Source organism: Bacillus cereus group sp. N6 (assembly GCF_016483705.1).
GTDB classification, from domain to species: Bacteria; Bacillota; Bacilli; order Bacillales; family Bacillaceae_G; genus Bacillus_A; species Bacillus_A wiedmannii.
The window spans coordinates 173014-230684 of sequence record NZ_JAEHBI010000001.1 but is presented as its reverse complement, the minus strand read 5'-3'; the positions used below and the strand labels follow the sequence as shown (position 1 = coordinate 230684).

The window sequence follows — 57671 nt, the reverse complement described above, 5'->3', positions numbered from 1 at the left end:
TTTATCATAAATAACTAACGATATTCGAGTTGGACAATCCATTAAAGGAAAACAATCGCTAAACGCCTCTCCTCCCTTACTTCATTCTATAATTACTTCTTTCTGCACATTAAAATTCCTATATAAGCAAGGTATAAATATTGTCTTTTTTATGAACAAAATACGCACAAGCAGCATAACTTGTACGTTTTAATTTTTATTCAGTAAGATAATATAGTAATAGTTTTCGCGCTTTCTCATAATTCATGAAATCTCTATACAAAACGGGATACTTCACAATTTCTGTTTCTATAGAACGATATTGCGGAAACCATTCAAAAAACGATTTCCTTAACCACTTTATTTGCTGAAACATAATGTTCTGTTCGTTTCCATTTAGTACAGAACTTAAAGTACCTGCTGTATGCATCCAATAATGATTAAAATCAGCGTTTATACAGTCATCATCTGTAAATTTACTTTTTAAGTCTCGTTGCAATTTTCCTGTAGCACGATACGGAAACGGTTTATGCAGCAGACTATGCATTTTCTGCAATTCATTAAAAATAACCATTTTACCTAATAGCAACTTTCCACCCCTTTATTTCTCTATCCAACTTAATAATTTTTCATAATGATATTGAGCATCTGTATAGCCAAGATTATATAAATTAACTAGCTTTTCTTTATTTCTTTCTATTCCGCTTATAGGAAGTTGTGAGCTAGGCTGAATTACATAAAAATTATCTTTCTGTTCGTTGCCATTCATATAAGTTACGGTTTCATTATAATAACGATAATGTTCTACTAAATGTTCTGCGATTTTCGGATATTTACTATATAAAATTTTAGCCAGACCAGAAAATTTATTCCGCTGCTTCTCATATCCTTCTGGCTTTGTCATAATCACGACGTTCTTTTGATAACCATCAGTTTGTGCTTTTAGAACCGGTATAGGATCTATAATCCCTCCATCTAGCAATTTTAGATTATCATATTCTACAGCAGGCGCTATAAACGGTACAGAACTTGATGCGCGAATGATTTTTAAAATATCATTTCCGTGTTCTATTTTATTGTAATAAACTGCTTTTCCTGAATCACAATCAGTCGTTCCTATAACAAATTGTTCATTGGAATTTAAGAAAGTTTGAAAATCAAATGGAACAACTTTATTAGGGACTTCATCAAATAAAAAGTCCATTCCAAATAATTCACGTTTTCGAATCAAATTTCGATAAGATATATATCGGTGATCTGACACTAGCTTTGTATTTACTTTTTTATTCCTTCCTTTTTGACGTGATAAATAAGTTGCGCCCATACATGCACCAGCGGATACGCCAACTACATACGGAAAGAATAAGTTCTTTTCCATAAAATATTCGAGTACTCCTGCAGTATATAGACCTTTCATTCCTCCGCCCTCTAATACTAAACCTATATTTTTCATGCTATATCCCTCTGCTTCTTTTTTCTTACTTACATGTTAACACAAGATTTTAAGACGAGGTTATATAAACGAATTGCAATAATAACCAGAAACTACTAAAGTAATGTCATAATTTCTTAGTAAATAGCATGGTACAATATAAGTAATACATTCCACAATTAACCGAGGAGGAATTTCATATGGGTTTATTTAGCGGTATTTTAGGAAATGCATCAAATGCGAGTACAGAAAGTGTAGAACGTGATTTAGAGAAGATTATGTTAGACGATGAGAAAGTTGAACATGCTTATAAATTAATTCGTGATTTAATCGTATTTACAAATCGTCGTCTTATTTTAGTAGATAAACAAGGGATATCAGGTAAAAAAACAGAGTATCATTCTATTCCTTATAAAAGCATTACACAATTTAGCATTGAAACAGCTGGGCATTTTGATTTAGACGCTGAGCTTAAAATTTGGGTATCTAGTTTGAGTACACCAATTACGAAAGAATTTAAAGGTGACGATAGTGTTTTAAGCATTCAAAAAGCGTTAGTAACATATACGACGAAATAACGCTTTTATGTATATTTATTCGGTTCTGAAATTACTAACCCGAGTATTTTGGAAGAATATGCATCGATTTTGTATATTTAATCTTAAGTAACAGAAAAAGGTAAAGCGTATTTCAAATGCTTTACCTTTCTTTTTTGTAATAAATGAGTGTAGTTTTATCATTTAATTTCTTTATTACTTCTGTTCTTTTATACCCCATTTTTTCGTATAGAAAACAATTTCTTTCTTCTTCTAAAATCGTAGCAAGTTCAAAACTCCTTGCTTTTGGAAACATCTTTTCAATTAAAATAAGTCCCTTTTGAGCGATTCCTTTCCCTTGATAGATTGGATGAATGAACATTGGACTGATCCAAAATTTATAAGGTAGTTCTTTTTGGGATATACATATCGCTCCAACAAGGTTCGAATCTATTATCATCTTATAAAAGTTGTTGCTTGGATTATTTATCCTTAAAATAGTTTTTTCAATAGTTTCATTTGCTGGATTTGTTTCATAGTCTTTATATTTATTTAATAAAGGGCTAAATGAGTCTATTTGCATTTGAAATAAAACTGCTGCATCATTTTCTGTTGCCTTCTCTAATGCAATCTCCATGTTACCAATTTAGTCGCTTTCTTAATGAAGTTATATGCGCTGTATGATGACGTCCATGCCATGCATATAGTCCAATTGCAGCAGCAAGTTTTGTTTCACCAGTTTCTGGATGATTAAATGTCTTTTCTAGATCTTCTAGTTCTAGAGAATATAAAAGGTTAACCCATCTTTTATGTAACGATTCTAACATTACTAGTGAAACGTCTACTGGTAATTTAGAATCAGGTAGTTCTGCCCACTTCTCTTCTTTATATGGTTTAATAGTAGGATTCTTTTCTGTTAGTGCTAATTTAAAGCGTATGTAGCTATTCATATGGCTATCAACAACGTGATGAACTACTTGACGAACCGTCCATCCACCAACTCGATATGGTGTGTCTAACTGCTTCTGATCTAAATCTTTAATTGCTTTTGCTAGTTCATTAGGTAAATCTTCAATTTCTTGAATCCATGTATCAATCATTTCTTCAGTTATAGGACGTTTGTATGTAAATTGCCCAATTGGATAACGTAAATCATTCATGTATAAGTCCCCCTTAATATAAGCGCGAAGTATTTCTCCATATATAATGTACAAAATTCACATGTTCTCCATTTAATTCTACAGATGTTGTATCTGCTTCGTTATGATAGGAAGAAAACCCGCTTTTTTCTAATACACTTTGTGATGCGAGATTATTAGTAGTTGTTTTAGCATGAATCTCATTAATTTTATTATTTTTCGCTACGTCTAAAACTAATTTTACAGCTGCTGTTGCAACCCCTTTTTTAGTAAACTTTTCTCCGACTCGATACCCTAATGAACTGCTTCGAGTTTCTGTATCAATATCTACTAAATTTATTCGTCCTACAATTTCTTTTTCTTCATTACGAATTAAATAAAAATAAGAATCTCCATCCGCTTGTTCTATTAATAAATCGTCTAGTAGCTTTCGGAAATATTCAAAATTAAAATATTGTGAGCCACGATTTGGTACCATTGTTTCAAAAAAAGATTTATTCGTAAGTTCAAACGTAAATAAATCTTTAACATCGTGTTTCTTTAATTGTTCTATGTATATTTTCATCTCGCTCACTCCTTCTATATATACTAACTGTTATATATTCTTTTTAATCGATTATTTTCCTGCTATTTCTTTCGCTTCAGTAATACAGCAAGTAGTACTTTCGGATGAAATAGGTGCAATGGACTACGAATTAAATTCATCACTCTTACTAATCGAATATAAACATCAGAGTCAGTTGCAGATAGTTCATATATTTGTTTCGTATACCATAGCTGAAATTTTTGCTTCATCGATAATTTTCTTGTTAGCTGAGGATGACGTGATATTTCTGTTGTAGTCATTTCCCAAGGAGTTTGTATGATATTAGCGGTCTTTTTATAAAATCGCTGTGTAAATGTTTTATCAAGCTTTTGCCTCTTTTGCAAAAGTAACTGCAATTGGTGAGCTTCCATAGCTGCAACTGAAACACCTTGCCCAAAAACAGGATCAAAACGACAATGTGCATCCCCAACTACTAACAATCCTTCTGGTAAATGATTAACTAAATCAAATCGCCGACGTACTTGATAAGGAATTTTGTACGTTTTGATATTTGAAATTGCCTCAGCTTTATTTAGAAAATCTGTCACATTAGAAATTGATAGGTTTTCAGCAAAATCATAAAACTCATCATCTGTTTGTGGTGCTTTCTCATTTGCATATCCGCTGAAAGTAACAAAATAGCGATTATCCTCAATCGTTTGAATAAGAACACCATACGGATTGTCAGGGAAACTTGGAGACATTAGCATATTACAACAGTCTAATTTCTCATTTTCATTGAGTTTAAACATTCTAGTTGCGTAAAACAAATCAATGCGCACTTTCTCTTCTTGCACTTCAATATTGTATTCACGTAACCACGCTATACTTTTTGAACCGAATCCGCTTGCATCAACAACAATATCTGCTTGAATTTCTTCTTGCGTGCCCGTCTCTAAGCATTTAGCTTTTACTCCACTTACTTTGTTAAGCTTTCCATCTACTAATAAACCATCAACTAATGTTCCAAATTTAGTGGTAACATTTGAAATATCCTCAATTCGTTTTTGAATATGCCATTCAAGCAAAAACCTACTTTGTTGAATCATATGTACTTTACCTATGAATTGCTGTTTCCATAAACCAAATTGATGCCATTTTATATCACGAGTAAAGTTATTTACGATACTACCTGTTTCAATTAATTCATTAGTGATAGTAGGAAACAATTCCTCAATCGCTTTTTCTCCACCTTTTAATAACACATGAGGATGATTACTTTGTGGAACTCTTTTTCTCGAAGACTTTCCATCCCATCTTTCACCAGCTTCTATAATGATTACTTCTTTAAAAGTAGATGATAATGCTTTTGCTGCGAGTTTTCCTGCGATACTTCCGCCAATAACGATAGCCTTATTAAACATATTTTCCCCCTTAATGAAAGAAGACCCTGCCTTGTATGAATGAAACAGGATCTAAACGAATAGTTACTACATTAAAAAACATGAGTAAATTGTAACGTTAAAATTAAAATGCCTAATCCCCATACGTAATACGCGAATACTTTTAAGGAGTGACGTTTTAAATATTGAATCATCCATGAAACGGCTATATAACCGAAAAACGCTGCTGATAATGTGCCGACGATTAATGATGTACTAGAAATAGATTCTGCTTTCCCTTGATAAACATCTGCTAATTGCAAAATTATAGCTCCGACAATGGCTGGCGTTGATAATAAAAAAGAAAAGTAAGCAGCAGTTTCGCGGTCTAACTTCCTCCATAATGCAGCAACGATTGTCATACCAGAACGAGAAATTGCTGGGAAAATAGCAGCAGCTTGAAATGAACCGATAATAAATGCATCTTTATATGTAATGTCATCCATTTTTTTACGACCATTTTTTTGTTTATCAGCCATATATAGAAAGAAACCTGTCACTAAAAACTTCCATCCAATCGTAATGCCTGTTTTTGAAATATCCTCAAAAAAGTCTTTAAATAACAATCCGATTACAACTGCGGGTATCGTCCCGACAATAAGTAGTAGCATTAGTTTGGAAAATGGATTTTTAATTAAATATATAAATTCTTTTTTGTAATAAATAAACACTGCAAGCAAAGTTCCAATGTGCAGCATCGTATCTAAAAACAATCCTGCTTCATCTAATTGAAACAAATGCCTTCCTAAATAAAGATGACCCGTACTACTTATCGGTAAAAACTCTGTTAAACCTTGTATGATTCCTAATATAAAAGCTTCTAACCAATTCATGATGGTCCCCTTTCTCGTTTGCTTGTACCAATATATGAAGGTTAAATTTTCGATATGAAAAAAACTATATTTCTCTATGAATTTACTTTTATTTTATAGATATATATGTAAAAAGAGGTAAGGAGGGTTACTATGTGGCAACATACGAAATTCGGCAATGTATTACTGTGGGCAGGACCTATCCTTGTGTTTATAGGGTTATGTATGACAAATGTTATTTCTGATATTCCTTTTTTTGAGGGAAAACATAAATCGATTGGAATTGTACTTATATGTATAGGTGTATGCTGTTTTATTGTTGCTAATCATTTAAAAAAAGGAGAAAAATATGAGGACTAAATTTAAATAAAAAAACAATCCCAGTATATGCGCTAGGATTGTTTTTTTATTACTTATTTGTAGAATACTTTATCAACGTTATATTTTGCTTTATATTCATTAATAATGTAAGTTTCGTAAATTTCTCTTTCTGTTGGATCCTCTACGATACATGCATCGATGCGGTATACTTCATCACGGTGATTTTTAATTGGTGAAACATTGTCTTCAAAATGCTTCTTAATACGTTGTCTAATTTTACGAGCTTTACCTACGAAAAGAAGTTCGTCATTAATATTGTAAAACATAAAAATGCCGCCTTTATCTCTAGGGAACAAGTGGAAATCGATAAATCCATTAATTGGAGTAATTATTGGCTCGTCTCCTTTAATAACTTGTTTACGTTCAGTAATTGAAACATCAGCTTCAGGAATATTAATTTTAATCAAGTTCATTCACGTCCTCTTTTATTATAAAGATAAATAATAGCATACATATGTAAGAAAAGCTACGTTCAGAGGCATATTTCATTTTATAATTCAAATATTATAGGTGTATCATGTAAACTCTTCTTCCAAATCATATGATCGCTTGATTCTCCCCAATACTCCTTCAGTACATAACTAGGTTCTCCAAACTTCTTCGTCCATATACTTTGTGCTTTTTTGTATCCACTATCTAAACAGTATTCTGTTATTCCTCTGCTAAGTAACGTAATATACATTGCATGTAGTAATAAATTGCCTATGCCATTTCGTTGATATTCAGGTAGTACAAATACAGTTCCTATTTCATATAAATCTTTAAACACACCACCTGTACAACTATTAATCAATGTACTTGCTGGGCCGATTTCAATTGTTCCAATGATTTTATCGTTACTTGTATCAATTGCTAATAAAAAGTAACGACTTTCTCCATTACTCTCCAAATCATTTTTCAAATATTGTTTTTTCGTGTTAATTTCATTTTCTATGTCATCTAATAATTGTAATAACCCTTCATTTTTAAATGTATCAGTAATAACAAGACGAAAAAACATATTCAGTTCATCTACATCATCCGAATTAGGTCTTCTAATTTTAACGTTATACACGACTTGAATCTCCAATCTTTAAAAATATATGAGAAATTGTTAAGACCATACTTTATATACTCTATTCAACATTATTCTACAAATGCCTGCATAGATCCAGCAGTATAGAAAGCTCAGAATAAATATTAATAGAATAATTTTTATATCCAAAGTTGTATGAACAGTAGGACCTAATACAGGAAATCGAAAGATATCAAGTACAATTATAATACCTAGAAGTAGACATATTGCTGAAAAGGAAACAATCAAAATCCTTCTCTTGAATTGTATAAAGGATACTCCTAACGCTATACCTAATAAACCTGTAGTAAAAGGAAAGACAATTAGTTCGCTTGGCTCAATAATAAATAATAGGAGAATAGTAAGAATGTAAGAAAGTATTCCCGTGCGAGTAGAATAACAAATAGCGAAAAATATAGGCAGCGTCGCAAAAGGACTAATAAATAAGCCTATACCAGGGATTAGGTTCCCGGCAGATTGAAAAATAGCAGCAAGTGAACCGAGTAACGCTGTAATCACTAACCTCTTTGCTGGCGTCATCTTTCTTTTATGAACAAAATTCGCATCATGCGCGATCATCGGTTGATACCAATAGTTTCTAAAGTGATTCATCAAAATCCCCCTAAAGATATCTAATTATACAGTGGACGATTATATAATGAATAATTCCGAGAGTGTCTATCATATTAAGGAACGATTTCAAAAATAGTACCTTTGTTCAAATCAGTTACTTTCATAGAACCGTAAACTCCTAAATATAATCTAGTTTGATCCAAATTTGTTCCTAAACTCATAAAATAAGCTGCCTGCTCACCGAAATCATAATGGGTTTCAATAACATGAAAGTCAGTATGTTTACCATGCGTACCAGCTCTAGAATAAGCTAACGCACCTTTTACTGAAGACTGCGATTTTTCTTTTTTAGCAAGGTCAGTAAATACGACGCTACCTGTTAAATTTGGGATTGCAGTCCCCATATATGGTTGAACGCCAGTAAGTGAAGTTCCGTCAAATTTATCTCGTCTGGAATCTTTATGATAATAACTAATTAGAGGCTGTATACGCTGCACTGATGTTTCTATAGTTTCATTATAATAAGCCATTATTCTTTCATCTAAAGTTGGATTCTCAGAACAGTGCCTTATAAAAGAAGTAGGTAATTCCCCTTCCCATCCTCTCCACCCAAAATTAATAAATCCATATTGATCAGGAGTATCTCTCATTAAATGGGTTTGAACGATTTCGGTAACTGGTATTGATTTATATAGAACAAAAGAAAAAATAGACTCTACAATATCTTGTCCGACGTTACCGGCATATTTGATATATTGATTATGCAACCTTTGAAATGAAATACCTGTTATATTACGTACGCCTTTTGCAATTAATGTAAGAGTTTCTTGAATAGATAGAGGAAGTTCATTAAAACGTGTAACTACTGGAGGATTATTTATGGACGTATTTTTACTTACATCGATTTCAATTATTTTACCCGCTATTTCTAAATCATCCTGGCTTAAATTAAACGGATCATAGCCAGAACCACCATCTCCATTAGTAAAAACAAGTTTTCCAGTCTCAGGTGAAAAGTTTAAGCTATTTACGCCGTTATGATTAAAAAATGGCCGTTTTATATTAAGTAATGTTCTTCGCTTTTGAGGTTGGCCATTTGATTGTAAAACCCATTCTTCAACTGTATCAATATGATCATATTGAGTATCTCTATTTGTCCACTTTAAATTTAAAGTTTTCGGGTCACAAGGATTCGGTTTAAATTGTTCTGAAAGCGAACCTGGTCCTTGCGTGCCGGCCATAGAATAATGAATATAAAACAAGCCGTTATGATTAAATTGTGGATGGAACGCTAGTCCTAGCAATCCGCGTTCATCATAACCGCTACTAGCAACACCTTCTTCAAATGTACCTAATTTAATAATTCGGTGACGAATATTTAAAAATGTCTTTATATCTCCGTCTCCTATGTAAAAAACCTCTCCTAATTGGGTTGCGATAAATAGTCTTTCAACTGATTCACCTGGAAGTATTGCTGTTTTTATGACAGTCGGTAAATTTATGTTATGAACGATGGGACGTAAACGAACCTTAACTTTTGTCAATTAACTTTACACTCCTTGTTATTCTTTTTAATAGAAGAATATGATGAGAGTAGTTAAATTAGTATCAAAACTATAGACGTAAAAGTGTGATATCCCTGTTCGTACAAGTCTGTTTTCTACTTAGCATCAATTAACTTACATTCCTTTTTATTACATTTTTGATATAATATAAGTATAAAATATAAATTAGGGGGACAATTCATGGCAATCTTACTACAAATCATCGTACCACTTATATGTGCAATATACTTATTTACCCTCTATCGTAATAGTACTATTGGAAAAGCTGCTTTTCTCTTAGCAGTCGTTATTGGGATTTTCGGTTTAGAGAATATCTTTCAATATGCTAGTTTAACTGATCATACTGTTTATCCATATTGGGGTAGTTTGAAGGCTGTAATCTTTATTTTATCAGTGGTGTTTTTATTCAAAAGAACCCCCACTCCATATAATAATTAACAATTATTCATGTTTATTTAAAGCTTATTTTCAGAAAGAGGTTATGCAATGAGAGCACCATATCAAGTATTAATATTTCCTTATATAATAATTGAAGATTCTATTCAATACGCTATTTTTAACCGAAGTGATTATGGTTATTGGCAAGGAATAGCTGGTGGTGGAGAAGATGGTGAAACTCCTATTGAATCAGCAAAACGAGAATCATTTGAAGAGGCTGGTATTTTAAAAGAATATCCCTATATACAATTAGAATCTGTATCTTCACTACCTGTAGAGGATATAGTCGGAGGATTTCTTTGGGGAGAAGATGTTTATGTAATAAAAGAATTTTCTTTTGGAGTTAAAGTTTCTACAAAAAATATTTCATTATCTAAAGAACACTCCAATTATAAATGGTTATGCTTTGAGGAAGCAGTAATGCTGTTGAAATGGGATAGTAACAAAACAGCGTTGTGGGAATTAAACAAAAGGTTATCAAAGCAGTTAAAGAATTAGTTATAAATAAAAAAGATTAGGAGCGAATCCTAATCTTTTTTTGTTATTCAATTGCACCAGCAACGTCATAATCGTTTAAATCTAATTCAATTGTTTGTCCGAGTGCTAATTTAGCAAGTTCTGAACCTAAATATGGTCCAGCAGTTAAACCTGAAGCACCTAATCCGTTTGCAACAAGAATACCGTCGAAGTTAGGAAGTGGTCCGATAACAGGTAAGAATCCTGGTGTAAATGGTCTAAACCCAACTCTCGTTTCAAGCATAGTACCATCTTCTAAACCAGGTGCAACTGTTAATGCTTTATGGAATACTTCATGTAAACCACCTGCTGTTATACGATGATCGAAGCCAGTTTCGTTTTCATGAGTAGCACCAATTACGACATGACCATTGTCAAACGTTAAAATGTATTGATCGTTTGGCGGCATAACAACTGGCATATTTTCGGTTGCTGTATTTTCCGTTTGCAAATGAACAATTTGTCCTTTTTGGAACGTAACTAAGAAATTGATTCCTAATGGATTCAAGATTTCATTTGCCCATGCCCCTGCAGTTACAATTACCTTTTCTGCTACCATTGTTTCGTCATTTACTTTAACTCCAATAATATGATTACCTTCACGGACTAATACTGCGTCTCCTTTTATAAAAGTTGCGCCATGTTTTTTTGCAGCACTTATTAATGCGTTACGTAATGATCTTCCGTTTACTCGTGCAGCGCCACTAATATGAACAGAACTGTATTCTTCAGATAATGCTGGGAATAATTTTTTCGTTTCTTCAGCTGATAAGCGAGTGATTTCACCAATCTCTGGTGCATCTTCACGTCGTTTATAAGCGCGCTCTTCCATTTTATCTAACTTTTTCTCATCAGTATGTAAACTAATTGCACCTACACGTTTGTATCCTGTATCCGTTTCACCGTCTGCTTCTAATTGCTGAATTAAAGAAGAATAGTAACGTGCACCGCCTTTAGCAATTTTATACCACGCTTTATTACGACGCTGTGAAAGCCAAGGACATACAATACCAGCTGCTGCATCAGTTGCTTGCCCTAATTGTTGTCGATCAACGATAGTAACATTCGCACCTGCTTTAGCAAGATGATAAGCAGTAGACGCTCCTAAAATACCAGCTCCAACTACAATATACGATTTCATTTCAAACACCTTTTCTCTTTTGCTAATTATTTAAATATAAGAACTTACTTTAGTATACTGAAAGGAATCCTTTTTTCAATGTGCTAAGCGTAATTAATTGTTGCATCATTGTGATTTTCCTAACCATTATTTTTTCTTCTTGCGGAATAATTCAATTGTTTTATAGCCTTGTGAAAGAATTTCAATCATTTTCTCAAGACGTTTGTCACGTGTTTTTTCTTGTTTTACAGAAAATAAATTACGCGCCCAATCTTTTTGATATCCAGGTGTTAAACTTTGATAAAATTTAAGTTCATTTGGATGATTAACTAATAATGCTTCAACATCTTTAATACGATCTGCATAATCGGCAACACATTGACTCATAGCAGGCGTTTTCTTCTCTTTTTTCTTTTCACGCTTTAAACCTACAACAGTAAAGACGTCGTCCATACTTACCATTCGTGCAAATTTAATATCACTCTGTCCTACATACCCATCTTCGCCAACGTTTAACGCTGGAAACATCTCATCACGGTGAATAAACGTACTGTAACGAGAATTACCTTTTTTCGGATATGCGAAGAATATGTAGCCTTTTTCAATTAGTAATTCTTCATTACTAATAATATAATTCGTTTGTTTCACCATTTCATCAAGTGTTTCTACAAAAATAAAAATGGCATCGTGTTCTTTTGAAAATGCAGTTTCTTTTCCTGTGAAAATGTCATAATCACTAGGTTCATTCATTACGACCATATTTGTATACTTATTAAGTTTCAATTTATCAATAATTGACATAAAAATCTTCCTTTACATTCAAAATTCATTGTACATACTGTTCTAGTGTATTATATCTATTAATAAAATCAAACTTTAATAGTTATTTTAAATTAAAGTTAATAAAATAGCCGATTCTGCGTAAGAACCGGCTAGCTATTCGTTTCATCTTAACTCAATAGCAAATAAAGTATTTAATAGCTCTCTATATTGATCTTCTGTAATTTCACATTTTATTTTTTCCCCATTAATCATTTCAGTTAAACTCGTATTCGTTAAAGAGACATGGCCATAGTCCGTTAATTTCACTGCAATTGGTCCCTTATTAAAAATAGATTTCTCATCTTCTATTACTCTTTTTTGAACATCGTTCACTACTGTCTCATCAATGATACGATTATAAAAGGCATGACAAACTTTCCACTCTCCGTTCGTATCTTTTCTTTCTAGAACGTAATTTCCTTTACTTGTGTCTCGTTTTCTCACTCGATACGAACCATTTTTAGAGGAAACAGGCTCTTCAGTAAAAGGTACAGGGATTAAAGGTACTAAGGAAGCAATACCTACATCAATTAAGTATCGTTCGTTAGCATACTTTAAAATAATCGTTATATGTCCATCTTCAAGTGCCCATGCATTGATTTCATTTTTATATACGGTTCCAAGTGCAAGTTGTACATCATAACCACAATCTTTTAAAAAGTAGTAAAAAAGAGTATTTAATTCATAACAAAGTCCGCCGCGGGATGTAGTTAAAATTTTATTCTGTAAATTTTCCATAGTAATTGTATTCGCATTACGTGCTATAACATCTAAATTCTCAAATGGTATAGTGTGTGCAAATGCAAAGAGAATTGTATTTAATTCTTCAAACTTCACTTCAGTACGGTTTGTAAGATTCAATCTTGTAAACAGTTTGTATTGTAGACTTGTCATATTCAGCACCCCTTAACATTTATAAGTTAAAATAGTATATGCTGATTGTAAATTTGATGGGGTACTGAAACAATGTACATTTCGTTTAACTGTACCGGTACAAAAAGTCTAATTCACAAGATTACTTAAGAAAAGAAGCTACAAATACAAATGTAATAGTTTATCTATATGTAAATTATTATGATCGCTTATATCAACAAAATATTGAAGTTGCCACATTTGGCTCTTTTTAGCTTGGTTGCTAACAGGAGTATCCCAAATAGGATACACTCTCATAGCCATCTTCCCTTTTTGACTTTGTGTTTTTAATATTTTTTCTTTAAGAAGAATTTCTTTAGGGAAAATAAATTGTCCTAATTTATTTTCATCTATACAAGTGATAACTAAAAGATTAGGAGCAGCGTCATAAGAAAATGCTTGATTATGCATATTGTCATCTTTCTCCCAAAAAGAAACAAATTGCCCAATTTTATTAGGGGTAATTTTTGATATTCTAAAACGAATGCTTTTATGATTTAAATTAAATAAACATCCCGCATATTCAGCGTTTTGCTGTTCTTCTTTTAGATTCGTGATTATGAATTCGTTAGGTTTGTAAATTATATTGTTTAAATTTCGGATTACATCATTAAATTTGTTCAAGAAAATCCCCCCCCTTTATTCACCCCTTAGTTTATCACAAACATCAGTTCTTATATATTGTAAATAATAAACGACGTGAAAAAGAAGGAGATTTTACTATGGTATTATTAATACTTCAATGTACTTAGTTTTTCAATTGCTTGTTGTTCAGTTGCTAAGTAAAAAATGTCTTTCCCTTTATTACATTCATAAATAAAATCCTTTAAGCTTTTACTCGTATACATTGAGAAATCTCCAATAATAGCAATCTTTACTCTGTAATTTATAAACTTTTGAAGGATATCACCAGCAAGGCGTGTTTTTAAGTCAAAGAAACTTTCAGTTATTAATGATTTGTCGATAATAATATGTTTAGCATCTACCTCATATTGAACTGTTGCCATAAGATCTAATGCCGTTTGAACATCGGAAATTAGTACTTTATCATTTTTTATGACCGCAATATTTATTCCATCGATAACTAATTTCTTTATTTCCATAGTCCCACCCCTTTATAATTTACACAGTATGAGTAAAATTATTTTAAAAAACTTCGTATTAACCATAGATTAAATTAGCCGCAACTATTAAAATCGCCACTATTTTTTATTGTAAATATCTATTTTTTATTACTAATACGGTCAATGAAATTAATGATAGTTTCTCTTTTTATATTTTTGAATATATATATGAAATTGCTTTTACTTGTTATAAAAATATTGTGGATTAACATAACTTAACAAACTATCCAAAGTGTTAATCTCGGCATATGGTTGTATTTTGGTAGTATTCTTGATTTTCTGAGGGTTAAACCACACACCTTTTATATTTGCATTTTGAGGACCAGCAATATCCTTTTCTAAGTCATCTCCAATAAATAATACATCTTCTGGTTGCACATTAAGCTTATTTAATGCTAGTTCGAATATACGTTTATCAGGTTTACTCAATCCTACTTCTTCAGAAATAATAATCGTATCAAAGTAATTGTTTAAATTCGTGTTAATTATTTTAGCTTTTTGTCTATGCGTTGAGCCGTTTGTTATAATTCCAATTTTAAAGTGACTCTTTATATGATTTAAGAAATGAATAGTATTTTGGTCTATCGAAAAACATTTAGGGAAATTTAAATTCCAAAAATCTTGGATATAATCGCGTGGCAATCTATATTTCGGCGCGAATTCATCAAATAATGATTCTAAAACTATCGTTTTATCACTAATGCCGTATTCCCTTTTATCGTATTCTTTGAATTTCTGTAACATATTGTTTTTGACTGTATCACTAACATCCTCATAACATTTTTCTAAAACTAATAAAAACAAGTTATCTACTGCCTTATCCCTATCAATTAACGTATCATCTAAATCAAACAGCATCGCTTTATAACCCATCAAATAATTTCACAACCTTTCTCACATGATTTAAATAATCCCTTGTTCGCACCTTAGGCCTTTACTAAATTAGCAAAAAAACTAAAAAGTTTGTGGCGTACGCTCTAAAATTTCGCTGGCTTCTTTTATATTTAAGTTCATCTCCCTTTCCCCTTCTAGTAAAGTATCGAAAGTATATTTTCAAACAGTTTAAAAAACTACATGCAATTTACATTATTATACATTAGTTTTTTGTAAATATTAATCGTTAAAAAAGGAATATGGGTAATAATACTTTTTTGTGGAGAATACACAATCTTGAAAATGGAGTTACTACGTTAAACGTCCTATGAAGTTTCCTACTGTATCTCCACATAAACTACAGATAGTACGGCTATAATGACTACCAGAGGTGATATTATGAAAAACTATCATATCCTCGTGGTTGAGGACGATCAAGAAATTCAGGAATTAATTAAACAATTTTTAATGACACAACAGTATACAGTGGTAGTTGCTTCAGATGGACTAGAGGGTATGACACAATTTAATAAGCAATCCTTTGATTTAGTGCTTCTAGATGTAATGATGCCCAATCTTAATGGATTTGAAGTTGCTAAAATGATTCGAAGTCAGTCAAACATACCAATTATTATGCTAACTGCGTTAGAAGAAGAGGAAGATCAAATGAAAGGGTTCGATCTTGGGATTGATGATTATATAACAAAACCCTTTTCGTTTCATGTTTTGATTAGACGAGTCCAAGCTGTACTTAGAAGAAGTTATGATAAAAATGTAAATAATTATTTGGTATTTAAAGAAGTGCGCATTGATGTTGATGCATATAGAGTATATGTAAATGATGTTGAAATTTTGTTAACGACAAAAGAGTTCGAAATTCTACAACTACTATTTCAAAATGAAAGAAAAGTACTTACAAGAGAAAATATCGTAGAAAAAGTTTGGGGATACGATTATTTTGGAGAAACACGAATAATAGATACACATATTAAAAATCTACGTAAAAAACTAGCTATCCCCTATATTAAAACAATAAAGGGGATTGGTTATAAAATTGATGAATAGAATTGTAAAAATCATGAAGATGAAGCAAATTACTTATAAACTCTTTATGACTACATCTCTCATTTTGTTATCCTTTGCAGTGTTGATTTATTTAACTTTATATTTCTTTCTCCCTACGTTTTATGAGCAATACAAAACAGATCAACTTCAAACAGGGATAAAAGAAATAATTGATAAATCCAAAGATCTTACGTTTCAAGATGCAATACCACTTTTTGATGAATACGCAAAAAAAAATAACGCGATGCTTTCGCTTCAAAATAAAGAAGGAATAATTATTTACTCGCCTTCATTTTCTTTTATTCAAAGTGGTACACAAACAACAGTAGTTACTAAAGCAGCACGATTTGAGAATGCAGGTACCATTAGCAATTCATATAATGTTACGGAACCAATTCAATTCCAAGATGGTAGTTTAACGCTTGTAGTGTTCGCAACATTTCAACCGATTGATGAAGCTTCGCAAGTATTAGCGCGCTTTCTCCCCTATATTAGTATCATTGTGATCGTAATTGGTATAGGGAGTGCTTATTTCTATTCCAGGTTTATTACAAAGCCACTTATTTATATTAATGAGGGTGCACAAAAGATGGCAAATTTAGATTTCTCCGAAAAAATTGAGGTTCGCTCCACAGATGAGTTAGGAGAATTATCTAATAGTTTGAATGACATGTCTATTAACTTACAACAAGCTATGTTTGATTTAAAAAAAGCAAATGAACAATTAAAAAATGATATTGAAAAAGAAAGAGAAATAGAAACAAAACGCAGAGAGTTTTTTGCGATTGTAGCACATGAATTAAAGTCCCCTCTTACTGTAATGAAAGGATACTTAGAAGGGATGATATACAATATTGGCCCTTATCAAAATCGTGATCAATATTTAAAGAAAAATCATCAAATTATTGAAAGTATGGAACAATTAGTTCGTGAAATTTTAAGTATGTCAAAGTTAGAACAACACACATTTAAACTAAAAATAGAAGAAGTTAATCTTTCAAAGTTAATAGGTACAATCACAAAAGATCTCGAATTTTTCGCTTCTCAAAAAAGCATCCAAATAATAAAAGAAATTGACTCTGACCTTTCTGTTTATACAGATCGTGTACTTTTTGAAAAAGCATGTAAAAATATTATCCATAATGCAGTTATGTATTCACCACATAATGAAAAAGTCTATATAAAGTTAAGTAAGGATTCTAAACAAGATCAAATTAAAATGCAAATTATAAATACAGGTATCAATATTAAAGATGAAGATATACAACAAATTTTCAAACCATTTTATCGAATTGAAAAATCAAGGAATCGAAATACTGGCGGAAGTGGTTTGGGGCTATATATTGTTAAACAAATTCTTGAAACGCTAAATATAAAGTATTCTATAAAAAATATGGAACATAGTGTGCAATTTTGCATGAACATTCCTTTATCTAAACAACAAACAAACAAACTCCCCTCTTAGTAGGACGAGTTTGTTTTTGTAGCAAGTATAATCTTATTAGGAATCAATAAGGGGGACTTTTCGTTTTTTAAGCTCTTTATTTCTACCATCCAACTTTAAAATGAAATCAGTAGTTGTTATATATGCGATATCCAATTGAAATTCCCGTTACAAGAAAAACTCAATCTAAATCCATATTAAATTAAGTAGAGTTCAAAAAAATGGAGTTTGCGATGCTAAAAACAAAGTTAATAGATATGTTAAAAAGCTTAATCATAAATGGAACAAATGTGTTACTTAGATTGTCTATTACGTATAAAAAAGGTGTTCTTGGTAGTCTTCTCATTTTGTACAAGAGGAGTGCTATCCAGTGCATTTGTTAATTGTATAGGTATGTAAAATACTTATACAAAATCCATATATTCTTGAAAGAGGTTGAAAATGTATGATAGTTTCAAAGAAGGTTTTTCACATTGCACATTATAAAAAGATGCTACCTGTAGTATTACTTTCATGTGTAACGCTTATAGGCTGTTCCAATAGTAATATTCAATCCGAACCATCGAAACAAACCAAACAAGAAAATACAAGTAGGCATTCTTTTGTAAAGCTTGAAAAAGAATATGATGCTAAACTTGGTATTTATGCATTGGACACAGGTACGAATCAAACTGTTACTTATCGTTCAGATGAACGCTTTGCATACGCATCTACCCACAAAGCCCTTGCTGTTGGAGCACTGTTACAAAAGAAATCAATAGAAGATTTAGATCAAAAAATTAAGTATACCAGCAAAGATCTAGTGAACTACAATCCAATTACAGAAAAATATGTAGGAACAGGTATGACTCTGAAGGAGCTTGCAGATGCTTCCATTCGATATAGTGATAATACTGCACAAAATCTTATTCTTAAACAATTAGGTGGGCCAAGTGAATTCAAAAAATCACTAAGAGAAATAGGAGATTCTGTTACAAATCCTGAACGTTTTGAACCAGAATTAAATGAAGTGCAGCCAGATGACACTCGTGATACTAGTACCGCAATGGCATTAGCTACTAGTCTTCAAACTTATGCGCTAAGTGATATCCTTCCAATTGAGAAACGGAACTTTTTAATAGATTTGATGAAAAGAAATACTACGGGAGACAACTTAATCCGTGCTGGAGTTCCAGCAGGATGGGAAGTAGCCGATAAGACTGGCTCTGGGTCTTATGGAACAAGGAATGATATCGCAATTATTTGGCCACCAAATAAAAATCCAATTGTACTTGCGATACTTTCTAATCATGCTAAAGAGGATGCGAAATACGATGATAAACTTATTGCAGACGCAACTAAAATAGCGTTAAATGCTTTAAAAATAACGAATAAATAATTACTCCTACTTTACGGTACTTATATTTTGAAAGACATACACGTGTCTAAACGCTAAGAAGTATTAGTGAATTTATCCGAATTAATCAATATCGAATAATAAGTATCTCTTGGTAAAGGTTTACTATATTTTAAATGAGCAAATACTTTAGTATATATAGCTTTTGAGTAATCAAATTTTCGTTTTTTGAAATATAGTATACTGTATTGGAAAAGAGAACCATCCACTATATTTGTCGAATCACTTTTATTTTGTCTAATATTCGGTACTTAGTTTTCTCCAGACTGATATATTATACATACAACTATTCTAGAAAGGTGATGATGTTATGTATGAACAACAAAATAATAGGGATAGAGATCAAAAAATGGTGTTTTCTATGCACGGAGTTCCCTCAAATAAAATTAACATGAATCAATTACCTAAATGGATTAGAATTTTTGGCTATTGTGCGTTTGGTTGGATGATAGTATTTAGTTTAATTATGATTGTAGGTTTAATTCTGCAATAACTATACAAATACACAGTTAAACGGGACAGCATTTAGATTATATATCTAGGTAATGTCCCGTTTTTTATGTGTGATTATCCCATGATATAAGTAACCAATTATAATAAAAAGAACTTGTAGAATATCCTACAAGTTCTTTTTCAAGTATTGTTAAAAAGGAAACAACAAACTATTTTAACATTCAGTACAGGGAGACCATTTTGATTATGGCTTGATTTTATTATATATCAAGTATAAGCTTTTGAAATGGATGGTTTTTGAAAACTATGTGAATTAAAAAGCTAAGATATTTGTATTAGATTTGGTTTACGACCAACTTCTTCTTACTTAAATACACTGCACGATCAGATTTTTTAGCAACTTCCTGTGAATGCGTTACAACAATAATACATTTATTCTCTTTATGTGCAAGTTCTTGAAACAGTTCTATAATATCCATCGCTGTTTCTTCGTCGAGGTTTCCTGTCGGCTCATCTGCAATAAGTAAATCAACATTACAAGATAACGCTCGAGCAATTGCAACACGTTGTTGTTGCCCACCACTTAGTTGCAAGACGTTTCGTTTCGCTTCTACTTCTGTGAGTCCTACTTTCTCTAATAATTCTAACGCCCTTACCGTCTTATTTTTCACTTTGACACCTGTAATTTCCATCGCTGTTAGGACATTTTGAAGAGCCGTCATATAAGTAATCAAATTATAAGATTGGAAAATTACAGATACATTTTGATTACGGTATCTATCCAAACCAATTTTTCGAATATCTTTGCCATTATACAGTACATAACCATTTTTAGGGACATCCAGTCCACAACCTAAGCTTAGAGTTGTAGTTTTACCAGATCCAGATGGTCCTAAAATCGTGTAGAAATGCCCTTTTTGAAAAGAAAAGTTGACATTGTCTAGTATTGCTACATTTTTCCCATTACTTTCATAATAATAATCCAAATTTTTAAATTGTAAAATCGTTTCCATATTAAGCCTCCTTATTCATCTTTTAAAAGAATTTGTTTTGGATTTAAACGTAGAATAGATAATGCCGGAAGAAGCGTTGCTATTATAGCAATAGCTAATCCAATCCCCCCCATTTTCCCTACATCTTCTCCTGTTACACTTACATTAATTTTATCAATTGGATCCTCTTTTTGATTTTGTACAGTTCCACCAGGTCCAGCTACCATTACAGTTCCATTTTGTGGGGTGTTTGTTTCTTCTCCTGCTGTAGCTATTTCACTCGAAAGTAAATTATCCCCTATGAATTGAGAAATTTTTGCTCCTGTTGTTATGGATAATCCAAATGCTAAAATAGCGATACATACTACTTCTACTACGAACTGCGCCATCAGTTTCCATTTTTTCTCTCCAATAGATAACAGAATTCCCATTTCCTTACGACGTCCTTTAATTGATAGCATAATGATTAACCCTAATATAATCGCACCTGCAATTGAAACAATATAAATAATCATTTGAGAAGTCGAAGAGATATTTTCGATAGGACCAATCATTTGCTTGTACAATGAATCATGCGCATCTAATTTATAATAATTAAAATCAATATTAGATTTTTTTGCTTCTTTTTTAAATGCATCAATATATTGTGGATCATTCAAGAAATACACGACTTGAACACTACTTATACCTTGGTCTACTTCTAATTTTTTCATAGTTGAATGCGGCATATATAGTTTATTAGCTGGATCCATAATAGGAGGAGCCTGTTGACCCATTGCTTGCTCATTTGTTTCGTAAATACCGATAATTTCAACCTCAAGGGTTTCCTTCTTATCCCCTGATTGCACTTTAACTTTGTCTCCTACTTTCAAATTGTTTAATTCTGCTAATCGTTTTTCCATTAAAGCTACATTCTGACCCTTCATTTGCTCTGTAATTGGTTTTCCATCAATGATTTTACTTTTTCCGTTTTTAAAGCTTTCTTGTAATTCAGTCTTGCGGACCCCCTCAATCATAAAAGAAGCATTCATATCTATTTCTGTACCGGAACTTGAACCGCCTCGTACAGCCACCATCCCTGCTTTACCTTTCCCTTCGTCTTCTCCTTCTGAAGCTCCTACTTGCTTAAGTCCATCAGAAATTCCAAAAGTGTTGCCTATGTAATTATAGTCTTTTACATATTTTGACTCCGCTAATTGATCTGCTTCTTTTGTGTTAAGCTTCGGCAGATTAGGCATTTCTCCAGTTTCACTAGCTTGTTGACCTAATTTGTCAAAATCAAGACCTAAAGTAACATCTGCGCCCAGTTTTTTTCTTGCAGCATCCGCTGCTTTTTTTGATGCATTTTGGATTGTGAACCCTGAAAGAACCAAATTTGTAACAATCAGAAATACTGCCATCAAAATTAATGATGTTCCTATCCTTTTTTTCATACTGAGAATTGCGCGTTTCATAAAATTCATTTTCTCTTACCTCCTTGATAACTTGTATTCTATATATGTTATCTAGAGTCTATATGGAGCTAATCGGTAGTTTATCTAGAGATATAAGGAGTTTATATGTAGTTAGTTAAAGTCCAATTGCAAAGTTTTGTATCATCAATACTGATGAGGAAATTGTGAAAGCATATTGCGGAGAGAATGCAATTAAACATGTAGCTGGAAATAAAGATGGTTCAGCGGATGAACTTCATACAGTTATTAAAGAGGCTACTAATAAAGTAAGACATAACTCTTATACAATTCCAAAATTAATCAACCTTCATTTAAGGAATACAAATGTATGAATTCGAACAGGTATCATTTGCAATATGTCATTAAAATAAAAAAGATCATCACTTGGTTTAGTTAGAAAACTAAGTGTACATAAATACAACGACATGAAAACACTTTGTTCCTAAATCCACTACTTGTATTATTGGTTGCGTGAAACTCCTTCTTGAGAAAGGTTATTATTTCTGAATATTCTGTTGACTGTTATAACATATCCAATTTACAATTTAATTATGGTGTTCTTTCACAATTAAACTACTTAGAATACACTTCATTTATTTGAAAATAATTACAAATAGAGGTGCTCAAATGAAAAATAGAGTAAATCCAGAATTATTACAAGGGTTAGAGATGTTTCCAGATCTCGATTTACGCCCGGAAAACTTGCAATCAATTAGAGAAGGAATAGCTCAAATGAGACCACCTACCGTTGTTGATGACTCCCTTTCGTTAACAGATGAAGTCATTGTTGGACCAGATGCTAATCCTTTACCATTAAGAATTTATCGTCCAAAATCAAATCATAAATCTTTACCTGTCTTATTATGGATACATGGTGGTGGTTATATCTTAGGTTCTATAGATGATAACGATGATACTTGTATGAGGTTTGCAAAAGAAGCTCGCTGTGTGGTCGTATCTGTAGACTATCGCTTAGCTCCTGAACATCCTTACCCAGCACCAATTGAAGATTGTTATGCAGCTTTAAAATGGATTGCTGATAATGCAGAGTTATTAAACATTGATTCGAATCGAATTGGGGTTGCAGGAGTAAGCGCTGGAGGTGGACTAACAGCAGCATTATCATTATTAGCCCGAGATCGAAAATACCCTTCGATTTGTTTACAAATGCCACTCTATCCAATGATTGATGACCGAAATAATACACCTTCGGCCAATGAAATTAAAGAGGGATTTGTTTGGAATCAAAAGGCAAATGAAGCTGGTTGGAAAATGTATTTAGGAGAAATGTATGAAACGGATCAAATCCCTGCCTATGCAGCACCTTCTCGAGCTGAGGATTATAGTGGCTTACCATATACCTACACATTTGTTGGTCAATTGGATCCATTCCGCAGTGAAACATTAACCTATGTAAGCAATCTAGCGCAAGCTGGTGTTGATGTCGAATTTCATTTATATCCAAATGCCTATCACTGGTTTGAAGGATTGAATCCAAATGCCGAGGTATCTATTTATGCTGTGAACGAAATAGTACAAGCAATAAAAACTGGTTTCAAAAGAGTATCTAAAGTTGAAGCTTAATCCCTTTACAAGAGAAACATTCATGAATAGTTTGCATTGGTGAGTATTTATTTAAATATAATAGCCGATTTTTTTAAATCGGCTATTATTACGTAAAACTTACCTAATATATCAAGTCTGAGAAACAGATATAAGATGTTTAGACGAAGTGTTTATTTCCTCTGCCACTGCTTTTATGCTCATCATGATTTGAAGCATTTCTTCTATTGTTGTCCTTGGATTGATAGAGCAAAGTCGAATTACTACTTTTTCTTTCAATCTAGTCGTACTTAGCATAGAAAATCCTCTTTGATTAATTTCTTCCACCAGTTTTTTGTTTATTTCATGAATTGTATCTGTAGACGTTAGACCACAAGGAATGTAACGAAAAGTAACAATCCCTAATTGAGCAGGTGTTACTACTTCCCAATCTTTTTCTTTCCTTAAAAACTCTTCAACTTGTTCAGCCAACATAATACCATGATCTATTGCCTCACGAAAAGCTGTGATTCCAAATGCTTTAAAAGAAAGCCATACCTTTAATGCTCTAAATCTACGAGAAAGTTCAATTCCGCGCTCCCCAAAATTCACTTTTTCTTCTAAATTAGTTTCCGTATCCTTAATATACTCTGGGATCATACGGAACGTTTTACTTAAATATTGGCTATTTCGAATGAGTACACAACCAACATCATAAGGCTGAAAAAGCCATTTATGCGGGTCTAACGTCAAAGAATCAGCACGATGAATTCCTCTTAACAACTCCCTTCCTTTTTCACTGAGAATTGCTGCAGCCCCATAAGCCCCATCCGCGTGTAGCCATACATCTTCATCACCACATAGATCAGCCAATTCATCGAGAGAGTCCACTGCTCCGCAATTTGTTGTCCCTGCATTGGCAATAACACAGAATGGTTTTTTCCCTTTTAATCGATCTTCTTTTATTTGCTTTTTTAAAGTACTAACTGAAATTCTTAGCTCTTCATCTGTTTCAATTCGGCAAATTTGATGATGTTTAAACCCTAATACTTTAAGTGCTCGATCTACAGAAAAATGAGTTTGGTTAGAGAAATACACAACCGCATTTTCTATGTCATTATTCAACTTGACCTGTCTCGCTACAGTAAGTGCAGTCAAATTAGCCATGGAACCGCCACTGACAAATAGTCCTTCTGCTGAATCAGGGAATCCTAGCATTGATTTTAACCAGTTGATTGTCGTTAATTCAATTTGTTCAGCACCTGCACCTACTATCCAAGCTGTAGGAAATACATTAAATCCACTTGCTAAAAAATCTGCTACTACACCAACATAATTATTAGGACCGGGCACAAAAGCCATAAAATGAGGATGATCCACATGAGTAATTTGATTAAACACATTGTTATTAAGGAAATGAAGTAACTCTTTTGGATTGGATCCGTTTTCCGGAATCGTTTCAATTAGCTTGTCTCTAAAAATATTACTATCAATCGTTTCCGAAACTGGTTTACTTTTTAAATGATTCATATGATCAACAATTAAGTCAACCGCTTGATATCCTAACTGACGCATCTCTTCAGCTGATAACTGCAGGTTTTTTGTCATTTGGTTTACCCCTATTCTATTTAAAAAGGCGAGTTCTTTCTCGCCTTTTTATTTTTTATAATTTGTATTCACCGATTGCCTGTATTGGATTTTGAAGAATCATGTTGATTAACTGATGGATGTGATTCAATATTTCTTGTATTGTCGCTGCTTCATATACGGTTTGATTATATCCAAACTTTATTGTAAGTGTCTCTTCAGGGAAGCACATAATTCCATACTTTACATGCGGCTCATCAACAACTTCGTAATCTGTGATAGCAAAATTTCTGTTTTCATTTGAAGAGAAGATAGCTTGGTTAGTTGGATAGTTTTCAAAAACCCAAAGATGGTCAGTCAACTCGGTTTTTAATTCACTTTGCTTTTGTATATCAACAAATGAATAATATGCATACTCATTACACTTCAATGTTTCTAGTTGTACTTTTTGCAGGAAATCTACAAAAGTTTGCGTTTCTGTCCATGCTAGTCGGATAGGCAAAACATTTGTGAACAGACCAAACATATTTTCAATTCCTTCTACTTCGGGAGGTCTGATTGATACGAGATTAGGTAATACTATTTCTCTTGTTCCATTGTATTTGCCAAGCAATATTCCCCATACAGCTAGTAATGCCGTATTCATAGTTATATTGTTTTTAGTTACAAATGCCTGTAACTGACTAGTCAAATCCTTATTTAATGTTAAATCCATAAATGTGAAGTTTAACCCTTCACTTTGAGTTATTACTTTCTTTTTAGGAATACTAATTTTCCGATTGTACCCTGATAAATAATCGCGCCAAAAATGACGTGCTCTCTCATGATCTTGTGCTACAGTCCAATTTATGAATGTTTCAAAAGGTTTTACAATAGGTAAATCCGCCATAGTTCCGGCATTTTTTGTTTCATAGAGTTGGAATAATTCGTCTATTAAAATGCTGACGCTCCAACCATCACATAACAGATGATGGGAACTCCAAACCACCTTATGCTCCTTATTACCTAGTTGGAATATACAGAGACGGTTCATGAGTTCATCATTTTTAAATCCTCGACTTAAATTTTCATTCATCCACTGGTCTAGGAATTGTTGCTGTTCTTGTTTCGTCATATCAACCAATTTTTTTATCTCTGAAATCATTTGAACATCATGTAGAACAGCTTGCCAAGGTTGTGCTTGTTCATCTTGCACAATTATTGTTCTTAAAGAATCATGACGATTAATTAATTGTTGGAAACACTGAATAAAGAGATCAATATCCAGTTCCCCCTCAAGTGACCAAATTATTTGTTCAAAATATGCATTTGTATCCGGTTCAGTCGCAGCATGTTCATAAATAACTTTCTGGAAAGGTACTAATGGGTAAATACGTTCTATATTTATATCCGGCATTTTTTCTTGTATTTTGGTAAGTATATGTTGATTAAGTTGTTTATCTTTAACATTTAGTAATGTAGCTTTATTATCGTTCATATTGTTTACATCATTTGTTTGTGAACTTGAAAGATGGTCTAGCTTTTTAACAAATTGAACCATGTCCCCTAATATAGGAAATGAAAATAGATTTTTTGGCTCTAGCTCAAATCCTTGTCTATATAGTCTGACGGACACTTGAATTGCTTTTATCGAATCTCCACCTAAGGCAAAGAAATGATCATTTACCCCAACTCGATCTACTTTGAGTACTTCTTGCCAAACACTAGTTAATATTTTTTCCATTTCAGTTTTTGGAGCAATAAATACTTCATTTTTTTGTTTCTCTGGAGTAGGGAGCGCTTTTCTATCTAATTTCCCGTTTGGAGTCAAGGGTAATTGTTCCAAATAAACAAAATAAGAAGGAATCATGTAATCCGGCAAGTGATCTCGCAAATGCTTTCGTAGTTCTGTTGTACTAATATTTTGCTCATTTACCACATATGCAACTAAAAATTTTATTCCATTCTCATCTGTTTGATCAATTACAACAGCATGTTCGATTTGTTTGTAAGTTAGAAGACAATGGGCAATTTCTTCTAACTCTACTCGATATCCTTGAATTTTCACTTGATAATCTTGGCGGCCTAAAAATTCAATATATCCCTCAGGATGCATTTTTCCACAATCTCCTGTTTTGTATAAAAGACCAAAATCAGGATGTGACACAAATGCGTCATTCGTTTTCTGTTCGTCATTTAAATATCCTTTAGCAAGGCCCACTCCCCCGATATATAAATCCCCAATTACACCAACAGGGCACATTTTCTTTTCATAGTTCAACACATAATACGTTTGATTCGCCAAAGGCATCCCATATGGAATACTATTCCAATGTGATTCCACCTGTTTGACCGGATAATAAATTGACCAAATCGATGCTTCTGTTGCTCCTCCTAGTGAAACTACTTCTGCAATTGGAAAATGCCGTTTTATTTTTCCTGGCAAAGAAAGTGGAATCCAGTCTCCACTATGTAAAACTAAACGCAAAGAAGATTGTTCAAAATGAGAACCTACTTGATCCAATGCCAAATCCATGATTGCAGGCACTGTATTCCAAATTGTAATTCCTCTACGCTCGACGGTACGGATTAATTCTTGCATGTTTCTTGGATCACGAATCATTACCAACATTGCACCTGTGCTTAACGTTCCGAAAATATCGTATACAGATAGGTCAAAACAGATGGAAGAGATACCAATAATACGATCATCTTCATTTATCTGATATTTTTGATTAATGTCTTGAATGGTATTTGCAACCGCTTGATGAGTAATAATTACTCCTTTTGGTTTCCCTGTACTTCCTGAAGTGTATATGATATAGGCAAGATCTTCTGGACCAGCAATAGCGGGCATATCTTCTGTTGTATATAATGACAAATGTTTTTCTTCATAAAGACTAGGTTCTAATAAAAGTTTGCATGAGCTATTTTTTAAAATATATGTTTGGCGATCTAAAGGATGATCGGGATCAATCGGAACATAAGCGGCACCTGTTTTTAAAATACCTATCATATTAGCAATTGTGTCAACTTGTCTTTTTGCTAAAAGACCCACTTTGTCACCTAGACCAATGTCTTGCTCTTTTAAGAAATGCGCAATTTGATTGGAGCGTTTATGAAGTTCCGAGTATGTTAACCATTCTTGCTCAAATACCACTGCTACTTCATCCGGTGTACGTTTTACTTGGTCTGTAAATAATTGATACAGAGTAGTTAAAGGTATTTTTTCAGTTGTTTTATTATATTGCTCAATTAAAGTTTGATCCGATTCTTTCATCTGCAAAGATGTTATGTCGCTTTGTTTCACTAATTGTTCCAATAAGTCAACAAATTGGGAAAACATTGCTTCTATTACATCAACATCAAACAACTCTTCAACATAGTTCCAGCTAATTAATAACTCTCCATTTTTTTCAATTACTACATTATCCAAATACACTTGTGGAGTCCGAGCATGAATATGGCGAAGAGAACCAAGCTGTTCCCAAGCAAACGCACCCGCACCTGCTAGCATCGAGGTGAAAACAATTGGCATAACTGCTTTTGGCGTCATTTGGTGGTATCGAGTAAAATCTCGAATAAAGTTAACTCCATCGTAATGACGATGTTCAAGGCCATCCAATAAAGTAGATTGCGTTTCTTTTACTCTAGTAAAGAAAGATTGCTCTGGTTTTACATCAACATCCAACAAAATAAGCGATGTGAAATCTCCCACAATCTGTTCTACTTCTTCATGAACAGGATAACGGTTAAATACAGTCAAATTAATTGCAAATTTACGTTGATTACTCCAATCTGCCAACACATCACCATATATTGTACAAAGCAGAGCGGAAGGAGTTACTTCTTTCTCTTGTGCTAACTTTCGTAGCTTTGTCCACTTTTCATTGTCCAGGATCTTAGTAAGTGATTGGAATTTAGGAGTAGCAATCTCTGCCGGATCCTTTTTTAACAGCAAAGAAGGTGCAAATGGAAAGTCAGGAAGCTTACTTGTCCAATAATCTTTTGCTGTTTTATATTCTTCACTTTGTTCCATTTCATCATAGATAAACATGTAATCTTGAAAATCAAAAGATAGAGATTCTAATTTTTGATTTGGTTTATAATAATAATGCAACAAATCCTGTCCAACTATGTTCATGCTTGCTCCGTCCATTAATAAAGCATCGTATCGAAAACATAATAAATACGTGTCTTCTTTTAAAAGAAAGGCTTTTAATTCAAACAAAGGCCATTTCCCCAAAGGGAATACATGGTTAGTCATTCGAGAACGTTCTTCTTGTAAGCGAGCATTTTGATTCCTATCATCTAAATCTATGAGACTAACTATTTCAATCTCGTAATCAGGAACGCTTTGTAATATTTGCTGTTCTCCCTCTGGTAAAATTACAGCTCGCAACATTGGATGACGATGAATTACCTTTTGAAAGCTTTTTGAAAGACGATTAATATCCAATTTTGTTTCATATTCAAAATATGTTTGAGGTGAAATACCACTTAATTCAAACTGTGAATTCCTCCCTAACATGTACGCTGTCTGAACCTCTGTTAATGGAAATGACTTAGACAAATCTTTAACATGAGTTGGTCTATTTTCAAAGTTTTCCCCTTTATGCTCTACCTCTACACAAGAACTAAGTTGAGCAATCGTAGGATGCTTAAAAAAATCTGTTGTACTTATTTTTAAGCAGTCTTTTCTTAATAAATTAATTACCTGAAGTGCTTTAATCGATTCTCCTTTTAAAGCAAAAAAATTATCATGAATACCGATTCCCTCAATCTCCATAACTTTTTCCCATGCATGCACCAATGTTTGTTCAATTTCATTGCGCGGTGCAACGTATGGAATTGATATATAATCCGTTTGTGTTATATCTAATAATCTTTTCCTATCTACTTTCCCATTTGGATTCAGCGGAATCTCTTCCACCTGAATCATTTTTTCAGGAATCATAAACTCAGGTAATTTATCACTTAAATATTTTCTGATTTCATCAAAAGAGACCTTATTATCGGATACATAGTACGCAGCTAATAATTTCCTATTTCCATATACTTGATCAACAACGATAGCTTGCTTTATTTGTGGATATTCCCTTAACTGGCTTTCGATTTCTCTTAATTCAATCCGATATCCCCGAATTTTTACTTGATGATCCATTCGACCTAGATATTCAAGTTCTCCATTAGGCAACCAACGAACGAGATCACCCGTATGATACATCATTTCTCCTGCAGTAAAAGGACTCGGTACAAATTTTTCATCTGTCAGTTTAGATTTCCCAAGATACCCTCGTGCTACCGCCACGCCACCAATACAGAGTTCACCCAGAATTCCAAATGGTTTTAATTGACCATACTTATTCAATATATAGGAATGATAATTCGGATTGGGACTTCCAATCGTAACTTCTTTGGCGGAGCTCAAATCCTTTACTGTTGCACAAATGGTTGTTTCTGTAGGACCATAAATATTTAAAATTGTCGCTTCACTGATGCATCGAATTTTTTCAACCAAATCAATGGAAAATGCTTCTCCTGCTAACAAAATAGATTTTAAATCTTTCAGAAAATTTACCCCTTCTGGATCACTTAAAATCACTTCCATTCGCGATGGCGTTGATTCCCATAAATCTACCTTATGTACTTTGACCAAATGAGCCAATTCTTTTGTTGCAAACTGGTCCTCTGTAGCAATGACTACTTTCGAGCCTTGTGTTAAAGGAAGACATATTTCTAACAAGGAAATATCAAAAGAAACACTAGCAAGAAACAAGAATGATTGATTATCTTTTACTTTTTCTCTCATTGCACTTAAAAAATGAACAAGAGATTTCTGTTCCACCATTACTCCTTTTGGATTTCCTGTTGATCCTGATGTGTAAATGACATAAGCTAAATCATTAGGAGCGCCTTCCCGAATTAAATTACTTTCTTCACCTTGGAAGAGATGTTCCTCATCAAGATACAGCACTTCACCAGCAAATTGCGGTGACTCTACTTCCGTTCGCTTGCTCAATAAACATTTTGCTTGACTATCTTGTAACATATATTCAATTCGCTCATTTGGATAGTTAGGATCGATTGGTAAATATGCTGCACCTGCTTTAAAAATTCCCATCATGCCAATGATCATTTCTAATGACCGGTCTACCATAACCCCAATAATACTTTCCTTGGATACACCTTTACCTTGAAGAATAAAAGCCAATTGATTTGCTTTCTTATTCAATTCTTTATATGTTAAATATTGATCATTACAAACAACAGCGATTTGATCTGGGGTTTTTAACACTTGTTCTTCAAACAAATCTTGAAATGTTAGAGACAAGTCTATGTTTGTCTGACTGTTATTCCATCCTTCTAACAACTCTTTCTCTTCTTCTGCAATAATACACGTATCTTTCACTGCCAAATTCGGATTTTTTAATACTTGCTTTAAAATATAAAGATACGAATTTGCAAACTGTTGCAAAGAAGAAAACGAATGAGATTTGAAAGAAATTTGAAATTCAAATTCATTATGTATTTCATTCCATTTTCTTTGTATCCAAACCGCTAAATTATTCTCTGCATATTCTTCTATCGAATTTTTATTATGTAACCCTTCCATCCCAATAACAATTTGAAAAGGAGTTAAAGGATGTTCCACTAATAATTCAGAGAGTGGATACCCCTGATTGTCATACCCGAATAAAGTCGTTTCTTCAATCTGATTCACTACTTGTTTAAAGCTATGATGCGGATGGATTTCACTTCCTAAAGGAATCAATTTATTAAGATTCTCGCTTTTTTCAAGATTTTTTTCGATTACAGGAATACCAATAGTAATTCTTTCTTGATCTGTATAGTGTGCCAAACAAATCCTTAACGCGGCCTGTAACCAGCTAAATAATAATAAATCTTGAGACTTACTTTCTTTTTGTATACTTTTACTCAACTCTACATTCATTATGATTTGAACGTGCTCACAAGGATTTTCTTTATTTAGTTGGTAATCACTATTAAATATAGAAAAATCAAGAACCTCGGAAGATAATTGCTCCTTCCAAAACGCTTCTACCCCTTTATTTCCATGAATAGAACTTCGATCTTTAATGTGCATGTTTATCTTTATCCCCCTAATATTCATTTCTTCTATTCGTTAATTTTCAGGCCAACTTCAAGCCCATGGAGAAATACTTGATGGTTATCCAAACATAAAAATTGCTGAATCTCTTCAAATTTCATATGACCAACTGAACAAACGCCTAAATTTAATGTCTCAGCAACCATATTTAAGGTAGCAGTGATAATGCCTGACTCAATACAAGCAAATAAATATCCATCTGAACCGTATTTCGGGATGGAAGCGTTCGCATTATAAACCAAATAAACTGAGAAAGCAGATTGAGTAAATAAATCCTGGTTAATTAACTCATGATCACTTTTGATTACTTGATCAATGTTGTTTACAATCACAAGACTATTTTTTGATGGGTTATAATAATAAAACCCAGCTTTTATACCTTCTATACGTTTTGGTTTTATATAAACAAAGATATCAATAGGGTAGAGTCCGCCTGCACTTGCGTAATGATAGTATATTTTTTCTTCCCTAACCTGTTTTAGAGTTGATATGAAATGAGAAAATTCTAAAAAATTAATATGTTTTTTCATATCAAATTGGCGACAAGACCTACGTTCCTTGATTATAGTGGGTAGCTCATTTGTTGTTTCAAGTTGAATTTCGGTTGATCGCGCAGCAACGTGCGTTCGATTAAATTGTTCACGCATATATGTATCTAACTCTTCTTTAGAAAAGCGAATCTGGTTGCTATATGGATTCGGAAAAATCTTTTCTTGTGTGGAAAATACTTCTCTTGGGTGTAATATGTTACTTACTAACACACGATTTTTTATCATAAGCTCTATTGTTTTTTGTGTCTCTTCTATATTTCCTAAAGAAAAGCGCTCTACTAGTTTACTAATTTTTACACCTTTTTGAGCCATAAAATAAAACTCAGGAAACCACTCAGATAGAATGCCTGTAAATCTCATGTCCCCTATCAAAACTTCATTATGCAACTTCTCCCAATGCTTAATAGGAGACCAGTAATAAATTTTCTCGTTCATATAACCCTCCATAAACTTTTAACTTATTTTTGAAATGCAATTTTCTAATCTACAAAAAATATTTTTTAGATTCTGATCCTTGTCTCATAGTGATTATAAATACATGCACTTCAACGAAATTTGAAAATAATGAAATAACTTTTTCTTCATTAATTTTTTTTATTTCATCATAAAAAGTGTTTTTTTATTAGATATTTCACATCCTTTCCCATAGTAATCCTATAAGGTATAAACCATTTAGAATATTAAGAACATTGACGCATTTGCAATGTGAAATTATTGTAATGGATTGGAAAGCAGATGGGTATAGTTATTAAACATATTAATATTGAGAAAGTTTTATTTGTTATATCGATAAAATTTTCTCGTGATATTTATTACATATAGATTAAGAAAAAAATTTAAAATTTTTCTTTTGAAGTTAGTTTAACAATGTAACGTACCATTACATACAAGTAAGTTACTAACATATCGTATTTAAAAAAGAGAAAAGACACCATTTAAGGTGTCTTTTCTCTTTTTTATGCCATATACTTTTTAAGCCTTTTTTATCTTTAAACGATTTGTAGAAATTAATACAACTCGAACATCTAGCCCGTTATATGTTCGAATATGTAATAAAAATTATATAAATTAAGAATGTATTTTAGATAATTTTAATGATAAACATCAAGGTATCTTCGCCTCCTCCTATCATAATAGCAATGTTTCCTTGCCTATCTCTTTTATTAATTTGTAATATAATTACAGTATGTGAAATTATATTACATGAACTTTAAAAGCGAAGTGAAAATAACCGTCACTTCGCTTTTTGCATTTATAATCCGTATTTAAATTACTCAATTCTATATATACTTCCACATTATTTGCTTTTATTTAATTGGTTTCTCCGTTTTTAAAACTAGTGAACTTAATGCAGGAACTTTAATTTTATTATCATGGACAACATAAAGTGTTTTACTACCTGCCTGTTTTCCGTCTACTAGTACTTTCCACGGACCTTTCGATGGAAGTGTTATGTCAACGGCTTCCTTATTTGCGTTGTGAGTCACCATAAAGTATTCATTTTTATTCCCATTTCCCTTTATTGAATAAGCCACAACATTTTTGGGAGTATCCATAAAAGCTATATGTTTTTTTATTTGTTCTGGAGATGTCATTCGAAAAGCTGAGTACTTTTTGCGTAATTCTATTAAGCCCTTCATATATTCTACCTCATTATTAAATGCTGCACGGCGCAACCAGTCCATCTGGTTAATTGAATCAGGAGATTTGTAACTGTTATGATCACCATATTTCGTGCGCATAAACTCTTGTCCTGCATGTAAGAATGGAATGCCTTGTGATGTTAATAAAATTGAAGAAGACAATTTGTGCATTTGTTTTCGCACTTCTTCACTGTCACCTGGATTAGTTAACTCAAGTTTGTCCCATAATGTATGATTATCATGCGCTTCCACATAAGTGAGCACCTGCTCTGGATCTTGATAAGTAGACGAATTTATATCGTAGTCAATGCCTGCCGTAATCCCTTTTTTAATACGGTCTTCCATGTTGTCCTTTCCATTTACAAATCCATTTTCCTTCTCCTCAAATACACTACCTTTTAATCCATCACGTATATTATCGTTAAAATGAGCAATCCCTTTCATTTTCACTGCATTTTTTTGATTTGCTTTCAATTCAGCTGCAAGAGGTGTATTTAAATCCCAACCTTCCCCATACAGTATAATAGAAGGGTCAATTTGATTAACAGCTTTACGTATTTCATTCATTGTTTCATAATCATGAATCCCCATTAAATCAAAACGGAATCCGTCTAAATTGTATTCTTTTGCCCAGTATGTGACCGAATCCACCATAAATTTTCTCATCATTTTTCGTTCTGAAGCTGTATCATTTCCTACTCCAGTTCCATTTGCAAATGTTCCATCTTCATTGTAACGGTAATAATAACCTGGAACTAACTTATGAAAATTAGATTCAGCAGCGTTATACATATGGTTATATACTACATCCATCACAACACGAAGATTATTATCATGCAGTGTTTGAATCATTTGCTTTAATTCAGTTATTCGAACAGTTGGCTCATATGGATTTGTAGAATAGGATCCCTCTGGAACGTTGAAGTTTTTCGGGTCATATCCCCAGTTATATTGTGGTTCGTTTAAATTCTCTTCATTTACTGAAGCATAATCAAATATCGGTAAAAGCTGTACGTGCGTAACACCAAGATCTTTCATATGATCAAGTCCTGTTTTCACATCTTTAGGCCCTCTTGTTCCTTTTTCAGTTACACCTAAATATTTTCCTTTATGTTTTATACCACTTTCGGGCTGAATAGAAAGATCACGTACATGCAATTCATAAATAATTGCATCTTCCGGATTTTTAAATTTTGGCTTTTTGTTTGTTTTCCATTTTTCAGGAGTTGTTTCTTCTAAATCAACAACTGCACCTTTATCTCCATTTACAGAAGCAGCACGCACATACGGATCAACTGCTTCTGTCCACCTATCACCAATTTTCACCTTATACGTATAAAAGAGACCTTTTTGGTTCCCTGTAAGTTCTGCTTTCCAAGTGCCTTTTTCACTTTGTTGCATGTTTATTTCAGTACCTATTTTATCGTTCCATTTTTTATATGTAACTAACTTCGCTTCACTCGCAGTAGGAGCCCATACACGGAACTTTGTATGTTGTGGTGTATATATATTACCTAAATCGTTACCACCATAATAAAATGAATGATCAAACTCCGCACTACGAATGACTTTACCGATTTCGGTATACGTATCAGCTACGTTTTCGATTTTAACTTTGTATGTCTGTTTTAAATCAATTTTCTGTTCCGTAATTATTTTCACCTTATTTGTAATATCTCCACCATTTTTATCAAAAGGATTAATTTCCTTAATTTTAATGCCCTCAATTTCAATTTTCTGTTCCTTACTATTAAACGGAACATTAGTCGTTACAGTGATTTCATTAAAACTATCAATAGTTGCTTTTTGAATTGATAGATCCGAAGAAGGCTTAGAAGTATATACTTTATCATCACCCGAAAGAATCCACACTTCAGCACGACCGTCCTTTATATTTTCAATCCAACGATCGCCACCATCTTTTTCCCACTCATTTGTACGAATAATAAATCCTACACGATTATAGTCATCATCTATATTAATCTTAGCGTACTTTCCAAATTCATCTTCACCAGTAAATTCATATGATTTACCATTCGCATTTTCTCCCCATAACCAAAGGTTCCAATCCTTTGTATTTCCAGACTGTTCTTTGTAATGAATGATAACTTCAGTTGTTTTCGAATTTGAAACTGCCTTTACACTTTGAAAAGAGAAAACAGATGATAACATAACGATTATAGTAAGTAATAAAACTGATTTGTTAATTAATCTTTTTATCATTTGCACCACATACACCCTTTCTTTAAATAGTACGTACAATTTATTATGCTCGTACTAAATTACACTACTTAAATTAATCTAGAACTCTCTTTTACTTCACCCCCATATTGGCTATTTTCACATATGTATTTCAATGATCTTTTAATACGAAAACGTTTGCATTAATGTTTAAAAAAATAGGTTTATTTATGTCTTCATATATTTGTAAATACTAAAAGATCAAGGAAATCATTTTAAAGCAATCGTTTGTTATCGCTTTCATTTTATAGCACTTTCTATTAAGAGGTCAATATATTATTAATTTTCTGTTTTTATACACTTTAAACCTTATATATGTGTCGTAACTTCATAAAGATAGACAACCTAATTATTGCTTAGTAAGTGTATTTTCAATCATACATTGCTGTATAAAAAACAGCTACTATCTTTAAAATGACAGTAGCTGTTTTTCATAACGTAATAATATATGAATGAAAACTATATTTCTAACTTACTTAATTTTTGCTGCATCAAATGCCTTTTGAACTGCTTGAACTTCAGCAGTATTTGCTCCATATTTATTCGTTGCCACTCGAATACATGCTGATCTCAACTCTTTGAAATTAGAAGTCATGTTTAACTCATCTGTATTTGCATAATAGAAGATATCAAACATTTTATCTTCACCAATCCCTTTAACAGTTACACCGTTATGAGTTCCACCTTTTGCAATGAGATACGCAACTTTATTAATAATACTTGAATTAAAATGAACGCCACCTTGATCCCATCCATTAAAATCGTTAAATTCACTGTAATCATCTGGATAAGGTACTCCAAGTGAAGATGGAACAGAAGCCGGGTTTTCCATATCACGGAAAACAGATCCAGTTTGTTCTCCCATAGTCCAGTTAAAACTTCCATTGTTTACGTATTTCTCAATAGATGTTCCCATAATATCAGATAGCGCCTCATTAATCGCACCAGATTCACCGTAATATTCAAGATTAGATTCGCTAGAAGTAACTGCATGTGTAAATTCATGGCCAGCTACGTCGTATGCCTTGACGATAGGATCTCCGTATACAAGCATACTTCCATTATTCGCACTTAATGCATTCTGCCAATTTTTCGGATCATTCGTATCTCCAGAATCCCAAGCGTGTACAACTGAAACTACCTTTTGTCCCTTATTATCAAAGCTATTACGCTTGTATTTATCTTTATAAAAATCAAATACTTTTGTTGCTAAGTAATGAGCACTTACTGCTTTTGGATCGTTAAATGTTGTCGAAGTACTAGTTGCTAATGTACCAGGATAATAGCTTTCTTCTTTAGTAATGTCTCTATAATTCACATCATATGTTTCGATTCCTTGCCCTCTTGTATAATCAGCAAGAGCATATTTGCCATTACTTTGTTGAGAGATTCCAAATGTACGTGATATACCTAAATCATCTTTTCCTGTTCCAGTTAATGATGTAAGATTGCTTTTTTTACTTTTCTTTAATGCTCCAACTAGTTTTTCACTTGCTTTTAAGTTAGATTCTTGTACCATATTTTTTAACATATCACCATTTTGTGCATTTACTAAATAAGTTCCGGAAACATATTTTGGTGTTGCAGCTTCAAATGTAACTTGGTATGCATTGCTAGCTTGTCCATTATTTTCATCAACAAAAATAACTTCTTTAACTTCGGGCTCAGAAATAAAATTGATATCGTTCCCGTACTTCGTATAAATATATTGTTTTGCTTCATCTTTTGATAGATTAATAGTTTTTTTCAATTCTTCTTGTTTTAAATTTTGCGCACTATCGCCTGAAATACTTTTAATAACACCGTTATTATCTACGTGTGCAGTTAATTGATGGCCGTATACTTCTTTTCCTTCGTATGTTTGCTGAATACGTACAAGTGTAGTCCCATCATATGAACCACGTTTTTGAAGAACTTTATAATCTACTCCTGTTTCTCCATTGACTTGCTTTGGAGAAAGAGCTTGTTCTGTTTTCTCCTTAAGAGCATCTTTTACTACATTCTCTGGTGCCTTTTGTGACGGTTGTGTAAGTTCACCCGAACGGAACGATTCTTCCTGAATTTGAACTTGAAGTTGATCTGTTTCCTCTGCATAACCTACTCCGTATGGTGCAACAGCCGTTAAAGCTAAACCTGTTGTTAATGCTACCTTAGTTAATGTCTTTTTGTTTTTCATTTTGTTCACCTCGTATAATTTTTGAAATAGAAAGCTTGTACAAAGTATACTTCCTGTTTCTGTTAAAAAAGGGAAAACGCACAATTTATGTAACATTATGAAAAATTATATAATGTTAGGACAATGATATAAATAAAGAACAACTCATATAAGTGCATTAATTTCAATAAAAAAAGAGCTCCCTAAGGTGCTCTTTACATACGATTATAAATCATAAATGCATTGTGTCATTTATTAGTATATGCTCGTCTCATTTAATTGTTGATTTGGTGATTTCTCTGCACAATAACCCTTAAAAATCGTTAGCTAATACATTGAAATTCTCCGTTACTATTTGATTAGTAAATAATAGAGATAGTTAAGGCCATGAATTTATTTGTTCTTTTTTATTGGCACAAATAAATCAATCTTTACTAACATTGAATAATAATGAAATGCAGCTTACCTGTTATTTTTGTCTAACAATTCAGCTGCATTTTTTTATCATTTAATGATTATTTAGTGCGCTATCCTCATACGGAGGAACGTGCTACTTAATATTTATTAATATATACACCATAAATTACGCGAGAAAATTCTAGATGTATTTCACATAATTCTCTTTTAAAGTTTTCATCCGATCTAATCACTTCCGTTCGTTTATTAAAAAATTACTAACGATTAAAAGCAAATCCTATCAATTCATCATTAAATAAATGTAAAAAATGCCCCTATTCATTCATTTTTCATGCGTATGTATGTACATTTGTTAATTTATTCGATATATTATGTGTATTGAATGATTACGAAAAGCTTATTGGTCGCTAAAAAACACCTTATATTTTTATATCCGAGAAAACTACAAAGTGTATAAAATTCCATTTGTCAAATGAATTTAATGCGGAAGGAGGTTTGTGGTTACTTCATCGGGATATAACCATCAGTTTTGAACTGATAAAAATATAGGAGGCGACATAATGTTTCGTACGATTTCAAATTTCATGAGAGTAGCTGAGATAAGAAACAAAATTCTTTTTACACTAGCGATGCTAATTGTTTTTCGAATTGGCACGTTTATTCCAGTTCCTCATACTAACGCAGAGGTATTAAAAGTACAAGATCAAGCTAACGTTTTAGGTATGCTAAACGTATTTGGCGGAGGAGCACTGCAACACTTCTCAATCTTTGCTGTAGGTATTACACCATATATTACAGCTTCCATCATAGTACAATTACTACAAATGGACGTTATACCTAAATTTTCGGAATGGGCAAAGCAAGGAGAAATGGGCCGAAAGAAATCAGCTCAATTCACTCGATACTTTACAATCATTCTCGCATTCATACAAGCCATTGGGATGTCTTATGGTTTTAATAATATAGCAGGTGGACAATTAATTACAGATCAAAGCTGGACTACATACTTATTTATTGCGACAGTTTTAACTGCAGGTACTGCATTTTTACTTTGGTTAGGTGAACAAATTACCGCTAATGGCGTTGGTAACGGTATTTCGATGATTATCTTCGCAGGACTTATTGCGGCGATTCCAAATGTTGCGAATCAAATTTATTTGCAACAATTTCAAAATGCAGGCGATCAATTATTCATGCACATCATAAAGATGGTCTTAATTGGTCTCGTAATTTTAGCGATAGTTGTTGGTGTTATTTACATTCAACAAGCTGTGCGTAAAATACCGATTCAATATGCAAAAGCTGTTTCAGGAAACAATCAATATCAAGGAGCAAAAAACACTCATTTACCTCTTAAAGTAAATAGTGCTGGTGTAATTCCAGTTATCTTTGCTTCCGCATTTTTAATGACGCCGCGTACAATTGCGCAGCTCTTCCCTGATTCAAGCGTATCGCAATGGTTAGTTGCAAATCTTGATTTCGCACATCCACTTGGAATGACGCTTTATGTCGGTCTGATCGTTGCTTTCACATACTTCTACGCATTTATTCAAGTAAACCCTGAACAAATGGCTGAGAATTTGAAAAAACAAAATGGCTATGTGCCTGGTATTCGTCCTGGTAAATCAACAGAACAATATGTAACGAAAATTTTATACCGTTTAACATTTATCGGTGCAATTTTCTTAGGTGCCATTTCAATTTTACCGCTCGTATTCACAAAAATTGCTACATTACCACCTTCTGCACAAATTGGTGGTACAAGCTTACTTATCATCGTCGGTGTAGCACTTGAAACAATGAAGACGTTAGAAAGTCAGCTTGTGAAACGTCATTATAAAGGGTTTATAAAAAAAGTAAATTAAGTAAAAAACACAGTTGGTTATTTTTCCAACTGTGTTTTTAATTCTACTACATTTCCTTCTCAAATAATTTCCCTTGTTTGAAATAGCTCCGGAGTGTGGATCGATTAGCTAAAAATACACCAACCAAAATAAAACAAGCACCTATTCCCATTGTAGGGTTTAAAGGTTCTCCTAATATGATATATCCTACAATAATAGCAATTAACGGTGATACATATAACCACGTTGACGGGAATACAGGATTTGTTTTTGATAAGAGCCAATAATATAATCCGTGCCCACCAATTGATCCGATAAAGATAAGATATAAAATAGGCCACTGTACACTCCATGAAGCTAATACAGATACATTCGGTTGTTCTACTATGACGGATGCGATTAGTAATAATACCCCTCCGTAAAACATTTGAATACCATTAATGAGAAATGGTGATACACTTTGTAAATCCGAAAGTATTTCTTTTGAGCGAATAGAGCCTATTCCGTAAAATAACTCTCCTATTATTAAAACAAAACAAGCGATACTCCATATGAGACTTACTTCTTGGTGCGTTCCTGGTAAAGAAACAAAAACAACACCTATTAGTGCGATAATTAAAGCAAAAAGTTGCTCTTTTTGTAATTTTTCCTTATTTCTCTTTGCCTGTAATAATAAAATCATCATCGGCCCCGTAGCAGAAAGTACAGCAGCTAATCCTGAAGAAATATATTGTTCCGCCCAGTACAATGTAGCAAATGTCATAAACGTTAAGCAAAAACCAGCATATATAATACGTTTTGAAAATACATGTGGCATAATTTCCTTTCGCTTTAACTTAAATATAATCATCAGAATGACGCCTGCTAAAAAGAAACGAATTCCTGCTGAAAATAATGGGGGCGCTCCTGCTTCAATTCCGATTTTTATCGTTAAAAATGTTGTTCCGAAAATAATACATACTAAAATATAATTGAAAATGACCATTTTTCTTCCTCCTTTTTACTCTTAACATGAGTATAGAAGGTATGGTGTATAACAGTGTATCTATGTATATAACAGTTACTTAAAATTGTAGTTGATTCTCTTTATATTTTTCGCTTTAATAAAATAAAAACGAAAAAGGTGAAACCATGAAGATTGTCCTTCGTAAAGAATCCAACATACCGTATTACCAACAAATATATATGCAAATCGTTGAAAGAGTACAAAGTGGCATGCTTGCGCATGGTGACCTCCTTCCATCTTTACGCTCTATGGCCGAAGATTTGCAGATTAGCCTATTAACTGTTCGTAAAGCATACAAGCAATTAGAAAAGAAAGAATATATACGCATTGAGCAAGGAAAAGGTGCTTATATACATAAACATGTAAAGAAAGATTTCAAACCAATTCCGTACAAATGGCAACAAACGAAAACGATTAATGTTATGCGATCTCAATATGCAATGAATCAGCACCGAAAATATTACGATTTTTCACAAGCGATTTTGTATCCTCGTTTATTGCCAAATCCATTCTTAGCAGACGAAATGCATAAAATACTTCATAAAGACCAGATGATCCTAGCAACTTATGGGCCAGTACAGGGTGATTATGAACTGCGAGTTGAAATAGCAAATTACTTAAGTGAACACCAGAATTTAGTGACCAATCCATCTAAATTATTAATTACAAGCGGAGCACAACAAGGAATTGATTTAATTGCTCAAACATTATTAAAACCTGGTGATATTGTATTAGTGGAAAGTCCTTGTTACAGTGCTGCGCTTGATATTTTCATCAATAAAGGTGCTAAAATTATACCAGTTTCTCTTGATAATCATGGAGTTCGCTCCGACTTAATCGATGATATTTGTCAAAGTAAAAATCCCGTATTATTGTATACGAATCCAACTTTCCAGAACCCGACAGGTACAGTAATGAGTAATGAACGGCGAATGGAACTTATAGAACTAGCAGAGCTATATGAGTTTTTTATAATTGAAGATGATTCTTTCGGAGAAATATATTTTGAGGGTGCTACTATTTCCTCTCCTATCAAAAATTTTGATACGAATGGTCATGTAATATATATAAAAGGATTTAGTAAAACGTTAGCACCAGGATTGCGTATCGCATCTCTTATTGCCGATGGGCCTATTTTTGAATGGTTATATGCTGTAAAAGGTTCAATGGATATCGGTAGTCCTTTATTAACGCAAAAAGCACTCCTTCCTTTTTTACGTGCAGAACGTATGAAAAATCATTTAGAAAAATTACGTACGGCTTTACAAATTAGACGTGATATAACTATTGATATGTTATCACCACTTAAAGAATTACGATTTGAAATACCAAATGGTGGCTTTAATTTATGGATTACACTTCCTGATTCGATAGATCCCTTTACCTTATTACAAAAAGCAAATGAAGTAGATGTCTCTTTTTTACCAGGAACAGCTTGTCTATTAAATACAGATATAAGTAATAACCAATTACGGATTAGCTACTCGATGTTAAATGAAAAAGATATGTTGATTGGTTTAGAGAAATTACATGATACAATACGAAACTGTATATTATAGAAATAACATTACATATCCAATAAGAAATACTATCCAAAATGAAAATGTGACTTTTTGGATAGTATTTTTTTCTGCGTTTTTTGTAGTTCAACTTCACTTTCTCTACAAGCCACTATTTTCATTATCCTCCGACTTTCATTACAATTTTACCTCTAATATGTTGACCTTCACTCAAAATATGAGCTTCTCTAACCCCCTCTTCATTAAACGGCACAACTTTACTTATAATTGGTTTTATTTTTCCGTGTACAATTAATTTTGATAATGCTTCTAATTGCTTTCCGTTTGGTTTTAGCCATAAAAACCCTGATTTTATCCCTTTTACTTTTTGAATTGGCTCATGAACAATCGAAACTAACACACCACCAGATTTTATAATTTGAAAGCTTTTTTCTTGTACTTCGCCACCTATTGTATCTAATACAATATCGAAATCTGATAGTAACTCTTCAAATTTATCTTTTTTATAATCAATAACGAGATCTGCTCCTAAAGACTTTAAAAACTCTTCATTCTTACTACTTGCAGTTGTCGCAACAAAAGCTCCAAATGATTTTGCGATTTGGATTGCCAAACTTCCAACTCCACCAGCTCCAGCATGAATGAGTACTCGGTCATGTTCTTTTATTTTTGCGTAATCTACAAGACTTTGCCACGCTGTAAGTCCTGCAAGAGGAATAGAAGCTGCCTCTTCGAAACTTAGATTAGTAGGCATATAAGATACTAAATCCGATTTTACTGTAATGAATTCAGCATAAGAGCCCTTCCCTATATTTTCAGGTTTCGTAAATACTTTATCTCCTACTTTGAAGCACTCTACCTCTTCCCCAACTTCTTCAATAACCCCAGCTACATCCAACCCTAAAATAATTGGAAATGAAAATCGCAACTGTTCTTGTAAGTCTCCTTTTCTTATTTTCCAATCAACAGGATTAACAGATGTCGCGAGAATACGTATCAATACCTCGTTACCTTTAACAATTGGTTTTATAACTTCTCTTTCTTTTAATTCTTCAACATTACCATATTGATCTATAACAATTGCTTTCATTTCCATTCCTCCTTGCTATTTATTTTAATAACATACAAATATTTCTCAAAATTTTTTGCCTTGAATTATCATAAACTTATTTTTGGGGGTAATTACGTAAGAAGCGTTATGAATTCCGTAAGAAAACGTACACTCACCTTAGAATCACTCAAAACTGTATTTTCAATTACATTCAAAAGAAATGGGGAGAACTCTATGACTGAAAAGATATTTAAAATAAACGGGATTGATATATGTACAGAAAGCTTTGGGAACCCTAAAAACCCAGCTATTTTATTAATTATGGGTGCTACGTGTTCAATGGTTTATTGGGATGAAGAGTTTTGTGAACAGTTAGCTAACACGGGGAAATTTGTTATTCGTTTTGATAACCGTGATGTGGGATGCTCTGTTACATATGAGCCTGGAACTTCCAATTATACAGTTACAGATATGGCTGAAGATGCAATTGGGGTCCTCGATGCTTATCATATTGATAAAGCACATCTATTCGGTATGTCATTAGGTGGAATGATCGCTCAAATTGCTGCTGTAAAACATCCCGAAAGAATTTTAACGTTAACATTACTGGCTACAAGTGTGATAGGCTCTGACGATAACACGCGCGATTTACCTCCGATGGACGAAAGAATTTTAACACATCACGCAAATGGCACGCATTTAGATTGGACAAATAAAAATGTTGTAGCAAAATATTTAGTTTCCGGATCTCGCCTATTATGTGGGTCCAAACGAACATTTGATGAAAAAAGAGTCTATAATCAAGTAAAACAAGAAATAGAACGCGCAAACAATCTATTAAGTATGTTTAATCACGCTTTACTTCAAGGTGATGATGCTTATGAAGGTGTGCTTCACTCCATACAAGCACCTACATTAGTTATTCACGGAACAGACGATACTGCACTCCCTTTTGAACATGGTCTCGCACTTATTGATGAAATTCCTAACTCAGTCCTACTAACCCTTGAAGGCGCAGGACATGAAAATCATCCTGATGACTGGGAAGACATCATTCATGCAGTTATTGAACATACATCTAAAATATAGATAAATAACGAATAGAAGGGGCACACCATAATTTGTGCCCCTTCTATTCGTTACATGTAAAAAAGCCCATCACTGTATCCGTATGTATAGTGATGGGCAATACTTATTTTTTCTATGTTTAAAAAAACGGACAATCTAATTGATCAACAGATTCCCATGATTTTTTTTTTATATTATCGGTGGATTTATTAGCTTCTAGTGGCACATTTTTAAAGGGATTTACTTCGACCTTTAATAAAGATGATGGCTCCACGTATAATGAGAAAACATGGCTACTTGGTATAGCTTTTGACACATCAATATCTCCTACTTGTTTAAAGAGTTGCTGCGCTGCAAAGAAAAAGAAATTGGTTGGGTTTGATTGTTTATTCAGCCATGCAATCATTTCAGGTGATACTGATTTATGAATATTGATTTTTACTCGATCACCACGTTTATATCGCCTAGATCGCATACTTCCACCAACTAACTTATCGTTAAGTTTGTAAATCCTAACTCTTTTTGCTTATGCTCTCTATATTTTGGCGAACAAGTGTAGACTAATAATCCACGTGCATTTGTAAATAATGGATTATCTACAAAGATTACATTTGTTAGTCGTCCTTTTTGTTTTAAAATCATTTTTAAACTGTTTTTAATAATTACTGCGCCCCCGCCATAAATAAATACGTATGGATCGTCTTTCATGTCATCAATTTTGTTTATGATATCTGTTGCGACACGCGCTGCTAAACCTAATAATGCTGGTTGTGATTCTTCAACTAGTAACGCATTTCTTGGGTGCTTTTCATTTAAATAAATTTGGTTAAACTCTGTAATACTATCAATCGTCTTTGTTGGATACTTCCGATTCCATCTTGTAATAATTTGTAGTAACGTTTCTTTCACACCGTATGATAAGCCCTTACTTAGTTGTGGTCTAAAGTTCACACCTAGTGAAACTACTTCTTCTGTCGTCCCTGCACCAATATCAAAAGACAATAAAGTTTTATCAACAAAATCAATTTCTGAAACTTGATTTTGTTCACATTCTATTTTATGTTTCACTACATTTCCTTCTTCATCATATACAATGCCCCACGTACCAGAAGCGCCCTCAGGTAGGCATTTACAATATTCGATTGAAATATTAATTGTCACATCACGTCCGTTAGGATAATGGAACACAACCTTATGATTGCCCATATAACGTTTCGCATTTTCCGCAGCTATTTCTTGTGTAATAAGCTGCATAGGAAGAGCAACAGATAAATCATAACGAATATTAATATGACTAGAAGTTGGACTTTGACGCATAGCACTTACTGCTAAACCAGATAGAATTGTAATAACCATTAACTCATCAGTTGACTTATTTGATTTCTTCTCAACCTCAGTGCCTTTTAATTGATCTTGAATGACTTTTTCCCCAACGATATACCGCACGTTATTTAACATTAGCGATGGAGAACTAATGGTCACGTCAATGTGATTTTCTAATTCAGATAATGAAACATCACTCTCATCTAACAATCCTGTAGGCTCTCCTATATATAAAGAATATATACTCGGAATAAAAATAGGGTCTTGCCCTTTCACCATTAACTTCAAACCGTTATTTCCTGCATCAGCACCAGCTTTTAATAGAATAGACATAACTACCCCCTAAATTAATCTGACATCCCTTCCAAATATATGCGAGCCCATTCTTTTACATTCAAATGTAATGTAATTTTTTATTAATCATAAAAACAAAATATCATGTTCTTGCACCATTTATGTAAAAAGTATTTGACATAAAACTTTTCCAATTTTATACTATGGATGTAAAGAGTTTTTTACAACTATGGAGGTGTTATTTCTAATATGAATCGCAAAAATTTCATTTTACTAACAATCGTTTTATCGTTACTTGGAGTACTTATACATGGAGTCTATAAATACATCTCTGAAGGTGCGATTTTAGGTGGAACAATCTTCGCAAGTGCAATAATAATTAGCTACCTCATCAATCATATTACGTGGGGAGATCCAAACGGAGTATCGGAAGAAAGCCAAGATGAAATGGGACAGCAAATACAATATAAAAGTTTTAAAATTGCTTATTTTGTACTTATATGTCTTATGTTTTTTGTTTTACTATTATCAGAAGGATTTGCATTCCTATTACTCGATGAAATAAAGAATCTTCCTCTTTTTATCGCCCTTTGTTCTTCATTCTTTATTTATCCTAAGATGAGATTTTGTAAAGTGATAATAATGTAATTTAATTCTGATTAAAAAATATAAGAGCCTCGCTACAAATCATATTGTAGTAAGGCTCTTTAAAGTTGTTTAAATTCTAACCTTTTAAATGAGTTTGTAGACAAATTATTGAGATTCTTCTTCTAGAAAATTAAAATCACCATCAATAAGATTCTGTAAATACTCATCAAAGCTGTTTGCAATCACTTCATATTCATCAGGGTCGTGCAAAAAACGAATGATTTGACCACATACACCTTCATCAGAAGGGTTAAAATCAATATAGAGTCTTGATGTTCCACCATTGTTCATACAGTCTGAAAAATGAATATAAGTGCCAGGGAGAAGTCCTTTTGGATTTATCTTAGAATCAACAGCATCCTCTTCATCTTGGTATTCTAAAAGATAGGATACGTCTTCTTCTTCTTTTGAACTTTCGAGCATCTGCTGTGTAGAAAGCAAATAATATGGATACTCTTCAACATCTGAGCCTAAAATACATACCGCAACTTTGTTTTCTCCATATTTCCGCCAATATGTACCATCAATCTTTTCAAGAAAAGAGATTAGTGATTCTGGACAATTTGGATATTCTGACCTTAATGTATCAATATCCTCTTTTGTAGCACCGCACGCTTTATTTAGTGTTTCGAGATCATCTGTTGATAATGCTGCTTTCAAACCATTTAAAAATTTGTTTACCAAATCCATTATTTTATCCTCCCAATAATCAAATATAAATTTTTTAAGTCTATATACCTAACATAAATAAGATTTGACCTTTCACTGTTTTCACCTTTAATTTAATTAGTACCATTACGCTCTAGCTCTTCTCGATTAAAGTATTGTTCTAGTAACTCTTTACCTGTTTTGATTGTAGTATAGTACTCTCCACCATACAGTTTCCCTTCTGATGGATTGTGAAAATCTTCGTATTTCTTGAAGTCTTCATTTTCTTCAAATGATTTCTTTGCAAGTTCCATGTCTGTTGTTTCAATCGCGCCAAAAACTCTACCAATATCAAAAACCCCTTCTTCATCAAAACTCTCTTCTAAAAGATAGTGTTTATCCTCTTCTATAGACGTTATCTTACCTTTTGTAATTGAGTATAGGTGCTTCGTTTCTTCTACTTGTACCATAATAAAAATCCAACCAACTCTTATAACTGTACATGGTGCTAACCCCTCTAATGTAAATGCAACTACCTTTTGGTCTTTCACAAATTTCCCCATCTTACCTACCCCTTAATTCGTTTTATTTTATACTATAACCATAGTCTCTTAAACATTTATCTACCCTAAGTAATACGTCTCTAAGAGTTTTCTTTTCTGTAGATGTTAGTCTATTGTCAATCGTATTCCAATATACTTTACCGTATTTCTTTACATACCCTCAACTATCGCTTTTAATTTATTCACAGTCCGCCAATTTCTTACTGTAGCTGGTGTATGTAACTTCTGAAACTGGTTCATTAATTTAGAATTTCGAATGCTATTTTTGAAAAATAAATACACAACTTTTTCATGAATATAGCAATCTTCAGTCTCATTTTTTTGCATAAGCAGCTGATCTTTTTCTTTTTCAGAAAGTTCATTTGCTAAGAAAGCAACATGTATACTTTCACCTTCTAGCAATGAATCGGCTTCATAAGGACAACTTTTTATAATATTTATAAATTCATCATGTGTTCTTAACATGACTGGAACATCAAAACCAAAAACGTTTTTAATTTCCGATTGTATTCGTTTATTTAAAAAATCAATATCTTTTTCAGATTCGAACACGATATTACCGCTTTGAATATATGTTTTTACTTGTTTTAACTCTATTGATTCAAACATTTGTTTTAAAGTAGCCATTTTCATTACCTTATGCCCACCTACATTGATTCCTCTTAGTAATGCAATATAAATTGTCATATCATTTCTCCTCGTTTAAATGTATTTCCCAATTGATGTAAAGATATTTAATTTTAAAATACCCTAAAACAACCTTGCTACATTTTATTGTAGTGAGGTTCTTGGTGTTTAATTTCATTTAACGAAAGCACCTGTTTGTTGAATAAAAAGTGATTTCGTTATAGAGCCGTTGACTTTTTAAACAAAGGTATGTATCCTCCACTAGGCCCATAAGCAACTCCAATTTCTTCCCATCCATATTTTTCATAATATCCGTTAAGATCTGAAGTAAGATAAAGAAATTGATACCCTCTCTTTGCAGCTTCTAGCAGTCCATGAGTCAACAATTTTGCTCCTACAGAATAGCCCCTAAATTTTTCATTTACAAACAAACATGCTAGCCAAGGGCTCAAATCCTGACGACTATTTAAATCATTGCGAATTAATGCATACGTTCCGATGATCTCATCATCTACTTTTGCAATGTAAAAACACGGTATGCCATTTGGATCAGTTAAAGCATTAATCATACAATCTTCATAAAGGGAAACTTTAATCAGTGGGGGTTTTCTTCATCCCCCACTGATTATTAGCCCTCACCAATCGGACTTTTATGGGCAGTTGATCCCCCACCTAACTTTTTTGCTTTCGCTGAATTTTGAGGTGAGGGTCTTACTGCCCATTAAAGCGGGATAAAATGCACGCCCACCTTCCTCACCCCATTCTTTCCAAAAAACATCTATGGCCTTATTAAATAAGTCATCCTTCTTTAGCAATTGAATGATTTCCATAAAGCTGCGCCTCCCAAAAGTATGAATGAATGATTGTATAACTATAAAAAATAAATGTACTTCAAGTATTTATATTTTTTATGAAACTATCTATAATTTCTTTACTCTTAAATTTAGCCTATTAATATGTATTCTTTGATTGTCTACATAAAAAAACTTACTACTTTGTTATGCAAGAGTAAGTTTTTTTCTCGTTATTTCATGATAGGTAAATGCATTATAATTTGTTGACCAATTGGTCCCATTCTTCTAAAGCCTTTATCTTGGAAGCCGACTTTTTCATATAAATTTTGTGCCGGAATATTTTTTTCATTCACAGCAAGTACAACCTCATTTTTTATCGGAAAATAACGTTTTACAAACTCTTGTAATAAAGCCAATGACTTTTTAGCATATCCTTTTCTTTGTCTATTATGATTTATAGAAAACGAGGTTAATAGCAAAGCATCTTGATTGTCTGTGAATTCCTGTACTCTATCACCTGTTTGCAATGCGAAAAGACCAACAGGTACCCCATTGTAATCTAAAATAACAATCACATTTTTCGTTCGATCATTTTTTGCTTTTTCCAATAATATAGCTGGGTCTGATGTAAATTGAACTTGTTCACTTAGTAAAGTAAATGTTTGTATAACTTCTTTATATTTCTCCTTATACGGAACTAATTGAATTTCCCCTGTATGTATGTTCATGCGAAACTCTCCCATTTTTCAACTTATTAACTTAAACCTTGCTGCTCTTTTGAATGCACTTTTCCATCTAAAAAGGTAATTTCAACTAATGAAGTTGGATCGCTTCCCTTCCAAGAAAAAATTTGTTTAATTTGTGTAGAATCTTCTACACCTTCTTCTATAAGTAAATTACCATCAAAACCAATTAAATCTTTCACTTCTGTATAAGTCATTCCTTCATTTATGTTCGAGAAATGATTTATATTGATAGAATTTTTCTGCTGTCTTTCCATCACAGTAGAAGAAGTCGCTGTTTGTTTTTTCACTTCTTTCTTCTGTTCACACGCTGTCATACTGAAACCTAAGCATAAACTACATACTATTAATGCGCTTTTTTTCATCATAACAGTTGTCCCTCCCATCATAATTAAACCATATATTCCCTTAAAAATAAACTGAATATTAAATATTATATTGAAAAATCCCCGTACATTTTAGTACGGGGTTAGTTTTATTTATTCAAATGATTATTTGATTGGTCATTCTGTTCTTTTCTCAGTTCTTGTTCTTCATCTTTTGGTAATTGTTTATCATTATCTTTAATTGGATTCGTTTCTCGATTTTCAATCATGTCATTTGGAACTTGTGGCATGACTCGACCAACAATTGCTGCTAACTCATCCAGTATACCTTCGCCTGTTTTTCCTTTTTTAATTTGCTTTCCAATTTGTTTCAGTCGTTCATACGTATCAACATCTGCTACAACGACTGCATTAGCACCATCCGGATCATTTTTTAAACTTTCTGCTACAGAATATTTAATGGACTCAACACGAGTTCGATCAAGTTTCGCTTTTACATCAATACCTACAATAGCATATTTTCCAACAACTACGGCCGTTGCATCATTCACACCTGGCACACTCGCGGCTAAAGATGCTAAATGGTCCGCTGCTTTTTCATTTGGCTTATTTGGTTTGTTCGTATAATTAACATTTTTCGTCGAAACATTTTTTTGCTCTGGTTTTTCGTTTGGATTGTCCTTTTTTCCAATACTGCATCCTGTTATAAAAAAGCAAAGCATCAACATGTATATTAGGATTTTCATTATTCTCACCACTTTACTATTAAAGTTTAATCATAAATTTTTTCAACAGCTTGCATTTTCTTCACTTTTTCCTCTGCTCCGCTATTTGCATTAATGAAAATTTGGTACGTATCTTTCCCTAAAGTACCTATAAATTCATAGCAAAGTACTTCATTATGCAAATCATTTACAACTACAGCTTTACGTTCTTCCATAACTTTAACATCTGGATTGATTTTCTTTCTTGCTTCTGCTGCAGTTAACTTTGCTGAGGGAACTGTTCGTTTTTGGTGTGATGCTAAATATTCTTTTGCGGAAAAACCAACGATAGAACCGTCATCTAAAGCAATTTTCATTTGGATTGCTTCTGGATAAATTCGTATACCATTCTCATTTACTACATACGTAAATACACCAACATTATCATATTGCGAGCTATCAAAAAGCTCCATATTATTAAATTTATGGTCCTTTAAAAATGTCAAACCTTTACTTCCTGCATCGTTTAAACTAATTTTCTGTTCTTTAATTTCTCGATTATTCATTACCCAAATTGGATATCCGCCTTTGCCGGTAATATCCATATAAAACTCATTATTCGTTGCTTTATCTTTAATTTTCACACTATAGAAAGATTCTTTCGCACCTTTACCGCTTTTCTCAACATCTACTTTTTCATTTCCTTTTAAATTCAAAAATGATTTTGCGATTTTCGCCGCTTCATCTTTAGAAATTGCTTTTCCTTCTGCTTCAAATCCGCCTTTTTTATTTTTTTGCGCACTAGTAAAGGTCGGTCCGAAGTTTGTAGACGAATACGATGTTACGTTTTTCTCTACTGTTTTTAATCCATCAATAATTGTATTGTCTGCAGGGTCACGATTTGATGCGAGTGCCATCTCAACATCCATCCAGCGTAAATTATTTTTCAAAACAAGATGTTGTACTTTTCTTAGTTCATCTTGTATATTGCCTGCATTTGAATATAAAGTTTCCAACGTTTTGTATTCTTGATCATTTAACGGCTCTTTTTCTAAATCACGAATGGCTGCACGGTAACTAAAATCACCGATATTCGCTAAAAATTCTTCCGTTTTATTAAAAGGCATTAATGTTAAAGGAAGTTGTCCTACATCTGAACGAGCTTCCGATGTTAAACGCCATACATCTGCTAATGCTGGTGATAAAGATGCACGTGAATTCATCGCAAGCGTTGTTCCAATTTTATCGTGCAATAGATCAACCTCGTATGCTAAATCATGAAACGCACGTTGATAGCTATTTTCTGCTCGAATTAATACTGCATTCTTCTCTTGATGCTCTTTATAGCCCCAATATCCTGTCCCGACTACACCGACTGTTAATAGTACGATTATAATACCTCGTAACATAGTTCCACCTCCGCTCTATTTACAGAAAATATGTTTCCCGATTTTTTTAATTTGTGGACGAGTCCAAATCCATTTACTTGTTGCGGTATCTGGATTGAAATAGTACAATGCATTTCCTGTTGGATCCCATCCATTAACTGCATCTAATACAGCTTTTTTCGCTGTTTCATTTGGCGTTAAATATATTTGTCCGTCTGCTACTGCTGTAAAGGCTCTCGGTTCAAATATTACCCCTGAAACGGTATTTGGGAACGAAGCACTTGTAACGCGATTCAAAATAACCGCAGCTACTGCAACTTGCCCTAAGTATGGCTCACCACGAGATTCTCCATATACTGCGTTTGCCATGAGCTGAATGTCATTTTGAGAATAACCGTTTGGAACATTTGTCCCTTTATTTTGAGGTGGTTTATTTTCTTGTGCAGTACCACCACTATTTCCTTTATTCGTTGTCGTTCCTTTATTAGCAGTTGACTTGTTATACTTCGTTGCCTTCACAAGCATTTGCTTCGTTTTGGCTCCAGCTAAACCATCAACAGGTAGTCCGAATTTCTCTTGGAAATTTCGAAGTGCCCAATATGTACCCCATCCGAAAACACCATCCACTTTTCCCGTATAAAATCCGTTATATTTCAAACGAGATTGCAGTTCAATGACATCTTCGCCAGATGCCCCTCTTTGAATGACTTGATTAGAAAAAGCTTCTACATTCTTTAGTTGTATACTACTGACCATCAAAGATAGTCCTATGAACGCAAGTAAAATTGCTATTTTAAAAATAGCTTTTTGACGCATGATTTTCCCTCCTTAATTACGGAAATGATTTCTTGGTTATGTTTTGTAAAAGCCTCGCTTTTATGTAAAGAAGACAAAAAAATCCAAACTCATATCGTTGAAAAAATATGTAAACAATATGAAAAAAGGATAAAAGGAGTTCATCATGAAGAAATTGTTAAAGCGTATCTCACTCGTCATTCTGTTCATAACAACATGTTCAAATGTATATACTGGCCCATCAATTGTTCATGCCCAGCCACCGTATGCCAAATGGGGTAAACTTGCTGTAGAAAAGACGAAAGAACAATACCCACAAGCTGAGATTATTGATTATCTACATATAGGTAGAAAGCCAAAAACCGTTCAAATAACAGTTGAAAAATTTAAATTGTGGCTACGTGAGGACGGAAAAGAATATGGTGTTTTTGTTGATGTTGAGTTTGAAACGAAGACGGATAAATTTATAAAAATGTCGTTTCAGAAGACGAGTAGATAAAATGAAAACTCCACTGTTAAAATGCTAACAGTGGAGTTTCTTTCATTTCTAAAATTCTTTCCTAAAATCTCGATTCCCTAAAAATCTTACCAATATACAAATAGAACCAATTACAATCGCTATTCCTATACTGTATAAAAGCACTCTACCATATCCGCCTATTCTCGGATCTAAAAACGGATAAGGATACCAATTCACAATCGGGCCACGTATTAAGCTGTATACAACGTAAAAGAACGGGAATAAGAGCCAACTTGCAGCTTGTTTCCAAGTGATTTTCTTACTAGGTGGATTTATAATCCAATCTAAGAGCATGGCAATTGGCATGATATAATGTAGCACCGTATTTACCCATGGTATTGCGGTTTGAAGTGATTCTTCTAATCCTCTTAATAGCAAAAAATAAATGAGTCCTGTCGTAAGTATATATACAGTTGCCGCACCACGAAGTATACTAAACTGCTCTGATCGACCAAATGTAGCTGTTCCAATGCTGCTTAAAAGGAGAATAAAAGCAACTAAGATGTTACTTTCGATTGTAAAGAAACTAAAAAAGTTAACTGGATTGAACGGTTTTACTTGTGCCCTTATTATAAATTGCGTAATAATAGCGCTACATGCTAAAAGACTTAAACATAGTCTAAATAAAGATAATGTTTTTACATCTCTCATACCTTCTCTCCTCTTCTTATATAAACTTATCATTCTCCTGTACATGCTCAATAAATAATTTCAATGGAACAAGTCCACGTTTTGGCATATGACTACTTATTACAGCAACGAGCTCTAACTGCGGAATGATAACGATGTATTGCCCGCCATATCCCATAGCAAAATATATACAATGCGGTATGTGAAATCTTTCGTTATTCAATACCCACCAGTGATATCCATACGCCCCAACATGTTCATACGTTTCAAATAGAGGTGTACTTGATTCTTCTAACCATTTCGAGGATACAATTTCATTCCCCTGCCAATATCCATTCTGCAAACATAATATTCCGAGGTTTAATAAATCTTTAGATTTCATTTTCATACCGAAACCACCTACATGTATTCCTTGGGGATCTTGTTGCCACTCATATTCGGTAATTTCTAATGGATCAAATAAATATCTTTTCGCAAACTGCTCTGTCGATATTCCAGTAGCTTCTTGAATAATATAGCTAAGCAAATGCGAAGAACCTGAATTATAATTCATTTTTGTAGCGGGTTCTTCCATGATTGGTTTTTCCAATATGTACTGCACCCAGTTTTCTGATTCTACAAAATCATTTGGGAACACTACTCCATTTCCGAACTCTTTCCAATCCTCACCTGTACTCATCGTTAATAAATGATAAAGAGTCAAATCCTGCTTTTCATTAGATACATTTTCAATCCACTCTGTAATCGGTGTATGTATATCATTTATATATCCTTTATCGATTGCAATACCAATTAATATAGATACAATGCTTTTTGTAATCGAATTTATTTTAAATAGATTATTTTCACACTCTAACGTTTTATAATACTTAGTTGTTAACTCACCTTTTTGATAAACAAGAAATGTATTTACTTTTTTCTTTTCAAATTTATTTTCTAGTTGCTTGAAATCCAACACTTTACCTCCAATTAAATCATTACCTAATTTATTATATCTTGTAGCTTTAATTAAAACATACTTGTGTTCAAATAAAAAACAAACCTGCCAGTAATGAACTGACAGGTTTGTTTTTTATAATTTCGTCCGAACATTCCAAAGCTCTGGGAAGAAACATTGATCAAGTACTCGTTTTAAATACGATACACCAGAAGAGCCGCCTGTTCCCATTTTATGTCCGATAATGCGTTCTACTGTTTTCATATGACGGAAACGCCATTGTTGAAGCCAATCTTCTATATCAATTAATTTTTCAGCAAGCTGATATAAATCCCAATATTTCTTCACATCTGCATACACTTCTATCCATGCCGCTTCTACCGTTGCATCTTCTTCATAAGGCTGCGTAATATCACGATTTAACACATCCTTATGAATAGGGAATCCTTCTTTTACAAGTGCTTGAATTGCCACATCATATAAACTTGGTGCATGTAGCGCTGTATGAAGTCGAGCGTGTAATTCTGGATCCTTTTCATAAATTTTTAATGCGTGCGGTGTTTTATAGCCAAGTGCATACTCAATCATACGATATTGATACGATTGAAACCCTGAGGCTTGACCGAGTGAATCACGAAACTCAATATATTCAGATGGTGTTAATGTCGCAAGGATATCCCAAGATTGAATGATTTGCGACTGAATTTTTGATACACGTGCTAACATTTTAAAAGCTGGTTGTAATTTATCATTTTTAATCGATTCAATTGCTGCGTTTAACTCATGTAAAATGAGCTTCATCCAAAGTTCACTTGCTTGGTGAATTACGATAAATAACATTTCATCATGATGATCTGATAATCTTTTTTGAGAAGATAGTAAACTATCTAATTGTAAATACTCCCCGTACGTCATATTCTCTTTAAAGTCCGTATGAATTCCCTTTT

Annotated in this window: 55 protein-coding genes and 1 pseudogene (1 of these 56 running past the window's edge); 15 read left to right on the top strand and 41 right to left on the bottom strand. The window is 33.0% G+C overall.

The window, feature by feature from the left end:
• Window positions 1–196 precede the first annotated feature (196 nt).
• Window positions 197–568 carry a YxiJ-like family protein gene (locus tag JDS99_RS01250; RefSeq protein WP_199694282.1) on the bottom strand — a complete coding sequence of 124 codons (372 nt, stop codon included), beginning with the start codon at window positions 566–568 and terminating at the stop codon, window positions 197–199.
• Window positions 569–580: 12 nt separating this feature from the next.
• Complete coding sequence (locus tag JDS99_RS01245) at window positions 581–1432, bottom strand: patatin-like phospholipase family protein (RefSeq protein WP_199694280.1); 852 nt, start codon at window positions 1430–1432, stop codon at window positions 581–583.
• A gap of 179 nt (window positions 1433–1611) precedes the next feature.
• Here JDS99_RS01245 and JDS99_RS01240 point away from each other — a divergent pair, with 179 nt between their 5' ends.
• Entirely contained in the window at window positions 1612–1989 is a 378-nt protein-coding gene (locus tag JDS99_RS01240) for a PH domain-containing protein (RefSeq protein ID WP_000522465.1), read from the top strand.
• Window positions 1990–2110: 121 nt separating this feature from the next.
• Here the strand turns inward: JDS99_RS01240 and JDS99_RS01235 are convergent, their stop codons facing one another.
• From JDS99_RS01235 to JDS99_RS01215, 5 genes are all read right to left on the bottom strand, one after another.
• Window positions 2111–2584, bottom strand: a complete 474-nt coding sequence (locus tag JDS99_RS01235) for a GNAT family N-acetyltransferase (RefSeq protein ID WP_097890143.1) — start codon at window positions 2582–2584, stop codon at window positions 2111–2113.
• Between the two features lies 1 nt (window position 2585).
• Window positions 2586–3107, bottom strand: coding sequence for a YfiT family bacillithiol transferase (locus JDS99_RS01230; protein ID WP_087984454.1), 522 nt, complete (start codon window positions 3105–3107; stop codon window positions 2586–2588).
• Between the two features lie 13 nt (window positions 3108–3120).
• Window positions 3121–3651: a GNAT family N-acetyltransferase gene (locus tag JDS99_RS01225; protein ID WP_199694278.1), complete on the bottom strand. Its 531-nt coding sequence runs from the start codon at window positions 3649–3651 to the stop codon at window positions 3121–3123.
• A gap of 62 nt (window positions 3652–3713) precedes the next feature.
• Window positions 3714–5036 (bottom strand): FAD-dependent oxidoreductase, encoded by a 1323-nt coding sequence (locus JDS99_RS01220; RefSeq protein WP_199694276.1) that lies wholly within the window; start codon window positions 5034–5036, stop codon window positions 3714–3716.
• Window positions 5037–5107: 71 nt separating this feature from the next.
• Complete coding sequence (locus JDS99_RS01215) at window positions 5108–5887, bottom strand: undecaprenyl-diphosphate phosphatase (protein WP_199694275.1); 780 nt, start codon at window positions 5885–5887, stop codon at window positions 5108–5110.
• Between the two features lie 132 nt (window positions 5888–6019).
• Between JDS99_RS01215 and JDS99_RS01210 the strand changes: the two genes are divergently transcribed.
• Window positions 6020–6226 (top strand): hypothetical protein, encoded by a 207-nt coding sequence (locus JDS99_RS01210; RefSeq protein WP_000267713.1) that lies wholly within the window; start codon window positions 6020–6022, stop codon window positions 6224–6226.
• A gap of 53 nt (window positions 6227–6279) precedes the next feature.
• Here JDS99_RS01210 and JDS99_RS01205 read toward each other — a convergent pair whose 3' ends face one another.
• From JDS99_RS01205 to JDS99_RS01190, 4 genes are all read right to left on the bottom strand, one after another.
• A complete protein-coding gene (locus tag JDS99_RS01205; RefSeq protein WP_001048941.1) occupies window positions 6280–6660 on the bottom strand; it encodes a nucleotide excision repair endonuclease in 381 nt (126 codons plus the stop codon).
• A gap of 77 nt (window positions 6661–6737) precedes the next feature.
• Entirely contained in the window at window positions 6738–7301 is a 564-nt protein-coding gene (locus JDS99_RS01200; protein ID WP_088063635.1) for a GNAT family N-acetyltransferase, read from the bottom strand.
• Between the two features lie 39 nt (window positions 7302–7340).
• Window positions 7341–7913: a YybS family protein gene (locus JDS99_RS01195; RefSeq protein ID WP_088063636.1), complete on the bottom strand. Its 573-nt coding sequence runs from the start codon at window positions 7911–7913 to the stop codon at window positions 7341–7343.
• Window positions 7914–7987: 74 nt separating this feature from the next.
• Window positions 7988–9418, bottom strand: coding sequence for a PQQ-dependent sugar dehydrogenase (locus JDS99_RS01190; protein ID WP_199694274.1), 1431 nt, complete (start codon window positions 9416–9418; stop codon window positions 7988–7990).
• 201 nt (window positions 9419–9619) lie between these two features.
• Between JDS99_RS01190 and JDS99_RS01185 the strand changes: the two genes are divergently transcribed.
• A complete protein-coding gene (locus JDS99_RS01185; RefSeq protein WP_087984460.1) occupies window positions 9620–9877 on the top strand; it encodes a hypothetical protein in 258 nt (85 codons plus the stop codon).
• Between the two features lie 48 nt (window positions 9878–9925).
• Window positions 9926–10375 (top strand): NUDIX hydrolase, encoded by a 450-nt coding sequence (locus JDS99_RS01180; protein ID WP_088063638.1) that lies wholly within the window; start codon window positions 9926–9928, stop codon window positions 10373–10375.
• 43 nt (window positions 10376–10418) lie between these two features.
• Here JDS99_RS01180 and JDS99_RS01175 read toward each other — a convergent pair whose 3' ends face one another.
• From JDS99_RS01175 to JDS99_RS01150, 6 genes are all read right to left on the bottom strand, one after another.
• Window positions 10419–11534 (bottom strand): NAD(P)/FAD-dependent oxidoreductase, encoded by a 1116-nt coding sequence (locus JDS99_RS01175; protein WP_199694273.1) that lies wholly within the window; start codon window positions 11532–11534, stop codon window positions 10419–10421.
• A gap of 126 nt (window positions 11535–11660) precedes the next feature.
• A complete protein-coding gene (locus tag JDS99_RS01170; protein WP_088063640.1) occupies window positions 11661–12314 on the bottom strand; it encodes a YdeI/OmpD-associated family protein in 654 nt (217 codons plus the stop codon).
• 144 nt (window positions 12315–12458) lie between these two features.
• Window positions 12459–13229, bottom strand: coding sequence for an arylamine N-acetyltransferase family protein (locus JDS99_RS01165; protein WP_088063641.1), 771 nt, complete (start codon window positions 13227–13229; stop codon window positions 12459–12461).
• A gap of 138 nt (window positions 13230–13367) precedes the next feature.
• The gene (locus tag JDS99_RS01160; RefSeq protein ID WP_088063642.1) at window positions 13368–13871 is read right to left on the bottom strand and encodes a MepB family protein; all 504 of its coding nucleotides are present in this window, start codon (window positions 13869–13871) and stop codon (window positions 13368–13370) included.
• A gap of 107 nt (window positions 13872–13978) precedes the next feature.
• Window positions 13979–14350 (bottom strand): DUF4180 domain-containing protein, encoded by a 372-nt coding sequence (locus tag JDS99_RS01155; protein ID WP_088063643.1) that lies wholly within the window; start codon window positions 14348–14350, stop codon window positions 13979–13981.
• 201 nt (window positions 14351–14551) lie between these two features.
• Window positions 14552–15244 carry an HAD family hydrolase gene (locus JDS99_RS01150; RefSeq protein ID WP_199694366.1) on the bottom strand — a complete coding sequence of 231 codons (693 nt, stop codon included), beginning with the start codon at window positions 15242–15244 and terminating at the stop codon, window positions 14552–14554.
• Window positions 15245–15643: 399 nt separating this feature from the next.
• Between JDS99_RS01150 and JDS99_RS01145 the strand changes: the two genes are divergently transcribed.
• From JDS99_RS01145 to JDS99_RS01130, 4 genes are all read left to right on the top strand, one after another.
• Window positions 15644–16309 carry a response regulator transcription factor gene (locus tag JDS99_RS01145; protein WP_087984467.1) on the top strand — a complete coding sequence of 222 codons (666 nt, stop codon included), beginning with the start codon at window positions 15644–15646 and terminating at the stop codon, window positions 16307–16309.
• The gene (locus JDS99_RS01140) at window positions 16302–17774 is read left to right on the top strand and encodes a sensor histidine kinase (protein ID WP_098123942.1); all 1473 of its coding nucleotides are present in this window, start codon (window positions 16302–16304) and stop codon (window positions 17772–17774) included. Before JDS99_RS01145 ends, JDS99_RS01140 begins: the two co-directional genes overlap by 8 nt.
• A gap of 424 nt (window positions 17775–18198) precedes the next feature.
• On the top strand, window positions 18199–19131 hold the full coding sequence (gene bla / locus JDS99_RS01135; RefSeq protein WP_199694272.1) for a class A beta-lactamase: 933 nt from the start codon (window positions 18199–18201) through the stop codon (window positions 19129–19131).
• Between the two features lie 328 nt (window positions 19132–19459).
• Window positions 19460–19642 carry a hypothetical protein gene (locus tag JDS99_RS01130; protein ID WP_060486771.1) on the top strand — a complete coding sequence of 61 codons (183 nt, stop codon included), beginning with the start codon at window positions 19460–19462 and terminating at the stop codon, window positions 19640–19642.
• Window positions 19643–19937: 295 nt separating this feature from the next.
• Here the strand turns inward: JDS99_RS01130 and JDS99_RS01125 are convergent, their stop codons facing one another.
• The gene (locus JDS99_RS01125; protein ID WP_097844834.1) at window positions 19938–20615 is read right to left on the bottom strand and encodes an ABC transporter ATP-binding protein; all 678 of its coding nucleotides are present in this window, start codon (window positions 20613–20615) and stop codon (window positions 19938–19940) included.
• Window positions 20616–20626: 11 nt separating this feature from the next.
• The gene (locus JDS99_RS01120) at window positions 20627–22057 is read right to left on the bottom strand and encodes an ABC transporter permease (RefSeq protein ID WP_106383338.1); all 1431 of its coding nucleotides are present in this window, start codon (window positions 22055–22057) and stop codon (window positions 20627–20629) included.
• A gap of 155 nt (window positions 22058–22212) precedes the next feature.
• Between JDS99_RS01120 and JDS99_RS01115 the strand changes: the two genes are divergently transcribed.
• Together JDS99_RS01115 and JDS99_RS01110 are read left to right on the top strand one after the other, a co-directional pair.
• Window positions 22213–22380 carry a hypothetical protein gene (locus JDS99_RS01115; RefSeq protein ID WP_162862808.1) on the top strand — a complete coding sequence of 56 codons (168 nt, stop codon included), beginning with the start codon at window positions 22213–22215 and terminating at the stop codon, window positions 22378–22380.
• 295 nt (window positions 22381–22675) lie between these two features.
• Window positions 22676–23632 (top strand): alpha/beta hydrolase, encoded by a 957-nt coding sequence (locus JDS99_RS01110; protein WP_088063648.1) that lies wholly within the window; start codon window positions 22676–22678, stop codon window positions 23630–23632.
• 111 nt (window positions 23633–23743) lie between these two features.
• Here JDS99_RS01110 and JDS99_RS01105 read toward each other — a convergent pair whose 3' ends face one another.
• The 5 genes from JDS99_RS01105 to JDS99_RS01085 form a co-directional block, all read right to left on the bottom strand.
• On the bottom strand, window positions 23744–25198 hold the full coding sequence (locus JDS99_RS01105; RefSeq protein WP_088063649.1) for a pyridoxal phosphate-dependent decarboxylase family protein: 1455 nt from the start codon (window positions 25196–25198) through the stop codon (window positions 23744–23746).
• A gap of 55 nt (window positions 25199–25253) precedes the next feature.
• A complete protein-coding gene (locus JDS99_RS01100; protein ID WP_199694271.1) occupies window positions 25254–32264 on the bottom strand; it encodes a non-ribosomal peptide synthetase in 7011 nt (2336 codons plus the stop codon).
• A gap of 32 nt (window positions 32265–32296) precedes the next feature.
• Window positions 32297–33274 (bottom strand): SagB/ThcOx family dehydrogenase, encoded by a 978-nt coding sequence (locus JDS99_RS01095; protein ID WP_142291754.1) that lies wholly within the window; start codon window positions 33272–33274, stop codon window positions 32297–32299.
• An 872-nt stretch (window positions 33275–34146) separates the two neighbouring features.
• Window positions 34147–36711, bottom strand: coding sequence for a type I pullulanase (gene pulA, locus JDS99_RS01090; RefSeq protein WP_199694270.1), 2565 nt, complete (start codon window positions 36709–36711; stop codon window positions 34147–34149).
• A 484-nt stretch (window positions 36712–37195) separates the two neighbouring features.
• Window positions 37196–38899: a M4 family metallopeptidase gene (locus JDS99_RS01085; RefSeq protein WP_087984479.1), complete on the bottom strand. Its 1704-nt coding sequence runs from the start codon at window positions 38897–38899 to the stop codon at window positions 37196–37198.
• A gap of 956 nt (window positions 38900–39855) precedes the next feature.
• Here JDS99_RS01085 and secY point away from each other — a divergent pair.
• The gene (secY, locus tag JDS99_RS01080) at window positions 39856–41160 is read left to right on the top strand and encodes a preprotein translocase subunit SecY (RefSeq protein ID WP_199694268.1); all 1305 of its coding nucleotides are present in this window, start codon (window positions 39856–39858) and stop codon (window positions 41158–41160) included.
• Window positions 41161–41206: 46 nt separating this feature from the next.
• On the opposite strand, the gene JDS99_RS01075 is transcribed toward secY, so the two are convergent.
• Entirely contained in the window at window positions 41207–42124 is a 918-nt protein-coding gene (locus tag JDS99_RS01075) for a DMT family transporter (protein ID WP_060486758.1), read from the bottom strand.
• Window positions 42125–42270: 146 nt separating this feature from the next.
• Between JDS99_RS01075 and pdxR the strand changes: the two genes are divergently transcribed.
• Complete coding sequence (pdxR, locus tag JDS99_RS01070) at window positions 42271–43704, top strand: MocR-like pyridoxine biosynthesis transcription factor PdxR (RefSeq protein WP_199694266.1); 1434 nt, start codon at window positions 42271–42273, stop codon at window positions 43702–43704.
• 121 nt (window positions 43705–43825) lie between these two features.
• On the opposite strand, the gene JDS99_RS01065 is transcribed toward pdxR, so the two are convergent.
• A complete protein-coding gene (locus JDS99_RS01065; protein ID WP_048547280.1) occupies window positions 43826–44755 on the bottom strand; it encodes an NADP-dependent oxidoreductase in 930 nt (309 codons plus the stop codon).
• 195 nt (window positions 44756–44950) lie between these two features.
• Here JDS99_RS01065 and mle point away from each other — a divergent pair, with 195 nt between their 5' ends.
• The gene (gene mle / locus JDS99_RS01060) at window positions 44951–45805 is read left to right on the top strand and encodes a BCA family alpha/beta fold macrolide esterase (protein WP_088608800.1); all 855 of its coding nucleotides are present in this window, start codon (window positions 44951–44953) and stop codon (window positions 45803–45805) included.
• Between the two features lie 118 nt (window positions 45806–45923).
• Here mle and JDS99_RS01055 read toward each other — a convergent pair whose 3' ends face one another.
• Both JDS99_RS01055 and JDS99_RS01050 read right to left on the bottom strand, forming a co-directional pair.
• Window positions 45924–46259 carry a hypothetical protein gene (locus tag JDS99_RS01055; RefSeq protein ID WP_001257747.1) on the bottom strand — a complete coding sequence of 112 codons (336 nt, stop codon included), beginning with the start codon at window positions 46257–46259 and terminating at the stop codon, window positions 45924–45926.
• An 11-nt stretch (window positions 46260–46270) separates the two neighbouring features.
• Complete coding sequence (locus JDS99_RS01050; protein WP_000025617.1) at window positions 46271–47440, bottom strand: ParM/StbA family protein; 1170 nt, start codon at window positions 47438–47440, stop codon at window positions 46271–46273.
• A 210-nt stretch (window positions 47441–47650) separates the two neighbouring features.
• Between JDS99_RS01050 and JDS99_RS01045 the strand changes: the two genes are divergently transcribed.
• Window positions 47651–48049: a DUF2178 domain-containing protein gene (locus JDS99_RS01045; RefSeq protein ID WP_199694264.1), complete on the top strand. Its 399-nt coding sequence runs from the start codon at window positions 47651–47653 to the stop codon at window positions 48047–48049.
• A gap of 105 nt (window positions 48050–48154) precedes the next feature.
• Here the strand turns inward: JDS99_RS01045 and JDS99_RS01040 are convergent, their stop codons facing one another.
• The 10 genes and pseudogenes from JDS99_RS01040 to sleB all read right to left on the bottom strand — a co-directional run bounded on the left by JDS99_RS01040 (window position 48155) and on the right by sleB (window position 54658).
• Entirely contained in the window at window positions 48155–48739 is a 585-nt protein-coding gene (locus tag JDS99_RS01040; protein ID WP_097994221.1) for an SMI1/KNR4 family protein, read from the bottom strand.
• 92 nt (window positions 48740–48831) lie between these two features.
• Window positions 48832–49260 (bottom strand): hypothetical protein, encoded by a 429-nt coding sequence (locus JDS99_RS01035; protein WP_199694262.1) that lies wholly within the window; start codon window positions 49258–49260, stop codon window positions 48832–48834.
• Between the two features lie 150 nt (window positions 49261–49410).
• A complete protein-coding gene (locus tag JDS99_RS01030) occupies window positions 49411–49947 on the bottom strand; it encodes a DUF1697 domain-containing protein (RefSeq protein WP_199694260.1) in 537 nt (178 codons plus the stop codon).
• 158 nt (window positions 49948–50105) lie between these two features.
• Window positions 50106–50474: pseudogene (locus tag JDS99_RS01025) on the bottom strand (GNAT family N-acetyltransferase); the annotation flags it as partial.
• A gap of 63 nt (window positions 50475–50537) precedes the next feature.
• Window positions 50538–50717 carry a hypothetical protein gene (locus tag JDS99_RS32730; RefSeq protein ID WP_472926328.1) on the bottom strand — a complete coding sequence of 60 codons (180 nt, stop codon included), beginning with the start codon at window positions 50715–50717 and terminating at the stop codon, window positions 50538–50540.
• A gap of 194 nt (window positions 50718–50911) precedes the next feature.
• Window positions 50912–51409: a GNAT family N-acetyltransferase gene (locus tag JDS99_RS01015; RefSeq protein WP_199694256.1), complete on the bottom strand. Its 498-nt coding sequence runs from the start codon at window positions 51407–51409 to the stop codon at window positions 50912–50914.
• A 26-nt stretch (window positions 51410–51435) separates the two neighbouring features.
• Window positions 51436–51792 carry a hypothetical protein gene (locus tag JDS99_RS01010; RefSeq protein ID WP_199694254.1) on the bottom strand — a complete coding sequence of 119 codons (357 nt, stop codon included), beginning with the start codon at window positions 51790–51792 and terminating at the stop codon, window positions 51436–51438.
• A 107-nt stretch (window positions 51793–51899) separates the two neighbouring features.
• Window positions 51900–52496 (bottom strand): YhcN/YlaJ family sporulation lipoprotein, encoded by a 597-nt coding sequence (locus JDS99_RS01005; RefSeq protein ID WP_048547299.1) that lies wholly within the window; start codon window positions 52494–52496, stop codon window positions 51900–51902.
• 26 nt (window positions 52497–52522) lie between these two features.
• A complete protein-coding gene (ypeB, locus tag JDS99_RS01000) occupies window positions 52523–53863 on the bottom strand; it encodes a germination protein YpeB (protein WP_199694252.1) in 1341 nt (446 codons plus the stop codon).
• Between the two features lie 15 nt (window positions 53864–53878).
• Window positions 53879–54658: a spore cortex-lytic enzyme gene (sleB, locus tag JDS99_RS00995; RefSeq protein WP_199694250.1), complete on the bottom strand. Its 780-nt coding sequence runs from the start codon at window positions 54656–54658 to the stop codon at window positions 53879–53881.
• Window positions 54659–54803: 145 nt separating this feature from the next.
• Between sleB and JDS99_RS00990 the strand changes: the two genes are divergently transcribed.
• Window positions 54804–55136 (top strand): DUF3889 domain-containing protein, encoded by a 333-nt coding sequence (locus tag JDS99_RS00990; RefSeq protein ID WP_199694248.1) that lies wholly within the window; start codon window positions 54804–54806, stop codon window positions 55134–55136.
• Between the two features lie 48 nt (window positions 55137–55184).
• Here the strand turns inward: JDS99_RS00990 and JDS99_RS00985 are convergent, their stop codons facing one another.
• The 3 genes from JDS99_RS00985 to kynA all read right to left on the bottom strand — a co-directional run.
• A complete protein-coding gene (locus tag JDS99_RS00985) occupies window positions 55185–55808 on the bottom strand; it encodes a Pr6Pr family membrane protein (RefSeq protein ID WP_199694246.1) in 624 nt (207 codons plus the stop codon).
• 16 nt (window positions 55809–55824) lie between these two features.
• Window positions 55825–56742, bottom strand: a complete 918-nt coding sequence (locus JDS99_RS00980; protein ID WP_199694244.1) for a serine hydrolase domain-containing protein — start codon at window positions 56740–56742, stop codon at window positions 55825–55827.
• Between the two features lie 117 nt (window positions 56743–56859).
• A protein-coding gene (gene kynA / locus JDS99_RS00975; RefSeq protein WP_199694243.1) for a tryptophan 2,3-dioxygenase crosses the window boundary here: on the bottom strand, window positions 56860–57671 show its 3' portion. 28 nt of this gene lie beyond the right edge of the window; 812 of the gene's 840 nt are visible here — the last part of the coding sequence; its start codon lies beyond the right edge, outside the window; its stop codon occupies window positions 56860–56862.

Coding starts and splice junctions, on each gene's coding strand:
- JDS99_RS01245 (WP_199694280.1), bottom strand. CDS start 1,432: ATGAAAAATATAGGTTTAGTATTAGAGGGCGGAGGAATGAAAGGTCTA.
- JDS99_RS01240 (WP_000522465.1), top strand. CDS start 1,612: ATGGGTTTATTTAGCGGTATTTTAGGAAATGCATCAAATGCGAGTACA.
- JDS99_RS01235 (WP_097890143.1), bottom strand. CDS start 2,584: ATGGAGATTGCATTAGAGAAGGCAACAGAAAATGATGCAGCAGTTTTA.
- JDS99_RS01230 (WP_087984454.1), bottom strand. CDS start 3,107: ATGAATGATTTACGTTATCCAATTGGGCAATTTACATACAAACGTCCT.
- JDS99_RS01225 (WP_199694278.1), bottom strand. CDS start 3,651: ATGAAAATATACATAGAACAATTAAAGAAACACGATGTTAAAGATTTA.
- JDS99_RS01220 (WP_199694276.1), bottom strand. CDS start 5,036: ATGTTTAATAAGGCTATCGTTATTGGCGGAAGTATCGCAGGAAAACTC.
- JDS99_RS01215 (WP_199694275.1), bottom strand. CDS start 5,887: ATGAATTGGTTAGAAGCTTTTATATTAGGAATCATACAAGGTTTAACA.
- JDS99_RS01210 (WP_000267713.1), top strand. CDS start 6,020: ATGTGGCAACATACGAAATTCGGCAATGTATTACTGTGGGCAGGACCT.
- JDS99_RS01205 (WP_001048941.1), bottom strand. CDS start 6,660: ATGAACTTGATTAAAATTAATATTCCTGAAGCTGATGTTTCAATTACT.
- JDS99_RS01195 (WP_088063636.1), bottom strand. CDS start 7,913: ATGAATCACTTTAGAAACTATTGGTATCAACCGATGATCGCGCATGAT.
- JDS99_RS01185 (WP_087984460.1), top strand. CDS start 9,620: ATGGCAATCTTACTACAAATCATCGTACCACTTATATGTGCAATATAC.
- JDS99_RS01180 (WP_088063638.1), top strand. CDS start 9,926: ATGAGAGCACCATATCAAGTATTAATATTTCCTTATATAATAATTGAA.
- JDS99_RS01175 (WP_199694273.1), bottom strand. CDS start 11,534: ATGAAATCGTATATTGTAGTTGGAGCTGGTATTTTAGGAGCGTCTACT.
- JDS99_RS01170 (WP_088063640.1), bottom strand. CDS start 12,314: ATGTCAATTATTGATAAATTGAAACTTAATAAGTATACAAATATGGTC.
- JDS99_RS01165 (WP_088063641.1), bottom strand. CDS start 13,229: ATGACAAGTCTACAATACAAACTGTTTACAAGATTGAATCTTACAAAC.
- JDS99_RS01155 (WP_088063643.1), bottom strand. CDS start 14,350: ATGGAAATAAAGAAATTAGTTATCGATGGAATAAATATTGCGGTCATA.
- JDS99_RS01150 (WP_199694366.1), bottom strand. CDS start 15,244: ATGGGTTATAAAGCGATGCTGTTTGATTTAGATGATACGTTAATTGAT.
- JDS99_RS01145 (WP_087984467.1), top strand. CDS start 15,644: ATGAAAAACTATCATATCCTCGTGGTTGAGGACGATCAAGAAATTCAG.
- JDS99_RS01140 (WP_098123942.1), top strand. CDS start 16,302: ATGAATAGAATTGTAAAAATCATGAAGATGAAGCAAATTACTTATAAA.
- bla (WP_199694272.1), top strand. CDS start 18,199: ATGATAGTTTCAAAGAAGGTTTTTCACATTGCACATTATAAAAAGATG.
- JDS99_RS01130 (WP_060486771.1), top strand. CDS start 19,460: ATGTATGAACAACAAAATAATAGGGATAGAGATCAAAAAATGGTGTTT.
- JDS99_RS01125 (WP_097844834.1), bottom strand. CDS start 20,615: ATGGAAACGATTTTACAATTTAAAAATTTGGATTATTATTATGAAAGT.
- JDS99_RS01120 (WP_106383338.1), bottom strand. CDS start 22,057: ATGAATTTTATGAAACGCGCAATTCTCAGTATGAAAAAAAGGATAGGA.
- JDS99_RS01110 (WP_088063648.1), top strand. CDS start 22,676: ATGAAAAATAGAGTAAATCCAGAATTATTACAAGGGTTAGAGATGTTT.
- JDS99_RS01105 (WP_088063649.1), bottom strand. CDS start 25,198: ATGACAAAAAACCTGCAGTTATCAGCTGAAGAGATGCGTCAGTTAGGA.
- JDS99_RS01100 (WP_199694271.1), bottom strand. CDS start 32,264: ATGCACATTAAAGATCGAAGTTCTATTCATGGAAATAAAGGGGTAGAA.
- JDS99_RS01095 (WP_142291754.1), bottom strand. CDS start 33,274: ATGAACGAGAAAATTTATTACTGGTCTCCTATTAAGCATTGGGAGAAG.
- JDS99_RS01085 (WP_087984479.1), bottom strand. CDS start 38,899: ATGAAAAACAAAAAGACATTAACTAAGGTAGCATTAACAACAGGTTTA.
- secY (WP_199694268.1), top strand. CDS start 39,856: ATGTTTCGTACGATTTCAAATTTCATGAGAGTAGCTGAGATAAGAAAC.
- JDS99_RS01075 (WP_060486758.1), bottom strand. CDS start 42,124: ATGGTCATTTTCAATTATATTTTAGTATGTATTATTTTCGGAACAACA.
- pdxR (WP_199694266.1), top strand. CDS start 42,271: ATGAAGATTGTCCTTCGTAAAGAATCCAACATACCGTATTACCAACAA.
- JDS99_RS01065 (WP_048547280.1), bottom strand. CDS start 44,755: ATGAAAGCAATTGTTATAGATCAATATGGTAATGTTGAAGAATTAAAA.
- mle (WP_088608800.1), top strand. CDS start 44,951: ATGACTGAAAAGATATTTAAAATAAACGGGATTGATATATGTACAGAA.
- JDS99_RS01055 (WP_001257747.1), bottom strand. CDS start 46,259: ATGCGATCTAGGCGATATAAACGTGGTGATCGAGTAAAAATCAATATT.
- JDS99_RS01050 (WP_000025617.1), bottom strand. CDS start 47,440: ATGTCTATTCTATTAAAAGCTGGTGCTGATGCAGGAAATAACGGTTTG.
- JDS99_RS01045 (WP_199694264.1), top strand. CDS start 47,651: ATGAATCGCAAAAATTTCATTTTACTAACAATCGTTTTATCGTTACTT.
- JDS99_RS01040 (WP_097994221.1), bottom strand. CDS start 48,739: ATGGATTTGGTAAACAAATTTTTAAATGGTTTGAAAGCAGCATTATCA.
- JDS99_RS01035 (WP_199694262.1), bottom strand. CDS start 49,260: ATGGGGAAATTTGTGAAAGACCAAAAGGTAGTTGCATTTACATTAGAG.
- JDS99_RS01030 (WP_199694260.1), bottom strand. CDS start 49,947: ATGACAATTTATATTGCATTACTAAGAGGAATCAATGTAGGTGGGCAT.
- JDS99_RS32730 (WP_472926328.1), bottom strand. CDS start 50,717: ATGGAAATCATTCAATTGCTAAAGAAGGATGACTTATTTAATAAGGCC.
- JDS99_RS01015 (WP_199694256.1), bottom strand. CDS start 51,409: ATGAACATACATACAGGGGAAATTCAATTAGTTCCGTATAAGGAGAAA.
- JDS99_RS01010 (WP_199694254.1), bottom strand. CDS start 51,792: ATGATGAAAAAAAGCGCATTAATAGTATGTAGTTTATGCTTAGGTTTC.
- JDS99_RS01005 (WP_048547299.1), bottom strand. CDS start 52,496: ATGAAAATCCTAATATACATGTTGATGCTTTGCTTTTTTATAACAGGA.
- ypeB (WP_199694252.1), bottom strand. CDS start 53,863: ATGTTACGAGGTATTATAATCGTACTATTAACAGTCGGTGTAGTCGGG.
- sleB (WP_199694250.1), bottom strand. CDS start 54,658: ATGCGTCAAAAAGCTATTTTTAAAATAGCAATTTTACTTGCGTTCATA.
- JDS99_RS00990 (WP_199694248.1), top strand. CDS start 54,804: ATGAAGAAATTGTTAAAGCGTATCTCACTCGTCATTCTGTTCATAACA.
- JDS99_RS00985 (WP_199694246.1), bottom strand. CDS start 55,808: ATGAGAGATGTAAAAACATTATCTTTATTTAGACTATGTTTAAGTCTT.